Raw genomic sequence first — 57,671 nt, 5'->3', positions numbered from 1 at the left:
AATAAATAAATGATCGCACGTATTACAACTGTTGCTTTTCGCGGTCTAGAGGCAGTCCCTGTCGATGTACAGGTTATGATTTCGTCTGGTAAAATAGGAATGGCTATTGTTGGATTAGCTGATAAAGCAGTTGCAGAAAGCCGTGAACGTGTACAAGCAGCCCTCCACGCTTGTGGACTTTCTATGCCTACTAAACGAATTACGATTAATCTTGCACCAGCTGATTTGCCTAAAGAGGGATCGCATTATGATTTGCCAATCGCCGTAGGCTTAATGCTTGCTATGGGAATCCTCCCTCCCGAAGTAGCTCAAGACTATGTCATTTTAGGAGAATTATCACTGGATGGTTCACTTACCGCCGTTAATGGTGTTTTACCAGCTGCCATGACAGCTTTATCACTCGATAAAGGACTAATTTGTCCCTTCCAATGTGGACCTGAAGCAGCATGGGCAAATGCAGAAATAAATATTCTTGCCCCAGAGACTCTGCTCACTATAGTCAACCATTTCAAAGGAACCCAAATTCAAAAACGTCCACAACCGCGCCAATATACTATCGAAACTGAACTTCCAGATCTTTGCGAAATCAAAGGACAAAAAACAGCCAAACGTGCCTTAGAAGTTTGTGCTGCTGGACGCCATAACCTTTTGTTTGTAGGTCCCCCTGGTGCTGGAAAATCTATGCTAGCGCAACGCTTACCTTCCATTTTGCCACCTCTTGATAGCCGTGAGCTTTTAGATGTCTCTCTGATTGCTTCTATTACAGGAGAAACGGTTCATAATACCATTTCACTTCATTGTCCCTTTCGTTCCCCACATCATTCTGCTTCCATGGCCGCAATGATTGGTGGAGGGCTTAAAGGACGACCGGGAGAGGTCTCCCTTGCTCATAATGGTGTGTTATTCCTTGATGAATTGCCTGAATTTTCTCCACAGGTTCTTGATTCTCTTCGTCAACCTTTAGAAAGTGGGGAGTCAGTTATCGCCCGCGCTAATCACCATATTAGCTATCCTGCTCGCTTCCAACTTATTGCCGCAATGAATCCTTGCCGTTGTGGTATGGCAGGCGAAAAAGACCATGTTTGCCCTAAAGGGATACGCTGTCAAATCGATTATCAGTCCCGTATTTCTGGTCCTCTGCTTGACCGAATTGATTTACGGATTGATGTCCCTGCTTTGACGGCTATGGACCTTATGCAACCAGAACAATCAGAAAAAAGCTGCGACGTTGCCAAACGCGTCGCACGGTGCCGTACCATTCAAGCTAAACGTTTTTCAACAATGGGGTTTGATCATATTCGTACCAATGGCGATTGCCCTGCCAAAATTATAGAACAGATTGCCATTCCTGATAAAAGTGCGACCATACTCTTACGAGATGTGAGTGAAAAAATGCACCTCTCCGCACGCGCTTATCATCGCATTCTCAAAGTTGCACGCACAATTGCTGATCTTGACGGATCAGATACTCTTTCACGCTATCATCTCGCAGAAGCTATTTCCTATCGACTAGGCGCAGAAAGATTAACAGCCCTTAATTAAAAAACTACTCATCAAAAAAAACTTATTGGAAAATAACGCAAATAAAGTTCTGTAAGTTTACCATCCTCTTCTAGAGATTTCAGCGCATAATTGAGTATATCAACCAATTTTTCATTCTTTTTTGCAACAGCAAGCTGCATTCCTTGCCCCAATAACTGTGGCGCCATATATGCCCCCCCAACAAAATGGCAGCAATCAACAGATTTTTGTTTTTTGAACCATAATGATAAAGCAAATCCATCATCAAAAATAAGGTCAATTTTACGCTCTTGTAATGCTTTATAGAGCTCTTCTCTCTTTTTAAACCCTTGCCATTTGGCTTTAGGAAAATAATATTGAAAGAGTTTTTCGTGAACACTTTTAGACAAAACACCACTGGTTAAATGTATCAATTGATCGCTTATTGGCTCATCGAGATTTAAACGTCGAGAAGCAACAAATCGCGCTGGAAAGCGCAAATATGACTTTGTAAAAACAAGATCTTGCTGGGTTTTACTTGTTTCTTTTAAACCCGCAATAATGACTTCTGCACCACCATTTTTAACATGTTCTAAAAGCTCTTTCCAAGGAATCACTTCTATTTCACAAAGCTTCTCTAATTTTAATTTTGAGCAAATAGCGCGCAATAAATCGATATTATAACCTGCAAGATACCCCGATTGATCAATAAAATTAAAAGGAGGAAAATCAAAAGTTGTTACAAAACGCAAACGAAAGATATCCGTTGTATCAGGTTGTACCAAATGTTCATGCGAATCAAAAAAAGAAGGCAGCCTTTCAGCTTCTGCGTAAGAGGAAAATAGAACCCCCCCTGCTACAAATAAAATACGAATAAAAATATTGTATGGATTATTGAATAAAAAGTACTGTAAACGCAATTGAAGATGTTTCACATATATAGATTTTTTTATTTTCAAAATCTCTCCCCCATTTTTCAAAACTAAGATGCAACACTTCTTAACTATTATCTAACGCACTTCACCAAAATATCTGGCGTTTAATAAATAAAATTCTTGCTATTTTTGAAACCATTGAAAATGCTTAGATTTCTGATGTTAATTTTCCAAAATGAATATATAAAAAGTAATTTTAGAGAAAAGCGATTTAATTTTTTAATATAAGAAATAAGCTGTATATACTTTAGTGGTACACTTTATTTTATCAAAATATCCCGCGTACCTTAAAATATTAAGACCATTTCCTTGCGTATCACAACCTAGGAAGTATATAGATACTATTGAAGAAAAGAGTAAAAATACCCCTCAAATGCCGAGGGTTTTCTCAATATTAAGGTTGCACCAACATTTAAGAGCTGAAAAATAAAATGATGATTCTGATTTGCACTTTATTGTCACGATGGGAAAGATGGAGGACATAAATCTTGTAGTATTCACAGGGTATTTTGCGTTATACTATTCAAACATCGTTGTAAAATGAGTTTGGGAACATTGAGCGATGCAACCTCACGAGAATGCAAGAAACAAAAGCGTAAGATAATTCGTCATTACCCTCATTATTCAAAAATATCACCGTAGACGTTTTTTTAATTGTAAAGTTGAATATAAAAGATGATCGTAGAAACGTGTTTTTACATTTACGCATTTATATTTTCCTCAAATGAAGCGTTTTTCACATTTTAAAGATAACACAAACCAATATACAAAATATTTTCGCCTCAATCTAACATACAAAAGTTTGAACTGCTTAGAGAGCTCGCAACCTTTGTTTTAAATATATGGTAGAATTAGGATTGAAAAATTGATTTATGGATAAAACAAGTGAGACCTTTATTAGTGTAACACAAAAATGCATAACTAATTCTGAAACATTACGCATATGCAAAAATAAACAAAGTAAATAGCATCGTTTATGAAACAGTTTTTTGCATAAGTCATAAGCGTTTATTCGCCTTATATCACCGTCCTAGTGTTTTACAGCATAACAGTACACTATCATTTTATCATTCTCTCCATTATATATCGACAGATATTGAATCTAGATCTGATATACGGTAAATATTTAATGTGGTTATTCCATAAATAACTGATCAGAACATTGAGCTTTAAAAAAGCGGATAAAATATTGTAAATTGAACACAGGAATGGACTAACTTATGAGTGATGAAATAACCTCACCAGCACAAAGCAATAACTATGATGCCGCTTCTATCAAAGTTCTCAAAGGTCTTGATGCTGTACGCAAACGTCCTGGTATGTATATCGGTGATACTGATGATGGATCGGGGTTACATCATATGGTCTATGAAGTTGTAGACAATGCTATCGATGAAGCTTTAGCCGGTCATGCAACTCTTGTAAACGTCACACTCCATGCTGATGGTTCTTGTTCTGTTCGTGATAATGGACGTGGAATTCCGACAGATATCCATCCAACAGAAGGTATTTCTGCCGCTGAAGTTATTATGACACAGCTTCATGCCGGTGGAAAGTTTGATCAAAACTCTTATAAAGTTTCAGGCGGATTACACGGTGTTGGCGTTTCTGTTGTGAATGCATTATCCGTTTGGCTTAAATTGCAAATCAAACGCAATGGTAAAATTCATGAAATATCATTTACCCACGGGGTAGCTGATGCTCCATTAAAAGTTGTTGGCGATTGCGATCAAGAAAGTGGAACAGAAATTAGATTTTTACCAAGCTCTGAAACCTTTACTATGGTTGAGTTTGATTTTGAAACTTTAGAGCGTCGTTTACGGGAATTAGCTTTTCTAAATTCTGGGGTTTATATTCTTCTTGTTGACGAGCGTCATGCTGATATTAAATCCGTTGAATTGCATTATGAAGGTGGATTAATAGAGTTTGTGAAATATATTGACCAATCAAAAAAAGCTCTGCTTGATACTCCTATTTATATTGCAAGTGAAAAGGATGGTATGAGCGTTGATGTTGCCCTGTGGTGGAATGATTCCTATCATGAGAAGGTCTTGTGTTTTACCAATAATATCCCTCAGCGTGACGGTGGAACGCATTTGATAGGTTTCAGAAGTGCCCTTACACGCCAAATTAATGGCTATGCTGAATCTTCAGGTATTGCTAAAAAAGAAAAAGTGAACTTAACCGGTGATGACTGCCGTGAAGGATTAACAGCTATTCTTTCTGTCAAAGTTCCTGATCCAAAATTTTCTTCACAAACAAAGGATAAGTTAGTCTCTTCTGAAGTGCGCCCTATTGTTGAAAATTTGGTCAATGAAGGTCTTTCAATATGGCTGGAAGAACATCCTCATGAAGCAAAACTTCTCATTAGTAAAGTGGTAGAAGCTGCAACAGCACGTGAAGCAGCACGCAAAGCACGTGAACTCACAAGACGAAAAGGGGCACTTGATATCACTTCTCTACCAGGAAAGCTTGCCGATTGCCAAGAACGAGATCCCGCAAAATCAGAAATCTTTATTGTCGAGGGGGATTCGGCTGGCGGTTCAGCAAAAAGTGGGCGCTCACGTCAAAATCAAGCAATTTTACCCCTTCGTGGTAAAATCCTCAATGTTGAACGAGCACGTTTCGATCGCATGCTCTCATCTGATATGATTGGAACACTTATTACAGCTCTTGGAACGTCTATCGGTAAGGATGAATTTTCGCCGGATAAATTACGTTATCATAAGATTATTATCATGACGGATGCGGACGTTGATGGAGCCCATATTCGTACTCTGCTGCTCACTTTCTTTTTTAGACAAATGCCCGAGTTGATTGAACGTGGACATCTTTATATTGCTCAGCCTCCTCTTTATAAAGTATCGCGTGGAAAATCTTCCCAATATATTAAAAATGAAGCAGCGTTTGAAGAATTCTTGATCGATACTGGATTAGAAGAAACAACGCTTGAGCTTTCAACGGGAGAAGTTCGTGCAGGAGCTGATTTGTATCAACTCGCTAAAGATGCTCGTATATTACGTCAACTTTTAAATGGTCTTCATACCCGTTATGACCGTAATATTGTTGAACAAGCAGCAATTGCTGGCGCTTTTAATCTTGAAGTCTTTGCAACACAAGAAAAAGCGCAAAAAATAGCAGATACTACAGCACACCGCCTTAATCTGATTGCTGATGATATGGAACAAGGTTGGAGTGGACAATATACAGCAGATGGAAGTTTATGTTTTGAGCGTATTTTGCGTGGTGTTAAAGATGTTGTTACGCTTGATGTGGGACTTATAAATTCAACTGACGCACGCCAAATTGATCGCATTTCTCAAAATTTTATCGACATATATCATCCTCCTGTTCTTTTACGTCGCAAAGATAAAACAGAGCGTATTTTTGGTCCTATGAGCCTTTTAGAGAGCATTTTTACAAACGGTAAAAAAGGTGTTACTCTTCAACGTTATAAAGGTCTTGGGGAAATGAATGCTGAACAACTTTGGGAAACAACGCTTGATCCCAATGCACGTTCTCTTTTACAAGTAAAGATTAATGATGCAACCGATGCAGATTCACTCTTTTCTCGTCTCATGGGTGATGAAGTTGAACCTAGACGTATTTTTATTCAAGACAATGCCTTAAGCGTTGCCAATCTTGATATCTAAAGGTACTCTTCTGTTTTTGGCTGTGTAAACGTCGTAGTTTTATACGTTGTTTTTTCGTAGTTGAACATTCCCTCTCTATTTCATTTACGATAAAAGAAAAATAAGGAAGATCATATACATGGCAATTGAAACAGAACGTGTAGGAACCAAGGGTGGCATGGAGCACTCTTTTGGTTTTACAATAGTAGATGAAACACAAAAACAATCCATGGTGGATGGTGTGTTTCATTCTGTTGCTGAAAATTATGACAAGATGAATGATATCTTATCCTTAGGGCTACACCGTGTGTGGAAAAATTCCATGATTGCTTGGCTTTCCCCACCAGCACTTTCTCATTGGAAAGTTCTTGATGTCGCTGGCGGTACAGGTGATATTGCTTTTCGTATTCTTAATGCTTCACGCCAAAAAGCCCATGCTACAGTGCTTGATATTAATGGCTCAATGCTCAGCGTTGGCAAAAAACGCGCACAAAAAAATGGTCTTGCCCCTCTGATTGATTTTGTTGAAGCCAATGCAGAAAATCTACCTTTTGAAGATCAAAGCTTTGACGCTTACACGATTGCTTTTGGAATTCGCAATGTTCCTCATATTGATCAAGCTCTTAGAGAAGCTTTTCGTGTTTTAAAGCTCGGTGGACGTTTCTTATGTTTAGAATTTTCAAATGTCGAGATGCCTTGGCTCGATAAAATTTATGATCTTTGGTCTTTCCATGCTATCCCTAAGCTAGGTCAATTTATCGCAAATGATGGCGATGCTTATCGTTATTTGGTTGAATCTATCCGCAAATTTCCTAAGCAAGATGATTTTTCCCATATGATCAAGCATGCGGGGTTTTCGCGGGTATCGTACCGCAATCTCACCGGTGCGATTGCGGCGCTGCATTCAGGTTGGAAAATTTAAAAATGGTGCAAATTTCCCCTTACTTTCAATTGATGCGTGCAGGATGGGTTTTAACACGTGAAGGTGTTTTAAGTGCTCTTCCTCATGATGATCTTCAAGGATTTCCAGCGCTATGTCATCGTATAGCGAGTGCATTAGCACGACGCAAAACAAAAAAGAAACAGCGATCTGAAAATATTTCATATGCCATTAATAAGCTTGGACCCTCTTACATAAAACTTGGTCAATTTCTTGCCACAAGACCTGATATTGTTGGGCGTGATATTGCGGAAGATTTGTCACAGCTACAAGATCGTGTCCAAACATTTTCTTGCACTGCCGCTATTGCTCAAATTGAAAGTTCTCTTGGTCGCTCTATTGATGATTTATTCGTAAATTTTTATCCCCCCATTGCCGCCGCTTCTATTGCTCAAGTTCATCCAGCTGAATACAGTGATGAAACTGGCCATAAGAAAAAATGTGCTGTAAAAGTTATTCGTCCCAATATCAGAGCACGTTTTTCTAAAGATCTTAGAGGATTCTATCTCATTGCTCATTTACAAGAGCGCTATATCCCTGCCTCTCGAAGGCTTCGTCCTGTTTGTGTGGTAGATACTTTAGCACAAACAACACGACTTGAAATGGATTTACGCTTAGAAGCAGCAGCTATATCTGAAATGGCTGAAAATATTCAACATGATACAGGATTTCGGGTTCCACGTATTGACTGGGAACGGACAGGACGTAATGTTCTTACAATGGAATGGATTGATGGTATAAGAATATCCGAAACTTCCAAACTCAAAGAGGCAGGATTTGATTTGAAGGCGCTTGCTATTACGCTTATTCAATCTTTTCTTCGTCATACACTGCGTGATGGTTTTTTTCACGCCGATATGCATCCTGGTAATTTATTCGTAGATGAAAAAGGATGTATTGTCGCTGTTGATCTAGGCATTACAGGAAGGCTTGGCAAAAAAGAAAAGCATTTCCTTGCTGAAATTCTTTACGGCTTTATTACCCGCGATTACCATCGAGTTGCACGTGCCCATTTTGAGGCAGGCTATGTTCCTTCACACCATAATATCGAAAGCTTTGCACAAGCCAATCGCGCTATTGGCGAACCAATTCACGGACAATCAGCACAAAGCATTTCCATGGCTAAATTGCTCACTTTATTGTTTGAAGTCACTGAATTATTTGACATGCAAACGCGACCTGAACTTTTATTGCTGCAAAAAACGATGGTTGTCGTGGAAGGTGTTGCCCGCACATTAGACCCCACTTTTAATATGTGGAAAGCTTCTGAACCCATTGTCAAAGAATGGATTAGTAAAAATTTAGGACCCGTAGGCGTTGCAAAAGACTTTAGTGAAGGAGCACAAGCTCTCCTTTCGCTGGCACGCAAAACACCACAATTGGTTCAAAATTTCCAACGAATAGAAGAAGATTTCAATCAAATGAGAAAAACAGGTTTTAATCTTTCTCCTGCTACCCTCAAACAACTTGCTGTGGAACAAAGCCACAGAAACCGTTATGGTCGTTATAGTCTTTTCATCATTGCACTTTGTTGCGCTTGTCTTACTTTTTACTTTTTTCATCTTTTCTAATCTCCTTAATATGCTAAAAATATCAACAATGAAATCATTGAAATCATTTTTATTTCTTGGAGGTATTTTATGGCCAGTATTACTATTCGTAACCTGTCTCTTGAAACCAAAGAAGCTTTGCGCATACGCGCCGCGCAAAACGGTATTTCTATGGAAGAAGAAGCCCGCCGTCTTTTAAGCAATCCTCCTACTCACACCACACTCCCCTCTCATGCCAGTGCTGTTGAAGTGCAATCATTGAAATCAAAATCTCTCCTTCTTATTATTGGTGGAAGTATTGCATCTTATAAAGCCCTTGATTTGATTCGCCGTTTACAAGAACGTGGAGCACATTTAAAAGTTGTGATGACAAAAGCGGCGCAAAAATTTATTACGCCTTTAGCCGCTGAAGCTTTAAGCGGTGGTACTGTATATACTGATTTATTTTCACGCGAAGAAGAACATGATATCGGACATATCCGATTAGCACGTGATGCTGATCTGATTATTTTAGCTCCTGCTACAGCCAACCGCATTGCAAAAATAGCCAATGGAATAGGAGATGATCTGGCTGATTGTGTCCTTTTAGCAGCACGCTGTCCACTCTTGATTGCACCCGCCATGAATCCAGCCATGTGGGTGCATCCAGCAACTATTCGTAATGTTGCACAATTGCACGCAGATGGCGTTCATATCATCGGACCAGAAATCGGAAATATGGCTGAACGTGATGAGATTGGATATGGACGTATGAGCGAACCTTTAACTATTGTCGCTGCTATAGAGAATCTTTTGAATGTGCATGAAAAACCTCTTTTTGGCCGCCATTTCATCGTTACCTCTGGTCCTACCCATGAACCAATTGATCCAGTACGTTATCTTGCTAATCGGTCCTCAGGTAAACAAGGTCATGCCATCGCAACCGCTCTTGCACATTTGGGTGCAAAAGTAACACTTATTTGTGGACCTGTTCATCTTGCAAACCCACAAGAAGTAAAAACAATTCATGTTGAAACAGCACAACAGATGTTAAAAGCCGTTCAAACCGCATTGCCTGCTGATGGTGCCATCTTTGTTGCCGCTGTTTGTGACTGGCGCAGTCAAACGCAGTCTTTACACAAAATTAAAAAGAATGCTCATAAAATACCACCATCCCTTGATATAGTCGAAAATCCTGACATTTTAGCAACGATTGGACACGCTCCAAACCGCCCCTCATTGGTCATTGGTTTTGCTGCTGAAACATGTGATATCATTGCCAATGCGCAAAAAAAATGTGTTGAAAAAGGAGCTGATTTCATTCTTGCTAATGATATTTCTCTTCAAGTAGATGGTACAAGTGTCATGGGTGCTGATACAAATCAAGTTTATCTCGTAAGTAGAAAAAAAGTTGAACAATGGCCTCATATGAGTAAACAACACGTAGCGCAAAAATTAGCAAACGTGATTGTATCATTTTTTGCCCCCCAAACATCTACTCCTCATGAGAAAAATATACCCCTTTGCAAATAAGAACTCTTCAAACGCGTTGATATTAAAACACCTTATAAAATAGAACTGACAATAGGTGTCTATCCATCTCAATTAGTATATAATATTTTTGATTTATAATGATAACCTAGCATTGTTCATATTAAATTAGAATCCCAGACATCGTAAGATTCTCTTATTTCCAATCTCTCTCATATTGAATCAATAAAAATCATTTTCTTGCACGTTTTAAACAAGGATAACTGTATGAATACAAAACGTTTAAGAAAGAACTAAAAGCGCTTATAATGGACCGTCTCAAGAACCAAGGGCTTGTCTCGGACAACACTGAGGATGATGGTGCCAGCGTGCTCTTTTTATTAAGCGTAAAGTTAGTGATGCCCTATAAGTTTTATATTATTCACGAGAGCTTTACCCATATACCATTCACAAACGCTGTTGCGAAATGGGTATGATGAGCGTTGGGAAATGTTTTTTTAAAATCCTATCTCACCCTAGCCTTCATAAAAGTAGAATCTATTGCACCACTGTCTCGCCAGCTTATAAAAAACAAGCTATCATTCACTTTGGCTACCATCAATTTTGACAAAGCTCTTGTAATGGATAAAATTTATAAAAAGTATTTTCTTTCTTCAATGTTTTTATCCCATATTGGTCATATTTATGATATGCAAATAAATGATTTTGATTGTTTCATAATGAGAGCAGCTAATGAGAAAATATGACAACTTTATTTTGAGCTCTTATTCGCTATGAAAAATAATGTATAAATCAATGATATTATAACATCTCAATGCAATTTGAAGCATATCTCACACTGACGCTTATAAAGAGTGTAGACAAAATTCACTGCACCACTGTCTATAAGTTTATGAAACTGAAGCCTTTATTATTTTCCTCAGTGATCGGTCTTTAAGATTAAATGTGTATGTCCTCTCTCCAGAATACTAAGACCACAAAAACTAGAATTTGATCCATGATATCCTCACATTGTGATGTTTCATGAGAAGCATTTTTATTCCTTTATCGAAAGCTTTGTATCCATACATTGGTCTCGCCTATAATGTGTACGTAAATAATTTTTTGATGTTGAATAGAGTCTTTGAAATTAAAGAATATTTCTATATTTGGGATTCTTATTCAAGTTGAAAATGATCAATTCTCTTCGATAACTTAGTGGTGTTATTATCTAAAAATTATTTGATACAGTGCACCACTTGTATGAAAAGTGCTTCAATGAATGCTTACTTCATTGCACTTATAGCTTTTAAAATTCAAAATCTCATCATTTTTAAGCATCCGTGGTTTCTCCCTTTCTTTGCTTCTTCTCAAAAAACTGCTCTTTTCTATGGGATCTGACGGTCAATCGCCTAAGCTTATTTTTTCCACTTCTATCATATTAATCATTCTGTTGCCCAAAATTAGAATATCTACGGAGCTACTACGTTACCCCTATTCCATTGAACTCAATATTTTTTTGAAAGCGAGAGGCAAAAGCATGCCGCCAAATAGTAGAAAAGTACAGAATTTTAGGAATTGTGCAAAACAATTAAACATTTAGATAAACGAAGTTAGATAACTCTACTGAATAAATAGAAATAAACAACTTTTCTACCAAATAGTTCTTATTCCTTAATTTTTTACATATATCATATAAACGCAATAATCTACACTATGTACAAAAATACTAAAAATTTCTTCTACAACAGCTACTTTGTTAAATTCTTCTTTGTTTTTAAAAATCAAAATTTCTATTTATTCAAACTTTATTTTTAACAAAGAAACCTTAACCGTTTTTTATAATGTTCTTGAAAAAAATCTTGTAATTCAAAGAAAGAAAAAATCATACAATAAATATATTTCTTGTTTTTTTTGCTTCTTTCCTTAATTTACTAATCTATGATTTTTACTGCTGCTTATCGTGCTTTACAACGTCTTCTAACCTCGCAATATCGTATTATGATACTGAAAGCATTGGGGGTTACTTTTTTCATTCTCACCATTTTATGGTTATGTGTGCACCAACTTTTTGTGTCTTACTTTTGGCCCTGGATTGCTCAATTTCTTCCTGGACTCCCTAGTTGGGCTGGATGGATTGGTTTTAGCATGCTTATCATTTTTAATCTTGGTTTGGCTCTTTTGTTGGCTTTTTTGATTGCACCGATCTCAGCTATGATTGGTGGTTTTTTCATTGACTCTGCTGCTGAAATCATTGAAAAAGAGGATTACCCAAACGAGCCTATTGGACAAGCTTTGCCGTTTCAGCGTTCTCTTATCATTTCCTTTAAATTTGTTATTTTAAGCCTTCTTGGTAATGGAATTGCTTTTATTTTATTCTTCATACCAGGTATTAATTTAATTGCTTTTTATCTTATTAATGGTTATTTGCTCGGTCATGAATATTTCTTGTTTGCGGCTTACCGTTTTCGAACAGAACAAGATGCCCGTGCTTTTTTACATACTCATTACACAACGGTTTTTGGCGCAGGATTATTGATAGCGCTTTTTGTTTCGATTCCTATTATTAATCTAGCAACACCGCTTTTTGCCGCCGCCTTTATGACACATTTACACAAAACGCTTTCCCAAAAGACATAGCACGCATCACACAAAAATAATGCTCCTTAACTTTAAATCAAACAAAACTTGTAAGCCCCCAAAAGCATAATATAAAATTTTATGCTTTTCTTTTTATTAAGGCAATATATTGATTTATAATGATAATTTATCGTTTTATGACATGAGTGAAAAACCTAAATATTATGAGGGTTTCTCATTTTAATCCTATTCATATTGGATCAATTGAAATCGTTTGTTAATATGTCATAAACGGAGGTGGTGTGCGGATAAAAGTACTTTCAAAAAAGCGTGAAATATCTTTATATGAATCCTCTTAATGCAAACATTATCGTCGTATTGAAAACTGAAAAAGAATATGATGGTGCCGCTTTGTACCCTCTATTTCAGTAAAAACGGATAGCATAATGTCTTTTATACCATTCATGGAGAGTGTATACTCTTCATAAGAGAGTTTTGGAAATTATTGAAAGATATCTGTGTAAAACAAGCACGTAAATGAGTAATATAATGATATTTTGAGCGTATTCTATTTTAATTGTAAAAAGCGTGCGCTTTAAAGAAACCTTTTGAAAAAAATCTTGCTCTGATGTTAGCGTTTCGCTAATATAGCGTTATTGTATTCATTATCTTTAATGGATTATTTTAGCCTTGTTAGCGCCTTATACTATAAGGTTTCTTTTCTTCAAAACTGTTGATACGAATGATTAATTGGATATTCATTTTTTATTAAAAATAAGGCGTTTGTTAACCATCGCAAGGAGTAAATTTTAACACCAAAGTAAAAAATACAAACATGTAAGTTCTTAGAACTTATGAGAAATTTATTATAGGGAATACTCTTCATGATGCATATGATTGTTATGATATGGGAAAAATTAAAAATTAAAAAACAAGCTATACGTACGCTGATAAAAGTATTAAATAGACTCCTTTGTTCAACCGGTAAAGTAAATGTGACTGCTTAAGTTCTATATTCTTTCAAATCATGCAAAAGATGCACAATATTTAAAGGAAGGTTATAAAGATGAACTGGATTACAAATTATGTTCGTCCTAAAATTAACTCTATATTGGGGCGCCGTGAAATTCCAGAAAATCTATGGATTAAAGATCCTACCAGTGGTGAAATGGTCTTCCATAAAGATCTGGAAGCTAATCAATTTGTAGCTCCCAATTCTGGTCATCATATGCGTATCAGTGCTAAAAATCGTCTCATGCATTTTTTTGATGATGGTGTTTATACAGCTCTTGAAAATCCAAAAGTTGTAACAGATCCTTTAAAATTTCGTGACGAAAAACGCTATATTGACCGGTTAAAAGATTATCGTTCTAAACTTGGGGTTGATGACAATATTTTAAGTGCACGTGGTACGATTGAAGGCTTACCAATTATTGCAACTGTTCAAGATTTCGCCTTTATGGGTGGATCACTTGGTATGGCTTCAGGAGAAGCTATTATCAAAGCTTTTGATACTGCCATTGCTGAAAGGCGTCCGCTGGTTCTTTTTGCTGCTTCTGGTGGTGCACGAATGCAAGAAGGAACACTCTCGTTGATGCAAATGCCCCGTACAACTGTAGCGATTGAAATGTTGAAAGAAGCAAAGCTTCCCTATATTGTTGTGCTGACTAATCCAACCACCGGTGGTGTTACTGCTTCTTACGCCATGCTTGGTGATATTCACATTGCCGAGCCTGGCGCTATGATTGGTTTTGCTGGTCCACGTGTGATTCAACAAACTATACGCGAAACCCTACCAGAAGGTTTTCAAAGTAGTGAATATCTGCTTGAACATGGTATGATTGATATGGTTGTATCGCGTTTAGAAATGAAAACAACAATTGCGCGTATTTTACGCTTGATGATGAAACGCCCTGCTGTTTTTAACCCTTCCGATCCATCCCCAACAGACTCTCAAACATCGCTTTCTAGGACAAAAGCAGCTTAAGTTTATGCAACAAAGTCAAATACAAAGGGTGGTGGATGATTTACTAAGAAATTATCCGAAAAAATTTGATCTTTCTTTAGAGCGTATTGTTCACCTTTTAGAGCGTCTTGGTAACCCACATTTAAAACTTGCCCCTGTTATTCACATCGCTGGAACAAATGGCAAAGGATCTGCTTCAGCAATTTGCCGTGCTCTTTTGGAAAGTGCAGGATACCGCGTTCATGTTTATAGCTCACCTCATCTCGTCAACTGGAATGAACGCTGCCGGTTAGGTCAAAAAGGAGGTGGTCAACTTGTTACAGAAAACCAATTGGCTGAGACAATCCGTGAAATTATAAAAGTAAATCGTCAAGAGCCGATTACTATTTTTGAAATTTTTACAGCCGCTGCCTTTATGTTGTTTAGTATACATCCAGCTGATGTTGTCATTTTAGAAGTTGGATTGGGAGGACGTTTTGATGCTACCAATGTCGTTAACAAACCAGCTGTATCGCTTATTATGCCCATTGATTATGATCATGAGAGCTTTCTTGGAAATACAATTGCTCAAATCGCTTTTCAAAAAGGGGGAATTATAAAACCAAACGTTCCAGTGGTCATCGGAAAGCAGAATTATGAAGAAACTCTTGCTACTTTAATACCCCTTGCCGATAAAAATAAAGCATCTTATGCTCTCTTTGATCAAGATTATCAAAGCTATAAAGAACATGGACGTATGGTTTTTCAAAACCATCAAGGTCTCATGGATCTTCCTCTTCCTAACCTTATTGGAGACCACCAAATTGCTAATGCTGGTGCATCTCTTGAAGCAGTTTATCAAGCGGGTTTTCAACTTTCAGAACAAACCATAAATGACGCTTTGAAAAATATTTATTGGCCCGCACGAATGCAGCATCTTACCCAAGGACTTTTGGTTGATCAACTATCTCCTGATATTGATTTATGGTTAGATGGTGGTCACAATCCTGCTGCAGGAAAAGTTATTGCGGCAGAACTTACACAATGGAGAAAAAAAACAGATCGCCCCATTATTATGATTGCTGGCATGCTTAATACCAAAGATGCTGTCGGTTATTTTCGTCCTTTAGCTAACCTTGTCGATAAAGTATATACGATACCGCTGCTTAACAATAATGCCAGTATCTCTCCAACAGACTTAGCTAAATCAGCCCAAAAAGTAGGAATCCCTGCTGCCCCAAAAGCGCACCTACAAGATGCTTTACATAAAATTAAAATGGAATATAAAGAGGCTATTGTTCTTATTAGTGGTTCTCTTTATCTTGCGGGTGATATTTTGCGTGACAATAAAACACCACCGTGCTAGATAATTAGCTATTTTTAAAGCTTTGAAAGATAGACTTTTTAATCATGCAACTTGATTGTGCACTTTATCAACATCCTAAACTCATTACTGTTTTTGGCGGATCCGGTTTTGTAGGACGACATGTCGTTGAAACTTTGACTAAGCGGGGATATCGCGTTCGTATCGCTGTTCGTTGTCCACAAAAAGCTTATTATATGCTCCAAATAGGAGAAGTAGGACAAACCCAAATGCTTAAAACAGATATCAAGCATCGTGCCTCTGTTGCACGCGCGTTGCTTGGAGCTGATGCGGCAGTGTTTTTGCCTGGTAGCTTAAAACAAGCAAGTCAATCGAATTTTAAAAACACACAAATTGATGGTGTTTACAATGTTGCTGAATTAACAGCAGAAACTGGTATTCCGCTCATCTATATGTCAACACTTGTGGCTAACGAGAATGCTTCATGTCTTTATGCACGTGTTAAGTTTATGGGTGAACAAATCATTCACAACAAGCATCTTCAAGCAATTATTATCCGTCCATCCGTTATCTTTGGACCAGAGGATTGTTTCTTTAACACCTTAGCAGATTTGTCACGTTTTTTACCAATTATGCCTCTTTTTGGAGGTGGACAAAGCAAATTGCAACCCGTGTATGTTGGTGACGTTGCTGAGTTTATCGTGCGCGCTTTAGATGGACAGGTTGCTTGGGGAAAAAATTATGATCTTGGTGGTCCCCAGATTATCACCTTCCAAAATACTCTTGAAAATATACTCAAAATTATTCACCGTAAAAAAACAATCCTATCCATGCCCCTTTCTGCTGGTCTATTGATTGGAGGAATTTTGGGAACAATCGGTAAATTGCCTTTTGTACCAACACTCGTAACAGCCAATCAGATACGTTTTTTGCAAATGGATAACATTGTTTCTAAAGAAGCTATAGAGAATGGATATACTCTAGAAGGTGTGGGTATTACCCCCAGAGCAATGGCAGCATTCTTGCCAAGTTATCTCTGGCGATTTCGTCCACATGGTCAATTTTCCCAAAACCTACTCGTCTAGAATAAATTCTTCCAAAACTGAGTTAATTATTTGATTTATAATTCATAGCGCGTTGTTAGCGGTTTTAAAATCAGAGTGTTCAATAGAGTGATGTTTTTACATTTTAAATACTCTATTCAGTATCACAAAAAATGTTTAATCGTATATCTATAGTCTTTTGATAAAAATCGTTGAAAACAGGAGAAAAGCACTTCTTATAAACTGTCTTTATCCAAGAGCAGGTGCAACATTGGAATCCTAAAGAACCGATTCTGAACTGCCTATCCATAAACATGATAATCTATGGCTTTACATTTATATTATTTTGCTAAAAAGCTTAATAATGAGATTAAAGTAATTCTTCCTTTTTCAACAACCGCATAAGTGAGTAGAATACGAGTATACTACTTTCGATATTATCCCATAAAAATCAATATAAAAACTGTAAAGCAATGCACCATTTTTATTATTTAAAAGGTATTCCCTCTGGAGACTTTTAAAAGCTTTAAAGTTACGTGAAAAGGATAGAATTTTGTTTATATAATAAAACTTATCATGAAGATCTCCTACTCCGTCAGCAACATCACTACTCAGATCCATAAATGCATATTTGTTGCACAAATTTATGGAGATTTTAAAAGAGCTTTTTCACATAAAGAAGTCCTCTTCTTGTCTTGCATTTTTTTTTAATTTCTCCTACCGTCTTGGAAAAACTTATTTTAAAGGAATGAAGAATGGCAGCTCAAGATTTTGTTGTCAAAGATATTGCACTTGCTGCTTATGGTCGTAAAGAACTTGATATTGCTGAAACAGAAATGCCTGGTTTGATGGCTTGTCGTAAGGAGTTTTCTTCCAGTCAACCTTTGCGCGGAGCGCGTATTTCTGGCTCATTGCACATGACAATTCAGACAGCTGTTTTAATTGAAACATTAAAAGCGATTGGCGCCGATATACGATGGAGCTCTAGCAATATTTTTTCTACGCAAGACCATGCAGCAGCAGCTATCGCCGCAACTGGCATTCCTGTATTTGCCATTAAAGGTGAAACATTGGAAGAATATTGGACTTATATAGATGCAATCTTCCAATGGCCAGATGGTAATCCTTCCAATCTTATTTTAGATGATGGAGCTGACGCCACAAACTATATTTTAATGGGAAGTCGTGCAGAACAAAATAAAGATATTTTATCGCATCCCAAAACAGAAGAAGAAGAAATTTTTTTCAAACAAATACAAAAGCGTATGGATGCAACGCCAGGTTTTTTTACACGACAGCGCGCGGCAATTAAAGGTGTAAGCGAAGAAACCACAACAGGTGTAAACCGTCTTTATCAGTTACAAAAAGAAGGACTTCTACCTTTTCCTGCTATTAATGTTAATGATAGCGTCACTAAATCAAAGTTTGATAATAAATATGGATGTAAAGAATCATTGGTCGATGGTATTCGACGTGGAACAGATGTGATGATCGCTGGTAAAACTGCCATTGTCTGTGGTTATGGTGATGTAGGAAAAGGTTCAGCAGCATCTCTTTCTGGTGCTGGGGCTCGTGTTAAAGTAACAGAAATTGATCCTATCTGCGCTCTTCAAGCCGCTATGGATGGCTATGAAGTTGTTAATTTGGATGATGCTGCTTCCAGTGCTGATATTATCATCACGACAACAGGCAATAAAGATGTTGTTCGTTTAGATCATATGCGACAAGTAAAGGATATGTGTATTCTTGGAAATATTGGTCATTTTGATAACGAAATCCAAGTCGCTGCCCTTAGAAATTTGCCATGGACAAATATTAAACCACAAGTTGATATGATCACCTTTCCCGATGGAAAACGCATCATTTTGCTCTCTGAAGGGCGTTTGTTAAACCTCGGGAATGCGACTGGGCATCCTTCTTTTGTCATGTCGGCCTCGTTTACTAATCAAGTTTTAGCGCAAATTGAACTTTTTACCCGTTCAGAACACTATACAAATGAAGTCACTGTTTTGCCTAAACATCTTGATGAAAAGGTTGCACGTCTACATCTGGATCGGTTAGGAATAAAATTAAGTGTTTTATCAGAAGAACAAGCCGCTTATATTGGAGTCTCACCACAAGGACCTTATAAACCAAACCATTACCGTTACTAATACGTTTCCTTGGGTTAAAAAAGGGAAAGATGCCGTGCTCAGCTTTGGTGACTATAACCCCAAAGAAAAAACTCAAAAAGAGATCCGAATCTATACGTATATATTTTGCTTTTTTTTCTTTTTTTCTCCAACATGCGCTTTTGCTCAGTCATTGGAAGGTTATTTACCATTTTTCTTCACTTTGCCGAATGGTCCATGGCTGCTTTTAGCGCTGTGTGGAGGAATTTCTTGTGCTTCACTTCTCTCGTGTATAGCTGTTACCGTGCGTGCAAAAAAAACTGCACAGAAGCCTTTGAAGATAATTCAGGCAAATTTTTCTGAAAAACTTAAATATTATGAATGGCTTCTGGAAGAAACCGAGCAATTCCTTCTTATTTGGGAAAATCCAACAACCTTACCCCGTGTTGTTGGTGCTCTTTCTGCATTGCAAAAAATAGGAATCGATCAGAAAGATTTTCAGCGTTTTGAGCTCTGGGTTGAAGAAAATTCTCTGCGAGAACTTGATTATGCATTGACTCAACTACGTTGTAAATGTCACCCTTTTGATCTTTCTATCACCACCACAAACAATGTACCGCTACAAGTTACAGGAGTCATCGCAGGAACAGTCGCCATTGCTCGTTTTCAAGATATCTCAAAACAACAGAAAGAAAATTCTCGTTTACAGAAAGATATCGCCCGCCTTCTTACTGAACTGAGAATGCAGCGTAATCTTCTTGATCTTATTCAAGAGCCCGTATGGATAAAAGATTGTGAAGGAAAAGTTTGTTTTATCAATCGCGCCTTTAGAGAAATGACAGACTTTCGTGAAGACAGTGATGACGTGGGGGATCTTTTCAATGAAAATACACAACGCAAAACAGATGAAACAGAAACAATTTTTCAAGAACATGTTTATACGGTTATTGGTGGAGAACGGCACCGTTTTCATCTCACACGTATTACAACAGCTGAAGGGATGGCAGCTTTTGCACGTGATGACAGCGCATATGAAAATCTTGCTCATGAATTAAGATATGTTCTTCAAAGCCATTGTGAAACACTTGACCAAATTTCAACAGCTGTAGCCATTTTTGATACAAACCAAAAATTAAAATTCTGTAATCATGCTTTCAAAATTTTATGGCCGTTGGAGAGTTCTTTTTTAGAAAGTGAACCAAGCCATACATTGTTTCTTGAACGTTTACGTGAAAAGGGGCTCATTGCTGAACACCCTGATTGGCGCGCATGGAAAGAAGAACTTTTAAAAGCCTATTGGCAAACAGAATCGAACCAACAAATTTGGAATCTTCCAGATGGACGTACGGTGCGTGTTGTCTCGAACCCTCATCCACAAGGAGGTGTCACTTGGCTTTACGAAAACCTTACAGAAAAAATTGATCTTGAGCGCCGTTATAATACACTTATTAAAATACAAGGTGAAACACTTGATAAACTTTCTGAAGGTGTGGTCGTTTTTGGTACTGATGGACGCCTTCGCTTATCGAATCCTGCCTTGTCGAAATTGTGGTCTCTTCCTTATAATTTACTGGTAGAAGGAACCCATATTACGCAGTTACAAAGCCATTGTTCAGCCTTAACCTTGGGGCAAGAATGGGATCAATTTACCAAGTTCATTACCGGTTTTGCTGAAAAACGTGAAACATTTTCAGGTCGTATAGATCTTAAAAATGATATGATTATTGACTATACTCTGGTCCCTCTTCCTAATGGACAAACGATGCTTACTTTTGTGAATGTTACGGACACTGTCCATGTTGCGCGTGCTCTTCAAGAAAAAAATGAAGCATTAGAAAGTGCTGATCGTTTGCGTAATGAATTTGTCCAACATGTTTCTTATGAATTACGCACACCTCTCACCAATATTATTGGATTTTCCGATATTTTACGTGATCAAATTTTCGGCTCTATCAATGAACGTCAACAAGAATATCTTGAACACATTCATTCAGAATCAGGAACTCTTTTAAATATTGTTAACGATATTCTTGATCTTGCTACCCTTGATGCAGGCATTATGGAGTTGGACATAAAATCGGTTAACATTGCCGATGCTATGATACAAGCAGTAGCACGTGTAGAAGATCGCCTTAATGAACGTCATATTACGCTTTTACAACAAATTTCTCCTTCCTTAAATTCTATTTCTGCTGATGAAAAACGCTTGCATCAAATTTTTGTGAATGTACTGAGTAATGCTATTAATTTTGCAACGGAGGCGAGTACTATTGAATTTTGCGTCGATGAACAAGATGATAACATTGTCTTTAGCGTTCACAATCAGGGCTCTGACATCCCAGAAGACGTCCTTGATCGTATTTTTAAACGTTTTTCTTCCCATTCACACCATGGTGGGCGTGCGGGAGCGGGTCTTGGCCTTTCCCTTGTAAAAAGTTTCGTTGAACTACACGGTGGACATGTTGAAATTCTTACCGGTTCTGGAAAAGGAACAACAGTTAAATGTTTTTTCCCACTCTCCAAAGGAGATACGATTTTTTAATTTTAACCTTTATGATAACAAAAATTTTTCATCCATTTCATGGAACTTTTAATGAATTTTAGTTTTTTTCTTGAAAATGAAGAGGCAACAAAGCTTTTTGCACAAAATTTAGCTCTTTCTTTAAAGCCAGGAGATCTTGTAACGCTGCAAGGAGATCTTGGAACTGGAAAATCAACCATTGCACGTACAATCATTCAAACACTTGCGAACGATAACACTATGGATGTTCCAAGCCCTACTTTTACTCTTGTGCAAAGCTATCAACTTCCAAAGTTTGAAATTATTCATGCTGATCTTTATCGCCTTTCTATGGCAGAAGAAATTGATGAATTAGGGCTTCATGAAGCTCGTGAGAAAAATATTTTACTTGTTGAATGGCCAGAAAGAAATACAGCTCTTTTAGAGCTCGCCACTTTTGCACTCACCTTACACTATAAAGAACATGGGCGTCATGTAACAGTTAGATCAGCGCAACATTCCATTGAATGTTTGCAACAGTCTTTTACAATTCGTACATTTTAAAAAAACATGAACATCATCATTTTTTAATTTGATAATACCTCAGTACTACCTATGAAATCTGAGATGATGGACAACATAAAGAAGGCTTCATGGAGGCACCAACCATGGAAGATGAAACGAAATGCTGACTCTTTCATATAACAATGACATAAATTGCAAAGGACAGCCGTTAATTTATAGGAATTCATCAATTTATTTTAGAGAATCTGATACCTACAATTTTGATTCTAGAGAATAGTATAAGAGAATTTTAAATTGAAGTGATAACCCTTTAGAAGAGCATTATATAACCTGTAGTGAATTGCTTGTTTCTTTCTGCTTAAAAGTTGTGAGCTTTAGAAAAGTAATTTGCAAAGTTTTTGCTTAAAATCTCCCTTTATGTGTTGAAAGCACTATCTATCTCAATAATCTTATCTAAGAAGAAATACCTTTATGAAATTATCATTCACCCAATATTTTTAACGCGCCTATAAGGAAAGAATTGCCTATATTCTTCATACAAAGCAATTTTTTATAAAAATGGTCAATTGAATCATGCATAAAAGCACGAATTCTTAAATTCATTTACAATTTTGATTTTTATTGTCTTTTCATTATAATATAATGCAAAAAAGAATATTTTAAAAAAGTCAAAAGGAGAGACAAAACTTCTCTCCTTTAGAGTGATTATATGTGGAATTAACTAAGCCCATCTTTTATCCATTCAGAAAGACGTCCTTTAGAGGTAGCGCCAACCATATTCGATGAAATATTTCCATTTTTAAACATTAATAATGTAGGGATAGAACGTACTCCGTATTGGGTAGCCAGTTCCGGATTTTCATCAATATTTACCTTAGCAATTTTAACTTGATTTTGCATTTCTATTGAAATCTCATCCAACATTGGAGCAATCACTTTGCAAGGGCCACACCATTCTGCCCAAAAATCAACCACAACAGGGGTGGAAGAAGTTAGAACTTCACTTTCGAAATTGTCCTTATCAACTTTTATACACGTCATTGATTTATCCTTTATATTCACCTTTTATAGATTGGTATAATAACAATTCATATCAAGTTATTGCAAAGATAAATTATTAAAGGACTTTTTTACACCAGAGATTGTGCGTTGTGTTTGTTTGAGCGATTTTATGAAAGTAAATAAAATGTAAAAATGCTTTGCAAGGAAAAGAGTAGCTTATAAGGCAACTTCACTAAGAAATGCCTCAAGTTTTTCTGGAGGAAGTTTAAAAATTTTGGCTTCTTTACTGTAGATAAGCAGAGCCTGTATATCTTTATCGGGATGAATAGCTTGCAATAATTTTCGATAAAGAGCCATTTGCAACCAATGATGGGAAGCAATAGCAGCTTCATTTTCTGGCGGGGTTCCTGTTTTAAAATCTGCAAAGATAACACTGTTTTGCGTGATGTAGAGACGGTCAATTTGACCAGAGATTGCTTGTTCTTTTCCACGAATTTTCACAATACCCATTAAGGAGACCTCAGCACGTGAATGCTCAGAGAAAAGGGGCTTGAGGTAAACATGATCTAATATTTTCCAAATATGGCAAAGAGCATCTTCTCTTTGGCTCTCATGCCAATGAGAGGCTTTGATATTGAGATAGTTTCGAGCATAATCTCGACGTTTTTGTGGGGGACAATCGGGCAAATACTGTAACAATCGGTGAACGAGATTACCATATTCAATGGAAAAAGCTCTGTTTGTGTTCATGGCTCCTAAAACAGGTGAAGTGGTAAGCTGTTTTGGACTTGAGGACAGCTCTGTATCAGCTTCAATGGAAAGGCTCGCCACTGACGGTTTTAACGGTTTTGGTAGCACTGGTTCTTCTGGTATTTTATGGGAGAAAAAAGCAGGCAAAGGTGGTAAGGTTTGGCATTCAGCGGAAGGAACTTTTGAGTTTATAGAAGCAGAAGAAGCAGGTGTAATGCAATAACGCCAAGCTGCAATATCTTCCGAAGAATCTTTTATAGCAAGGGCATGCGGTTCGAGGGCTTTTTTTACGAGTTGTAACCATGTATGAGATGGCGTTTTCGGACCTTTATACCCACAAATAAACAAGCGATCTTCAGCACGTGTCATTCCTACATAAAGAAGACGCCTATATTCTTCTTCTGCACGCTCTTTTAAATATGAAATTGCTTGTTTAGAGAGTTTTGTATTAAACTTTTCATTGGGATGCCAAATAAAGGCTTGTTTTCCGTTCCATTGTGCATTGTTTAAAGGAACTTTAAGCAAGTGAGGCGCATGCTGAGGATGCCAAATCGCACTGCCAGGATCGACTAAAAACACAACAGCAGCCTCTAGTCCTTTTGCAGCATGAACAGTCATAATGCGAATTTCTTCATTACTTTGTTCAAATTCACGTTTAATTTCTGGTTCGCTTGCACTTAATGTTTCTAAAAAAGCTTGTAATCCTGGTAATCCTGTTTTTTGAATAGTGAGCGTATAATCCATAAAAGCATCGAGCACATCATTTGCTTCAGATCCTAAACGGGATAGAATTTTTTGCCGTCCCTTATCATTATTCAAAATATGGCTATAAAACTCGAAAACTGGTATTTTATCCACTAAAGCGCGATAATGGTTTAGCTTTTCAAAAGCATCTTTAAAAGATACCTGCGATGATGTATGCGCACACAGACTTTGCCAAAGAGAGCCGGTGCGGTGTGCGGCAAGCTGATAGAGTTCCTCTTCACTAAGAGCAAAAAGTGGGCTTTTTAAAACACAAGCAAGAGAAAGATCATCTTGTGGCTGTAAAACAAAACGCGCAAGCGCCATTAAATCACGGATACTAATATGTTTGGTAAGCTGTAAACGATCAGCCCCTGCTACGGGAATATTACGGTGTTTAAGAGCACGAGAAAGAGCTGAGACAAATTGATCACGTTTACGGACCAAGATCATAATATCACTTGCACGTATTAAGCGTCCTTTTGCTGGAAGCATTTCGCCTTTTTGTAACCAGTCAGCAATCGTTTCAGCAATTTTTTCTGCTAAACGGACTTCAGGTGTATCTAAATGATTAACAGTTGCATGCCAATCTTGAGGAAACTCACTCGTTTCTTTTGAAATGGCATCCCATATAACAACTTCACCGGGACTGTGAACACGGATAGCTTCATGCACCGTTTTTGTATTTTCTGCCGAAAGTCCTTTATAGTTTTCTGGTGTTTCAAAAACAAGATCAACGCTTTTAAGAACATCTGCTGTAGAGCGAAAAGAATAATGCAGTTGTATTTTTTCAAATTGCTGATTTGTTTGCTGCACTTTTTTTTGAATAATTCGTCCATTTGCAGCAAAATTTTCTGGAGCAGCGCCTTGAAAAGAATAAATAGATTGCTTTTCATCTCCAACAGCAAAAAGAGTCCGTATGTTTGTTCGTTGGCTATACCCTGAAAAAAATTCCTGTGCCAACAGTTGAATAATTTGCCATTGCTCAGGGTTGGTGTCTTGTGCTTCATCAAGTAGAATATGATCAAGTCCCTGATCAAGTTTATAGTGCACCCATTGGCTTGCACCTTTGCGCTGTAACAAATGAAGTGTACGCTCAATAAGGTCATCAAAGTCTAAGAAGCCATTGGACTTTTTTAGATTCTTATAAATTTTGAGATAAATAGTACAGAGCTGAAAAGCAGCCATATTGAGGGTGGCAACCTTTGCGCATTGATATTTTTCTAAAAGAACAGAAAGCTTGTTTTGTTTATCTTCAAGCATTTGTTGAATAAAAGGCCAAATTTCATCTGATTTTTTATGAAATAAATGTGAAAAATTACGCGGCTCACCTTTTGTTGTAAAATAAATATCAGAAATAATATTGAGAATATTTGTCTGATCATGCACCTTTTCTAATTGGGAAAGTTTTGCCACCATATCCTTAAAGCTTTGATTACCATTGGTTTCACAATGCTTAAGAGCATAAAGAGGAAGGCGCGCTGTTTGTTTAATTTGTTCCAGAAGATATTGATTTGTTTCATTGGGCGCTAAGTTAAAAAGCGCGCGCAATTTTTCTTCTCCATTTTCAGATAAAAGAGAAGATAAAAAATCAGACAATTTATGTTGCTTTTCAACTGCCTCATAGAGCAATTGATTAAAAGTATGTTCGCTAATAACTTGAAGTAACTGTTGCAAAGCAGGTTGTACATCACGACGGGCTAAAAGTTCGCGACGGGATTCTTGTTGTAATTTTTTTCGACCGATATCATCGGGAAGTTCAAAATGCCCTGCAATATTGGCTTCTAACATAAATTGATGTAAGAGAGCTTCACAAAAAGCATGAATCGTTTGAATTTTTAAGCCACCAGGCGTTTCGAGGGCACGCGCAAAGAGTTGCCTTGCATAAGTTAGTTTTTGCGCATTAACAGGTTTTTTTTCAAACCGTGTTAAGGTTTCTTGCAGCTGTGCATCATCGAGCTCATTCCAACTAGAAAGCGTGCGAAAAATTCGTGATTGCATAACAGCAGCAGCAGCTCTTGTATAAGTAAGGCATAAAATACGTGCTGGAGGCGTACCGTTTAAAAGCAAACGGATAACACGTTCACTTAAAACGTGGGTTTTTCCAGATCCAGCATTTGCAGAAACCCACACGTTTTTTTGGGGATGTGTTGCTGTTGCTTGTGCATCAAGAGCGGCTTCAGGAATAGAAAAAAACGTCATGATTACTCTTCTTTATGAAAACCACTTGACCATTCCCACAACCGAGCCAAATGGTCGTAGTCACCTTCATATCGTTTTGACATGGGGACAGCATGTGAGAGATAGCCTTGTTGTGGATTTTGATAATAAGTTATGAGTGCGATAAGATTTTCCCATGCATTTTCAGCAAGATCAACAGCACTTAGATAAGTTTTTCCGTCTTTTTTCTTTAAAAGAATTGATTGGGATTTAATTTCACCTTTTTTGTTAAGGGGAATGTAAAATAAATTTGAGGGTGTAAAATCTTGAAAATCTGGGAAGCCCCCTTGTATGAGTAAAGCTGTTTCTAAAGCCAATTGCGGAAATAATAATTCACGAACTTGTTTTGATAAAGGAGGCGTTCCGGTTTTGAAATCTAGAATTTCAACCGTTTTATCTGGCAAAACATCAAGACGATCAGCACGTCCTGAAAGGGTTACCCCTGTTGTTCCTATAGGGATTTTTTGTGATACCACTTCCGAATATCGCTCTCGCAGTCCTAAACTTTGTTCCCATTGAATAAAGCGTGGAGCAAGATTTTCAAAACTATTCCACCAAATTACTTCAATATCGGGTGGAAAGTTGAATTTATCAAACTCTTTACGCCCAATAGCAAGCAGTACATTGAGTGCATTTGCAGCATTTAGATTTTTCATTTGTGTGCAAAAAGCTGCAAGAATAGCGTGATAAAGTGTTCCACGTTCTGAAGCGCTAGGATCATGAATAAGTTCTTTAAGTGGTTTGAGCCTTAAGATTTTTTTGGCATAAATAGCATAGGGATCATATCGCAATGTTTCTATTTCAGTGACTGAAAAATGGCGCGGGCGTATATCAAGAGGTGGAGAAGGGCAAGGACGTTCCACCTCAGAAGTTATGCTTGTATGATCAAGCATCTTTGCCCAATGGCGTAGTATTTCACCTCGTTCACGGATTTGTTCCCAAACCTGTTTTCCTACAACTGTTTCCATGCGTTGTAGCCAGCGTGATGGAATGGAAGGCGTATGATTAACGCGCAATGCGCGACTCATCACCACTTTATCCATTCCCATCGCCCATTGAAAATCATGCGCAGAAAGACCAATACGCTGCTCTGGTGGTTCCAGAGTTAACATCATTTTCATCGGTCGCGATAAAAAAGCATCATTTCGGGTTGATATTGGCCATGACCCTTCATTAAGACCGCCGATGACCACTGTATCAACCGTTTGCAAACGCGATTCCAAAGTACCCCAGATGAATAAACGTGGATGTCCTCCAGGCGAAGGTGCGACGGAACGAGTTGCTATTATGGCAGAAAACATAGCAGGCCATTCGCAAAGATGAAATGTTAATCCTGATTGATCACTGACCAATTCACGTAGAAACTTTGATAGGGCTTGTCCTGCTTCGTGTTGATAAAGATGTGCAAGAGAATTATCCTCATTGCGACCAAAATTTTCAAAAACCTCAACAGTTGCTATTGCAGCCTCATTGATGGTGCATTCTTTCTCTTGTTTCATAAGAGATGTTAAAGGTTCAACAGCTGTCCTCAAAAGATGACAAAGGAGACGTGCTTCTTCACATTTCTGCTGATCAAGGGTGTCGATTTCAGAACTATTATGAAAGGATGTATCAATCCATTTTTCAAGAAATTGATCACACTCGCAAAGATTGATGCGCCCTGTATTCCCTCGAAGAACAAAAAGTTCAAAATTTTCTGCCATTTCCCGTAAACGATGACGATTTTGTTGGAGTGTTGTAAGGGGATGTTTAAGAAGAGAAAGAAAAGCAATGGGATCATCAGGTTGCAATACATTTTCTAAGATAAGTCGTAAGAGAGTTACAGGCAATGTTTGTGCAAGTGGTATTCCGCCTGAATCATTTGCTTCAATTCCAAATCGCTGTAATTCCACGGCAACACGGCGTGCTAAATTACGGTCATTTGTAATAAGGGCTGCAGTTTTTTTGGGTTTTTCAATAGCTTTGCGTAAGGTAACAGCTATAGCGAGAGCTTCTTCACGTTCATTTATAGCTTCAATAAATGACCAATCTGCACAAAGATTTTCATAATCATCACGGACAATTTGTATCCATTTATCTGTTGTAGAAGCAGGTCGGAGTGCTTCTGATAAAAGAGCCATTCGTTTTTTCTTTGTTATACTTTGTTGGCCAATTTCGCAAACATGATGACGTTGACACTCCATGAGAGTTAGAAGTTTTTTTAAATGATATTGAGGATGGCTAAAAACATTTTCTGCAGGATCAAAAAAATCACAAGCTGTTTTTTCTTTATTGCTTGTGCTTAGTGCATTCCATTGTTCTTCATCCATATGAAGATCAAGGCCAGGAAGAACAACAGCCCCTTTGGGCAGAGAAGCTATAACCTTTAAAAGATGAGAAACTGCGGGCATAGAACCTGACACACCAGCAGCAATGATAGGTTTATCAGGCTGCGTGCATCGCAAAGTCTCTGCATGCATTGTGAGTGCTTGATTACGCCATTCCGCGGGATTGCTTCGTTGCCTTTCGGTCAAGATTTGTGGCCAATTTTGCGTAACAATAGTCAGAAAGTCGAGCGTTATTTGCCACCATTCAGCGACCATATCAGGTGCAATATCTTTAAGTTTCGACCAATCTGCTCCTTCTGTTTCAATTTCGTCCATCAAATGCGCTAAATCCTGAGCAAGCCAAATTGCATCAGCACTATGAGCCGGAATAAGTACACCTTCTGTACCAAACATGGCACGCAGATGCGCAGGTAAATTTTCACGCCATGGGCGAATAAGGCGCGCTAAAAGCAGTAAGCGTTCACTTTTTCCAATGGGTGGATTCAGAGTGCTGCTATGATTTTCAACAAAAAGGAAACTGTCTTCATCGACATCTCCTAGAGCACGAATGGTTGGTAAGAAAGTTGATTGTGTATCGCTTCTTTCAACAAAGGCTAAACGTAAAGCGCGAGCAGCACGACGTGTCGGAACATAAATAAGGCTATCGGCAAGGGCAGTTTGAATGTCTCCATTGGGAGCGAAATTATCAATAAGGGTACCGGAGAGCAGTGCCTCAACAAAGTGAGGCAAAAAAGCCATTCCAGAAGATATAGAAAAGACACGTGGTTTATAAGTCATATGATCTCATATTGGGAATAACAAATTTCATCTTATTGATTATTTGCTTTATTTTGACTGTATACAATTTTCATACAAGAAAAAACTGAAAAGCTCTATTTATACAGGAGATTTTTAGCTGACATTCAAAATACTGAAATATATGACCTTGTCTTAAGCTATTGTGAAAAAATATATCAAAATTTTAAAAGACGTTACAATTACAAATATATTATAACTTATTGAATATTATAAAATAAATTTACCGTATTCTTTATACAGTGCAATCTGAAAGTGTTCTTTACATACTCCTTTTGTTTTCAGAAAAAATAACAATATTCAGATCCCCAACTCAATATGAAAAATCATTATCAACCAAATTGTTACATAAAAAATTCTTCTTTACATTAAAAGCTTACTTGATAATCTTTAAAAGTAGAAAATTTTATCTTAGGAGCTCTTTCTGCTTCATAATTTAATGAAAAATGGTTCTCCGCTAAAAAAACTGGATCACCTTCTAAATCATACGCAATAGCAGAGCGGTGATTGCTGAGAAACTTTTGCAACTCATCTTTGCTCTGCGCTGAAATCCAACGGCATAAATTAAAGCGTGCAAACTCAAAATTCACTGGCAAAGAATATTCTATTTTTAATCGCTCTTTTAAAACATCAATTTGCAAAGCACCAATAACACCAATGAGAGAAGGCGACCCATCATCAGGAATAAACAATTGCACAACCCCTTCTTCAGCCATTTGTTGCAAAGCTTCTTTGAGCTTTTTTGCTTTCATTGGATCGCCCAAACAAACACGACGCAAAATCTCTGGTGCAAAATTTGGTACTCCCTTAAAGAGGATATCTTCTCCTTCAGTCAAAGTATCGCCGATACGCAATGTTCCATGATTAGGGATTCCTACGATATCACCAGCATAGGCTTGATCAGCAATTTGGCGCGAACGCGCAAAGAAAAATTGTGGAGCCGAAAGTGTCATCGGTTTTCCTGTTCGGACCAACTTTGTTTTCATACCACGTTCAAGTGTTCCCGAGCATACCCGAAAAAATGCAATACGATCACGATGATTAGGATCCATATTCGCTTGAATTTTAAAAACAAATCCCGTCATTTTAGGTTCAGTTGCTATGATATTGCGCTGATCTGCACTTTGATCACGAGGACTTTGACCAAAATCAATAAGTGCATTGATCAAATCACGAACACCAAAATTTCGTAAAGCTGAACCAAAATAAACCGGAGTCATATGACCTTCACGGAAAGCTTGAAGATCAAAATTCTTGCAAACACTTTGAGCAAGTTCTACCCCTTCAATAAAAGTGGAACGTTGATATTCAGGGAGTAAATGGACAACCTCACTGGGATTTGAAACGATCCGCTGTGTTATCTCATCATCTTTTTGGCGAAAACGGTTATGATGAAGGTCATAGGTCCCGACAAAATCTTTACCCGACCCAATGGGCCATGTTATGGGGGCGGTATCAAGAGCAAGCTTTTCTTCAATTTCATCTAAAAGCTCTATAGGATCACGTGCCTCACGATCCATTTTATTGATAAAAGTAACAATAGGAATATCCCGCATCCGACACACTTCAAACAATTTTAATGTTCTAGGCTCAATCCCGCGGGCCCCATCCAACACCATAACAGCACTATCAACAGCTGTGAGTGTGCGATAGGTATCGTCTGAAAAATCTTCATGGCCTGGGGTATCTAGGAGATTAAAAATATGATTTTCATATTCAAACGTCATCACCGAAGTCACAACGGAAATACCACGATCACGCTCAATATTCATCCAATCAGAACGGGTTTGAATACGATCTTTTTTGGCTTTTACTTCTCCTGCAAGTTGAATAGCACCACCAAACAATAAAAGCTTTTCTGTTAATGTTGTTTTCCCCGCATCTGGGTGAGCAATAATTGCAAATGTACGGCGTCGCTTTACTTCCTGCACTCTTCGTTCCATTATTCCTCCACAGGACGTGCAAGTGTTTCAGCAATCAGTGCACGCATTTCATTAATCCCATAAAGCGCTATAAATGATCCCCATCGTGGACCTCGCTCTTGTCCAAGAAGGACTTCATACAACATTTGAAAAAAACCATTAGAAACACCAGGCCCACCTTCAGGGCTTTTTTTGCTATGATCTTGATAGCGTTCCGTTAATCGTGCAACATCAAGAAGCATATTTTGTAATATGTTGCCATCAACAGTTTCAGGTAAATGAGCTAATTTTTCATCAATTTGTGCTAATGTTGCTCGTTCGCTATCATCTGGTATACGAAATTTCTTGTTTGGTTTAACAAAAACATCAAAATATTTAATGGCAAACTTCACCAATTGATCAAGTTCTGGATAAGTTTGTGCATTTGCTTCTTTAGCGTAACGAGAAATAAAACCCCAAAGAACTTCTGCATTCTCCGCATTTGAAGCACTTACCAAATTTAAAAGCATCGCAAAGGATACAGGCAAATCAACCTGCGGTGGACAACCATTATGAATATGCCATACAGGATTACTGAGCCGTTCTTGCCATTTTTGACGACCATAAGCAGAAAGATGAGCATAATATTCATCTACAGCTTTAGGAATAACATCAAAATAAAGCCTTTTTGCTGTTTTAGGTTTTGAAAACATATAAAGCCCTAAACTCTCTGTTGGGGCATAAGTAAGCCATTCATCAATGGTTAAGCCATTTCCCTTGGATTTGGAAATTTTCTGCCCTTTCTCATCTAAAAAGAGCTCATAGTTGAATCCTTCTGGGGGGGTTCCACCTAATACTTTACAAATTTTAGAAGAAAGATTTGTGGAATCGATAAGGTCTTTTCCGGCCATTTCATAATCAATGCTAAGTGCTGTCCAACGCATTGCCCAATCTACCTTCCACTGACACTTAACTTTGCCCCCCGTAACCTCTGTTTCTATGGTTTCTCCTGTTTCAGGTTCAATATAAGTGACAGTCCCTTTTTCAACATTACGCGCAATCATCGGTACCTGTAATACTTTTCCAGAAAAGGGAGAAATCGGTAGAAAGAGTGAATAGGTCGCTTGCCGTTCTTCACCTAATGTTGGTAAAATAATTGCCATAACCTTGTCATAACAGGCAAGGATTTTCAAAAGTGTTTCATCAAAACGACCGGAATTGTAATAATCCGTAGCACTTGCAAATTCATAATCAAAACCAAAACGATCAAGGAAAGCCCGTAACCGCGCATTATTTGCCGCTCCAAAAGAAGGATAATCATCTCCAAAAGGGTCGGGTACACGGCTCAACGGTTGACCAAGATAATGTTCCATCCTCTCGCGATCAGGCACATTCTCAGGAACCTTGCGCAAACCATCCATATCATCAGAAAAACAAAGTAATTTTGTTTTTACTTTATTCTCCGTGAGAATATGAAATGCATGACGCACCATGGTTGTACGTGCAACTTCCCCAAAAGTTCCAATATGCGGTAAACCAGAAGGGCCATAACCTGTTTCAAATATCACACTGTCTGGATAACCCGTTTTTTCATACCGTTTGATAATCTTACGTGCTTCTTCAAATGGCCAAGTTCTCGATTGAGAAGCTGCATCTTTTAATTCAGGCGTAAGGTTGAGGGTATCACACTGATCACGCATCATTATTTATCCTAAAAATTACACTCTTTTAAAATAGGGTGTATGGTTCTTGAATTTATTCGTCAATAATAGCAAGCAAAAAGATGAAAATTTCTTTATACTCTTAAGTCACTATACAAAAACCGCCCTCGTTATAAACATATTTTGTTCTGATAAAAATCAAAAACATTCAATATTATAAAGCAAAATTGACTTGTTTTGATTATCGAAGCCTCCATTGCTATTATTATCATGGGTTTTGCTTATTATATTTATTAGCGCAGAAGATAAGCTTCTAGTATTGAACGAAAGAACGGTAAAAACCAACAGAAAAATGCTTAAACTAGGCATTTCATACAAAAGCATTAATCCACATTACACTTGTCACCGTAACTTTCTATTTCTTTTCTTTATCAACTTGATGACGCCTTGCTAATGTACATAAACGTAGGGCATTTAATTTAATAAAACCAGTTGCATCTCTTTGATCATAAACACCTTGATCATCCTCGAAAGTTACCAACTCACTGGAATAAAGTGATTTTTTACTTTGGCGCCCTTCAATAATTACATTCCCCTTATAAAGCTTTAACGTGACTTCACCTTCAACATGTTCTTGAGATAAATCAATCGCTGCCTGCAACATCTTACGTTCCGGCGAAAACCAAAATCCATAATAAATGAGTTCTGCATAACGTGGCATCAATTCATCTTTCAAATGCGCTGCACCACGATCTAACGTTAAAGATTCTATTGCTCTGTGAGCCGTCAAAAGAATGGTTCCACCTGGTGTTTCATAAATACCCCGCGATTTCATACCCACAAAGCGATTTTCTACCAAATCTAACCGACCAATACCATTATCGCGCCCATAATGATTTAATTCTGCAAGTAAAGTTGCAGGAGATAAATTTTTTCCATTGATTGAAACAGCATCGCCTTTTTTAAAGCCAAGAGTAATTCTGGTTGCTTGATCTGGAGCATCTTCCGGCGAAAGAGTACGCATATGGACATATTCAGGAGCAGGAAGTGCTGGATCTTCTAAAATCTTTCCTTCTGATGAAGAATGCAATAAATTTGCATCCACTGAAAAAGGCGCTTCACCTTGCTTATCCTTTTCTACAGGAATTTGATGAATACGAGCAAATTCAAAGAGATCTGTCCGACTCTTAAAATCCCAATCACGCCATGGAGCAATAATCTTTATATCAGGATTAAGCGCATAAGCGGAAAGCTCAAAGCGTACCTGATCATTGCCTTTTCCTGTTGCTCCATGAGCAATGGCATCTGCCCCTGTTTCCTCAGCAATTTCAATAAGGCGTTTTGAAATAAGTGGACGTGCAATTGATGTTCCTAAAAGATAAGTCCCCTCATAAACGGTATTGGCTCGAAACATCGGAAACACAAAATCACGCACAAACTCTTCGCGCAAATCTTCAATGTAGATCTCTTTAACACCTAGCATTTCAGCTTTACGACGAGCAAGTTCTAGCTCTTCTCCCTGCCCCAAATCTGCTGTAAAAGTTACAACTTCAACACCTCGCGCACTTTGCAACCATTTAAGAATAATTGACGTATCCAATCCACCTGAATAAGCCAAAACAACTTTTCTAATATTTTGCCACTTTTTCATTTTAACGTTCTATATGAGCTACTTTTTTATTTCTACCCAAAAATCAAAACGATGTAAGAAATATAAAAATAAATTCTTTTTAAGCAACATTAAAAAGACGCAAAAAGCGTAAATAAAGGCGCCTCAAAGTATAAATAGTAAACACTGCTTAAAAATAAAAGGAGATTTACGTGTCATTTCTACCGGAGTGGTCTATTGTTGTACAATTTGCTTTAGCATCGTTGATTTTAGCACTTATTCCAGGACCAGATATGATGCTTTCTGTAGGACGAACCATTACACAAAGCAAAAAAGCTGGAATTATGTGCGCCTTGGGTAGTGCAACAGGGTTTGCCATTCAGGTTACGGCTGTAGCACTTGGCTTATCAGCGCTTATTTTTGCTGCCCCACATACTTTTGTTCTTCTGAAAATTGTTGGCGCCTTTTATCTTTTATGGTTTTCCTTTCAAGCTTTACGGAGAAACCCCACTTTTTCCTTTGAACAGACATCTTCTAAATCTCAAAGCGCTAAACGTAACTATCTTGCTGGTATTGGGATTAATCTTCTCAATCCTAAAGTTATACTCTTTAACGCGACATTCTTACCACAATTTATCAATGCGAATGATCCTATGGCAACACAAAAATTGCTCTTTTTAGGACTCTCTTATATCCCTATTTCTTTCCCCATTACAATTGCAATCGTTTTTACAGCGCATAAACTTACCAAAACTCTCAAAAAGAACCCTCTTTATATTCGCTTTCTCGACTGGCTTATTGCTGGTACTTTTACCAGCTTTGCCCTCCATCTCCTTGTGGTTACAAAACATTGATTTATACGTGTAATGTATCGCTTTTAATTTAAATAAAAAAACAAATATTATAAGATTTTTTCATTTCAAACCTGTTTGTTTTGGATAAAACAATACCTTTCCTTTGTACATCACAAGAGAAGCTGGAGTTTTCGTATGGATAAAAACTATCTAAGAAAAGAATAAAAACACCTCTTATAAACCATCTCAAGTACTAAAAGCTGTTACAACATTGGGAGCTGAAAAATAGAATGGTGGTACCAATTTACACCTTTATTAAACATAAAGGTGTAGGAGTACAATACATTCACAGAAGCTTTTTGTTATACTCCTCACAAGCATTATCGTGATATGAAGAGTGTACTAAGAGATACTTAAAAAACATATCAATGGATAACTCAATGGTATTTATATTTTAGATCCTCTGTTTTGCTTGTGATGCGTGATCTTATTTAAGAAAATAATAAACAAAAGCATGAGGCAGTGCACAATCTCCACTTTTTAAAAGATATTACCGTAGATGCTTTTAAAAGACATAAAACCGAATTAACGAGTATGATAATAAGGTAGAAATTAGTTATAATCCTTAAGACCTCATATTCCCTCTAAATTAGGTTTCCTTCTTATTTCAGAGATTATGTAAACAGACTATAGACAATCTCTTACCCCATTTAGCATATAAACGCTGAAACTGTTCGTCTAGCACTTATCCATCTTAATCTCTGTCTCACATATGCCATCGCATGAAGTTTGGATATTAAATTACAAACAAAAAAGTATAGGCCTCGATATCGCTGAAAATTGCGTTACCTAATGACCAATGGCATTTTCAAGTCGTAAACGTTCAGATTTACGTAAGCGCTCTGAAGCTGATTTAAGCTGTCCACATGCAGCTAAAATATCGCGTCCACGCGGTATCCGAATAGGAGAAGCATAGCCCGCTTGATTAACAACATCAGCAAAACGCTCGATTTTCTCCCAATCAGAACACTGATAATTACTCCCTGGCCACGGATTAAAAGGGATTAAATTAATCTTAGAAGGAATCCCTTTCAATAACTGAATCAATCGCTTAGCATCATCTAAACTATCATTGATATCTTTCAGCATAACATATTCAAATGTGATTCGTTTTGCATTGGAAAGACCAGGATAATTACGGCAAGCCTCCATTAGTAAAGCAAGCGGATATTTTTTATTAATGGGAACAAGCATATCCCTTAGTGTATCGTGTACTGCGTGGAGTGAAATTGCTAACATAACACCAATTTCTTCTCCAGTTCGGATAATTCCAGGAACAACTCCACTAGTTGAAAGCGTAATTCGACGTTTTGATAAAGAAAGTCCATCGCCATCAGAGGCAATCAATAAAGCTTTTTTAACAGCTTCAAAATTATAAAGAGGTTCTCCCATTCCCATCATAACAATATTGGTAATTTTTCGTCCTTCAATGGGAACAATTGCTCCATCAGGGGTATTCTTATCAGGAAAATCACCCAAACAATCACGTGCAACCAATAATTGTGCCAAAATTTCTTCTGCGGTCAGATTACGAACAAGTATCTGCGTTCCCGTATGACAAAAAGAGCAGGTTAACGTACACCCTACTTGCGATGAAAGACATAAAGTACCACGTCCTTCTTCAGGGATATAAACCGTTTCAATTTCAACAGGCCTTCCAGCTCCACGTGCAGGAAAACGTAAGAGCCATTTACGCGTACCATCTTTTGATATTTGTTCTCCAACAATTTCTGGGCGCGCAATGGAGAAATGACACTTAAGTGTTTCTTGCATTGCTTTAGAAATATTCAGCATATCATCAAAATTTGAAACACCACGCACATAAAGCCAATGCCAAAGCTGACGCACACGCATACGCGTTTGATGCTCTGGTACACCAACTGTCTTTAAAGCTTGCATCATTTCATCTTGCGACAAACCAATTAAAGAGAGCTTAGAACTCTCCTTCACGACCACATTATCTGTTTTTCGTGCAAAACATGAACCAACTGGTCTAAGGTCATAGGAAATGGCCATTGCTTTCCAATTCACATCACTATTTTAGAGTTATCGAAACCTTAATGGCACTTTTGAGCTGCATTTAATGCAGCAGTGACCCCTTTTAAGGAATAAGTATAAGTGGTATGCGTTCCTCGTTTTGATATCGCTTGCACTGTCATATTGCTTCCAGCACGCATAGCAGAAACAAGCTGCTTTTCTAGCTCTGATGACGCCAGCCAAGCTGAGGAATCTTTCGTGAAAAAATCAAAGTCCTTACCTCCAATGGTCACTGTCACTCTCGACCCTTCTTGAAGGGTATAACCAGCCATAAACTGCGGTTCAAACGAAATAGGTGAATGAGAACGCTTGGTAACCAAGAAAAAATTATCACCATGATTAACTGTCGTTGGAAGAGCCTTCAAAGGTACCGATAACACATAGCAAATCGTATTTTTGGGCGATTTATAAGAATAGGCTCCCCACGCTTCAAATTGATTTAAACGGCTTGGCGTTTGTGCATATGCCACTCCCGCTGTAACAAGAACCATTACAGATGCAGCAATAACAGTCTTTTCAAACATCTTCATTTAGCTCACTTCTTTAGTCTCTAACAAGATTTTCTTCATTGGAAAAATTCAACAAAAACTCCTCGATATTCATGTGTTATTGTCCTAATTCCTTCAATAAGCGAAATATTTTCACACTAATCAAAATAGATTTCTACGTTTCATTGTGACCTTTTAATCGTTACCAAAACATAAACTTCTTATTCAATAACCACATTAAAAAATAATATCTTCATTTTACGCTACTTATTTCATTTTTGTATAAAAAACGATTTCTTTAAGCTATAGAACTTCAAAACGAGATGAAAATATACCATCACTCTGTTAAGAAATAAACCATACTCTTTATATCACAAGCAATCTGATGCAAAATTTTGAAAATACACCCCAGACTCCCCGCAAAAAAGCTTAATCGCCTTACGAATATCACTTCTCGACTTTATGCATTCAATACATTTATGTTCGCAAAATACTCCATCTTTTATTCATTATAGTGCATTCATATTTCGTATTCAATATCGTCCCGATAACACTTTTTCTCAATCTTCAAAAGACCTTGTAAAAATAATAAAATATTATCAAGATATTAATAATAAAACATAAAGAGTTTAGATTCTATCTCAATAATCACATACAATTTTGTTTCTTTTTATCTTATTTCCCTATATATTTCATCTCCAATTATTAATTTCTAAAATGATTTTAGTAGCTTATAATAGCTTAATCGTATTATTTTAATGTATTAGACGATATTTTTCTTTCTGTTATAAAAAACTTCTTAAGAATTCTTTGGGAAAGTCTTCTTATCTTATTTCTAAGTAATTTATAAAAAGAAATATAAAACTTTTTTCTATAGCAGTTCTAACATTACCGTTTTTTAAACAATATTTTAATCAATTAAAGACACTTAAATAAATCTTCCTATGCATAAAAACTCTTTCACCTAACCTAAAGGTATAATTTTCATTCTTACCGTACAAAATTGTTCTTTAGCATGAGCTCTATACAACAGCAGACATCTAAATCATATCTATAAAATAGTTGATCTCTCCACTTGTGAAGAAGAAAGCTGGCACCATAACACTATTTTCCAGCTCCCAATGTTTTGCTACAACTCTCGATACTTGAGACGATTCATAGGAAGCATTTTTACCCCTTTCTTGTACAGTTTTTATCCACACGCTAATTTCGTTTACAACGTGCAAGGAAATGGTTTTGATTGATTCAACATAAGCAAGTTTGGAATGAGAGAATTTTACAATATTCGGATCTCTCATCTAACATGCGAAATAGTGAATTATATTTAAAATCAATATCTTGCTATACTGAAGATACAATATATCTCTTATTTCTTCTTGAGCATTAAAATATTATCCCTAAACACTCAAACTCAACTTACAAAAAAATTCAATGCACAAATAAACTTTTCTGTTGATTTCTTTCCCGCTTTCAAAGGACGAAGATTCTTAATCCAATCTGGACTGAAAAAGTTTGGATTCTTGTCGAGCGATCTCCTCTTTTCTTCCCACTCATGTGATTCACTTAACTAAAGGCTCTACAGACAAGTCCTGTTTAAAAATATTTACCACACACTCTAAAAGCACTTAATATATTAAGAAGACTTACAGAATTTATCTCACCATATCTCAAATGATAGTGTTTTTACAGTATAACAGGATAAAAGAATCCACGAACATAATAATTAGATGCTTTAATATTACGAGAACAAGAAAGGAAAAGCCCTTCGTTTTTGTTGGTTGCTCTTTAAAAAGAAGGTTCAATTAGAAGTAATTTTCTTAAATCTCATGACATAACCTTTTGTTATTAGTCTTAAGATGCAAATTATATTATTTCCTACGCTCTGTAGTGCATACCTCGCAATTTATACGCTCATAATAACTTTTAAGCTGCATTTGATTCTGAAGTTTGAATCAATAAAGCATAAAGCGCATTGGCATTATGCGTACTGCGCAACTTTTGTACAACATCAGTGTGACGCAAAACACGTGCGATCTGTGATAAAGCTTTTAAGTGATCTGCACCAGCATTTTCAGGTGCTAAAAGGAGAAAAACGAGATCTATAGGTTCATCGTCAAGAGCTTCAAAATCAACAGGACTTTCAAGACGTGCAAATATACCAATGATCCGATTAATATCAGGTAATTTTCCATGAGGAATCGCAATACCTCCACCCAAACCCGTTGAACCAAGCTTCTCGCGTTGTAAAACAACATCAAAAATCACATGCTCACTAAGACCTGTTAGCTTAGAAGCTTTTTCGGCTAAAATTTGCAGAACCTGTTTTTTCGAATTAGCCTTAAGAGCCGGAATGATCGCTTCCGGTGCTATTAACTCACTCAAATTCATACTTTAATTTTCCTCTTACACGCTAAAATGCTCATCAATAAACCTATAAACGCCATAGATACTTAATGTTCTTTCACTTTTAGCAACATCGCATGTGTTTTTACTTTTCAATTTATAATAGGTGATGGCTCAATACATCTCATATCACTTCTAAAACAATAATAAATAGTATTCGGATCATCATTAACGGCATGAGAAACCAAAGAAATGAAGTTGTTCATAAAGTTAATTTCCTTACGACTCTAGAAAAGGCCATTATTCATAAATTTATTAAACTTGTCATAAGAGTTTGATGTATAATCCGCCATCAAAGTTTTTCTTTCTTTAAAAATGAGCCCTTAAATTAAGATGAAAAGCATACTGAGCAAAATGGACCTTTACTTTGAAAATTACTGTATAGCTTGAACATCGACTTATAACAAGAATATAAAGATTTTTAGAAATTTAATGATTATTTTAAAAGATTTATAGATTTAGCCTGATATCTGTAGCCAAGCTCCTATTTTCAAATAGGCGATATAAACCAATAAAATACGACAACTCCTATTGAATAACCGCAATATATAAACCGGTGCTCCCATCAAAATACCTAAAACAGCATCATCGATATATTTTTTGATTCGACAAAGAAAAATATGATAAATATCTCTTACCTTTCAATAACACACGCATTTATTGAGAGCTTCGTTTATCACTCATTATCACGTTAATCTAGTGATATCTTTTCTATGATACAATTATGAGTAAGCTAAACTTATAAAACAACAAACTAACCTCTAATGATGAAGCCTTTTTCACCACTCAATAACAACATTAAGGTTATAGTCATAAAAGAAGTTTTGGCATAAATAAGGAAATTTTCAGTAATAATGTTTGGTTAAACTTAAATGGAAACTCGTGAAAGCTGTAAAATCAAAGAGAAAACTGATTTCCCAAATAAATTCTGCGTACATCAACGTTGTTGATAATATCGTTAGGACAACCGTGCACTAACACCCGCCCTGTATGAATAATATAAGCGCGATCGACAAGCCCTAATGTCTCACGCACATTATGATCCGTTATTAAAACACCAATGCCACGCCTCGTTAAATGACGAATAAGTTGTTGAATATCGAAAATAGCGATAGGATCAATTCCTGCAAATGGTTCATCAAGTAACATAAAATGGGGACGAGAAGCTAAAGCGCGCGCAATTTCAAGTCTCCGACGTTCACCTCCAGATAACGAAAGTGCAGACATTTTACGTAAATGATCAATTTTAAATTCATGTAAAAGGCTATCTAACTCTTCACGTTGTTTAAGGCGATCTTTTTCAACGACCTCTAAAACAGCTTTAATGTTATTTTCTACTGAAAGACCACGAAAAATAGACGCTTCCTGTGGAAGATATCCAATACCTAAACGCGCACGTCGATACATCGGAAGATGCGTAATATCAAATCCATCAATTTTAATGGATCCTCCATCAGATTTTATAAGCCCTGTCACCATATAAAAACAAGTTGTTTTACCTGCCCCATTGGGCCCTAAAATGCCAACGGCTTCTCCTGTACGAATGCCAAAAGAAACACCATTAACAGTTCGTCTTCCTCGATAAACTTTAATCAAATTACTGGCAATCAAGGTCCCTTTTAAGGGATTTTTTGAAGCTTCACTTTCAAGATTATACCTATCGGTCTGTTTTTTTCTTTTGATTCCAAACATGAAATCTTAATGGCCATTCTTTTGATTTTGTTTTAAAATAATAGAAACACGACCTTTTTTCTTAGGCGTCTCACAACCTTCTAAAAAAGCCTTTCCGCTTTCCATATTTGCCGTTAGTTTGCACCCCGTTGCCACATTGTCACCATCAGTTAACACAACATGATTCCCTGTCAAACTCATCATTTTTGACTTTCCATCAAAAACACCTTTATCACCCGTAGCAACTTGCGTAGCAATTTTTATATAAACTTTTCCTAAAGCTTCCATTTTTTGTATACTCGACGAACCAAATAAAGAAACAGATGATGCCTTTGTATCTTCCTTGTTTTTATCAATTTCTTTATATGCTTTATCGTAGTAAACAACTAATTCTGCCGTTTTTAAAAGACGTTCACCTTGTACCACTGAAACATCACCCTTAAAAAGCGCTATCCCTTCTTTATCACGTATTTCCAAAGAATCTGCATGAAGTTCTACCGGTTCTTTGTCGCTTGATAGACTTATTCCAAAATGAGCCACTTCAGCATATCCTAAAACTGCTCCTTCTCCTAACATTCCCATGCTAAAAGCTAACATCACACCTATCCATCTTTTGTACGATTTCATTATTTCAATTCTTCTGTTTGTATATACACATACTTCTCTTTATAAATATCCTTTAAAGATTTGTATTGATATTGCGTTATTGCTTTTGAAGCACTAAATGCACACCACCATGGAAATATATGTTTTTTCCTTTTTCTCGAATTTGTAAGGCGTTTGCGGCAAGATTCAAACCGGCTTGCTGAATATTAACACGTTGATCTGTTTTTAACTGTCCCTCGGATAAGTTAATACTAGCTGACATAAATTGTACCATCATCCCATCATTCGTCGTAATCGTGAATGGCTTATCCAACTGTAAAAAACCATTAATGTTATCGTAAACCCCCCCTTGTGCGACGAGAAAAACCTGTCGTTGTTGGCCCATAAATGCTCTAGCTGTAATGTTTTGCAACCCAATCATTCCAGCGTGGGTATGATCTTGAAATGCCTTTTCTGCTTTAAGCCAATAAGGTTCATGAGCACGCGTATACCCTTCTAATTTTGGATTGAGCATCGTCAAATTCATCACGCCACTTTCTCCATTATTCAAAGGCATAGAATCAGAAGTAACGGGAACCAAGAAAAACGTAAACCAGCAAAAAACCAGCGCTGAAATCAACGCTAAGAGAGGTAAAAAAATTTTTAATATGCTAATGCGACGCGAATGACGGGATGCTTTTTTTAAAACATCTCCAAAAGATGATTGCGTTGAAAAGGCTTTATAATGATTGTGTACGGACATACTCTCCTGATCTCTTAAATCCTCCGCATTTTTAATCTGTATACCCTTTATAGAAGGTATTTTCAAATTTTGTTTCTTGCAATTTGTTTTTTCTTGATTTTATTTTGCTTTTATCTGTTTATATATTGTAATATGTATGGAGTGCACAATTACAAAATTTTTTTGTGTGAAAGTGAGGCTATTGTGGTAAAATCAGAGCTTGTACAAATTATCGCTCGTCATAACCCGCATCTTTTTCAACGGGATGTGGAGAATATTGTAAACGCTATTTTTGAGGAAATTGCAACAGCACTTGCAAATGGCAATCGCGTTGAACTTCGTGGATTTGGAGCTTTTTCTGTAAAAAGCCGTTCAGCCCGTAATGGACGTAACCCACGAACAGGTGAAGCCGTTTCTGTTGAAGAAAAGTGGATTCCTTTTTTTAAAACTGGCAAGGATTTACGCGACCGTCTTAATCAGTGAGAAACTTATGATAATTAAACGTATTCTTCTAACAAGTATCGGTGTGATTCTCGCAGCGGTTTTGATTGTTTTTATCGTGGCTAATCGTCAAATGGTTCCGTTAACCCTTGATCCTTTTCGAGCAAATCCTGAAAGTTTTACTTATCATGCTCCCCTCTTTATATGGCTCTTTATTTTCTTTGGTTTTGGTATTTTATTAGGAAATCTGATCAGTTGGTTTTCCTATCACAAATACAAAAAAGCTCTCAAAAAAAGTAAAGCCGAGATTGAAAAATTGAAAACATCTATCACAAATCTGGTGTAATGGTATTTAAATGAAATCTTTTCTCTCTGTATTCTATATTCAGTACAGAGTTAAAAGTGCTCTTTTTCTTTTTTATACATGTTTTAATTGACTTTAGCTTTTTTGCACTTTTACGAAACATTTAAGAGCTTTATAATATATTTTTATACCTCATATACCGTGATACAAAACATGCCCGCACAATGCTTTCAATTCTCCCATAACAATAGATATCCGCAGGAAAAGCTGCCCCTTATTTTAGAAACGGGTATAAGCGAAAACTATGCTCTCATTGATTCTGGTCATGGACAAAAATTAGAACGTTATGGAGCTTACCGCATTATTCGACCAGAAGGTCAAGCACTATGGAAACCGGCTTTACCACAAAAACAATGGGCTGATGTTGATGCTATTTTCACAGGAAACCTTGATGAAGAAGGGGTTGGGCGTTGGCATTTTCCTAAAAAGCCACTTGATGAAACATGGGCTCTTGCTTGGAATGGATTGTCTTTTCTAGGCCGTTTTACTTCCTTTCGTCATGTGGGGGTTTTTCCTGAACAAGATGCCCATTGGCGCTCTATGGAAGAACAAATTGTTAAAGCCGAACGCCCTATAAAATTGTTGAATCTTTTTGGCTATACAGGTATTGCCTCTTTGATTGGAGCACGAGCGGGTGCGAATGTTACCCATGTTGATGCTTCTAAAAAAGCCATTGCGTGGGCAAAAGCTAATCAAGAAAGAGCAGGATTACCAGATCATTCTATTCGCTGGATTTGCGATGATGCTATGAAATTTGTCGAGCGTGAACTGCGTCGTAAGAAAAGCTATGATATGATTCTTCTTGATCCCCCTGCTTATGGGCGTGGACCCCATGGTGAAATTTGGCAACTGTTTGATCATTTACCCGCCATGATCACAAATTGTCGTAAACTTCTCTCTGATAAACCGCTCTCTGTTGTCCTTACAGCTTATTCTATTCGTGCTTCCTTCTTTGCACTTCATGCTTTAATGCGTGATGCATTTGTAAATCTTGGTGGTACGGTCGAATCAGGAGAACTTATTTTGCGTGAAGAAGTTGCAGGACGTGCTCTTTCTACTTCTCTTTTTAGCCGTTGGATTGCTTGAATATGTGTAGACCCAAAACTGGTAGAGTGAAAGAAATTACCTCTCTTAGCAACCCCATCATAAAAAATCTTAAAGCACTTAGCCAAAAGAAAAACCGTAATAGAGAAGGTCTTTTCATGGCAGAAGGATTGAAATTGGTCATTGATGCTCTCAATCTTGGCTGGACAATACAAACGCTTATTTTTTCTAAAAGTGAAATCGGTAATGCTACTATCGAAAATACTGCCGCACGTGCTGTAGCCAACGGTGGTTTTGTTATTAAAGCCTCACAAAAGGTTATGGAATCACTTACCCGACGCGATAATCCACAAACAGTTATTGGTATTTTCAAGCAAAAATGGCACTCTTTTGAAATGATAAAAGGGCAGATTAAAGATGTTTACATCGCGCTTGATCGTGTACGTGATCCTGGAAACCTTGGTACCATTATTCGAACCGCTGATGCTGTAGGTGCTAAAGGTGTTATTTTAATTGGCGAGACAACAGACCCTTTCTCGCCTGAAACAGTCCGTGCAACCATGGGATCTATTTTTTCTGTACCACTTTATCGTTTTGATGAAAACGGCTTTTTAAACTGGTCTTCTCACTTTAAAGGTATGATTGTTGGAACACACCTCAAAGGTTCTATGGATTATCGCACACTTGACTTCAAAAATGGCCCTATTATTCTTTTAATGGGGAATGAAAAACAGGGATTATCAGATCTTCTTACGAATCGGTGTGATAAACTTACGCGTATTCCACAAAGCGGACGAGCAGACTCGCTTAATCTAGCTGTAGCAACAGCTGTTATGCTTTATGAAATCCGTCGCCCCTATTTAATACTGGAACCATGTGAGGAAAAACATGATTCGTAAATCACTCCCTTTTCTTCTCTTGGGCTTGGCTTTTACAGTAGTACTTGATCAAGCTGTCAAATACTGGGTTATGCACAATATGCCTTTAGGAACAGAAATTTCGCTTATTCCTTTTCTTTCCCTTTATCATGTGCGCAATTCTGGCATTGCATTTTCGTTTTTTTCTTCCTTTTCTCAGTGGGGAATCATCGCCATCACGATCATTGTGATTATCTTTCTTCTATGGTTATGGAAAAATACTGAATATAATAAGTCTTTAATGCGCTTTGGCCTTATTCTTATTATTGGGGGAGCCATCGGCAATCTCATTGATCGTATTCGCTTTCATCATGTCACTGATTATATACTTTTTCATATTGATGATATTTTTTATTTTGCTATTTTCAACCTTGCAGATAGTTTTATCACTCTCGGTGTTATTGCCATCCTTATTGAAGAATTGCGTACTTGGATGAAAGCAAGGCGTCATTCCAATAGTACATCTTCTCACTGATATGTTCAGTGCCTTAGAAAACAGAGATTATTGACCATCACAAGTCTGATTACGCATTGATTTCTCTTAATCAATTCTTGTTGCTCGTCATTTCACGTGTTTCTCTTCATGGGACTATAAGATCTTACTTTCTTTTCAACTTTACATTTCTACACTTAGTTAGTGCAAAAGAAATGAACTCAAATAGAATCAATATTTTTTATCCATGTGTCCTACATCACAATTTTTGAGGAGACATTTCACAGCATTCGAAGTTCTGTTTATTTGATTAGAACAATTGCTTTTCGTATGTTTTTTAGTTTTTACAGATATCGATTTTACAGAGCCTTTCTTAAGTGCTTCGTTTAAAAACTCTCCTTTTTTATTTTATATATTGTTTAATAAAAAACATTTTTTCAACTATTTTCAATGGTGTCTTGTTAAAGCAACATATTGATTATAAATATAAATTACCGTTTTTCATATTGAATAAAAGCCCTTACTATTCTAAATCTCTTTTATTTGGAATCTGTTCATGTTGAATCCATTAAAACCATGTCTCTTGCAAGACACAAGCAAGTCAATAATCTTGATTGATTTAATATGAACAGATTTTCAACCAGAGAATCTTGCGATATTCGGAGTATCATTTAGCATTCAAAAAGACAATTTATCATTATACATCAATATATTATAAAAAATCCAATTCAATAGCTCTTATAACCGTGCAAAACAGATGCAATATTGGAGGTTGAAATAGTGTGATGATACTTGCCGCTCTTCTCATAAACGCAAAAATAGCGAATATTTTATAAGGGATTGTATTACATAGTTTCTGTGAAAATAGAAAAGTTTTTAAGTATAGTCTTTTTATCTTGCAAAAATATGGCAAAAAATGGAAATATTTTTTATTAAAATGAACTATTTCCTTACCAATTTGTAAGGTTCCTTCTTCATATAAATCTCTTGTAATTTTTAAATAAATCTCCATAATAAGAGCATATATGCTGGAATTCTGTCAGTGATTCTTAAGGGTTTTTGTATTTGCCCAATTAAGGCTTATACCAAGCTTATCTGTGTAATGACAGAGACACCTTTAAAGCCCTATACCTGACAGAACATATGCTAAAGGATTTTATATTATGGCTAATTTTAAAGATTTACGTTCGGCACCTGCTTCTCATGCCGATGCATCAATTGATCAGGGATTACGCGACTATATGTTGGGTGTCTACAATGCAATGGCCATTGGTTTGCTTATTACAGCTGCTGCCGCTTATGCAATTGTATCATTAGCAACGACAACAGATATGAGCCAAGCAGCAGCTCAAATCAATAGCAGTGTTTATCTAACACCATTTGGAGTAACATTTTATACATCGCCATTCTCTTATATTGTTATGTTTGCACCACTCATAGCAGTCTTATTTCTCAGTTTTAAAATTAATACATTGAGCACAAATGCTGCTCGTAGTCTCTTTTTTGGTTATGCTGCTCTGGTTGGTCTTTCACTGTCTTCAATCGTTTTGCGCTATACGACAGAAAGTGTTGTGCAAACCTTTGTCATTTCCGCCGCAACTTTTGGAGCTCTTTCACTTTATGGATACACAACAAAGCGTGATCTCACAGCAATCGGTTCATTCTTATTCATTGGATTGATCGGCTTGTTGCTTTCCATGATTGTGAACATTTTTCTTGGATCAAGCGCTTTGCAGTTTGCTATCTCTGTGATTGGTGTTTTTATCTTTGCTGGTTTAACAGCCTACGATACCCAGAGCATTAAGTTGATGTATTATGAAGGAGATGAAAGCGATACCAGAGGACGTAAAGTTATTATGGGCGCGCTGAATCTTTATCTTGATTTCATCAATATGTTTGTCTTCTTGCTACAGTTTCTTGGCTCAAACCGTGATTGATTGCAAAAATCATTACTTAATTAAAGAACCTTGTTTCTTTTAGAAACAAGGTTCTTTTGTTTTTAGTGTAAATCTTTACCTTCTGCTTCTTAGAAACTATTCTTTTCGCAAAATGACAAAAATCCCTTATAAGCAAAAATTCCCTTGGTTTACCGGTTTTATCCAACAAAAACTCCATAGCTCCTTTTTAAATACAATTCATAGCCGCTCTCATCATCAATCAAACATTGTCAATCAAAATAGTAATTATGATCTGACCGTTGCTTCCTATAATGTGCATAAATGTGTAGGTGTTGATAAAGTTTTTAATCCTACAAGAATTGTCCGTGTTATTACTGAATTACAAGTTGATATCCTTGCTCTTCAAGAAGCAGATAAACGTTTTGGGGAACGCATCGGTTTGATTAATCTTCAGCTATTAAAAGCTGAAACCGGTTTGATTCCTGTACCTCTTAATACTATGTCACCTCATGGCCATGGTTGGCATGGGAATGCTCTTTTTTTGCGAAAGGGATATGTACGTGATACTTTACAAGTCACTCTTCCTAGTATTGAACCACGTGGGGCTGTAATTGTAGAGTTGGAAATGGCAGCAGGACCTATTCGTATTATTGCGGCTCATTTTGGCTTATTACGTTACTCTCGTAAACAACAAACAAAAATGCTCCTTGAAATTTTCCAAAAACGCCCCCTTATGCCTACACTCCTCATAGGAGATTTTAATGAATGGCGAATGGGAAAAGGCTCATCTTTAAATCATTTTTTTCCCTATTTTGATAGCACTTTTGAAGTTGTACCAAGCTTTCCCTCTCGTTTTCCTTTGTTAGCCCTTGATAGAGTTTTTTCTTTTCCCCACCAATTGGTAACAAGTATTGAAAATCATTATTCACCACTTGCACGCATTGCTTCAGATCATTTGCCTATCAAAGCCTATCTTAATCTTTCCAACGCAATCAATATTCTTAAAAATAAATAAAAAAATTAATGTGCCTCATCCCAATTTTGAGCCGTCATAACTTTTACTTCAAGCGGGACAGATAAAGATAGAACCGGTATTGTAGCATTTTCCATAACATTTTTAACAACAGTCATGGTTTTTTTACTTTCTTCTTCTGGTACTTCAAAAATCAGTTCATCATGAACTTGCAGCAACATTTTTGCTGATAGTTTTTCTGCTTTTAAAGCATCTTCCATATGTATCATAGCGCGGCGAATAATATCGGCTGCAGAACCTTGAATTGGAGCATTGATAGCTGCCCGCTCATTAAGAGAACGAATTTTTACATTCTTTGCTTTTATTTCTGGATAATGGATACGACGTCCAAAAATTGTTTCTACATAACCATTTTCACGTGCAAAGATTTTGGTCTTCTCCATATAATCTTTAATTCCTGGAAATCTTTCAAAATACAGTTGAATATAACGACCCGCTTCTTGGCGTGAAATTCCCAACTGATTGGCTAATCCAAAAGCTGAAATACCATAAATAATACCAAAATTAATCGCTTTTGCACGCCGTCGTATATCTGAATGCATTCCTTCTATCGCAACACCAAACATTTGTGATGCCGTTATAGCGTGAATATCATGCCCTTTAGCAAAAGCTTCTTTTAATGCTTTTATATCCGCAATATGTGCAAGAATGCGCAACTCAATCTGACTATAATCAGCAGAAAGTAACACATGTCCTTTGGGAGCAATAAAAGCTGTTCGAATTTTACGTCCTTCAGCAGTTCGCACTGGAATATTTTGCAAATTTGGCTCTGATGATGATAACCGACCTGTTGATGTTATTGCCAAAGAATAATTCGTGTGAACTCGCCCTGTTTTTGAAAAAATATAAGAAGGCAAGGCATCTGTATAGGTAGATTTTAGCTTTGAAAGTTGACGCCACTCAATAATTTTACGCGGTAAAATATGACCTTCAGCAGCCAACTCTTCTAAGGTCTGTGCAGAAGTTGACCATTGTCCACCCTTTGTTTTAGCGCCTCCAGGCAATCCCATTTTGCCAAAAAGGATATCCCCTAATTGCTTTGGCGAAGCAAGATTAAACTTTTCATCAGCTTGTTTGTAAATTTCCTCTTCTAGAATCAAAGCAGCTTGTGCCAACTCTCCTGAAAGACGCAATAAAATCTGCCTATCAATAAGAATCCCCCGTTCTTCCATTCTTGCAAGAACTTCTACAAGAGGTCGATCAAGACGCTCATAAATTTTTGTCATTCCACGAGCAACAAGTTGTGGTTTCAATACTTGCCAAAGACGTAGCTTTATATCAGCATCTTCCGCCGCATAAAGGGTTGCTTGTTTTAAATCTACTTGTGCAAAAGAAGTAATTTTTTTCCCGTTATGCGTTAAATCTTTATAGGCAATTGGTTTATGCTTAAGCCAACGTTCAGACAAATCATCCATATTATGGGTTAACATTCCAGCATCAAAAGCATATGATAAAAGCATGGTGTCGTCAAAAGAGCTTATCATAATGTCGTATTGCTTCATCACCAACCAATCATATTTTATATTATGACCAATTTTTAACACCGCCGAATCTTCTAATATCGGTTTTAAAAGTGCTAAAGCTTTTCGAGCCCCAATCTGTGAAGCAATGCGCCCGCCCCTCAAAAGGTCCTCTTCTCCTTCATCAAAATGTTCAAGAGGTATATAAGCTGCTTTTTCCGGCTGTAATGCGAGTGAAAAACCAACAAGCTTTGCTTGCATCGGATCAAGAGATGTTGTTTTAGTATCAAAAGCGAAAAAACCCTGCTCTTGTGCTTGTGATAACCAGTCTTTTAAAATTTCCTCATCAAGAATTGTTGTATAAGCATCTCTTGTAATTTTTTGAGTCAGCGCTTGATCTTTACGTTCTTGTGCAAAAACTTGTGGAGAATTTTCAGAAAAATTATGAAGGGATGCGCGCTCAGTATTCTTGATATCAGAATCATGCCTGATATCAGAATCATTCTTGGGGCTTAGTTTTTCCCATTCAACATCTATATCAAGTGCGTCAATAACAGCTGCATCGCATGTTGTTGCCTCTGCCACGCGACGCGTTAATGTTGAAAACTCCATTGCTTTCAAAAAAGCAATTAAACGTGGACCATCTTGTGGCTCCAAAATAAAATCATCTAAATCATTATCTATAGGAACATCTGTTTTAAGCCTGACAAGTTCACGAGATATTTTAACTTGTTCTCTATAAGCTTGAATGTTTTCACGTCGTTTTGTTTGTTTAATTTCTGTTACGTTTTGCAATAAAAGATCAAGAGAACCAAATTCATTTAACAACTGAGCTGCAGTTTTTGGACCAATGCCTGGAATACCCGGTACATTATCCGTTGAATCTCCAATTAATGCTTGTAAATCAATCATTTTTTCAGGCGCAACACCCCATTTTTCTATAACTTCTGAGATACCTATATGCTTATCTTTCATTCCATCATACAAAGATACATGCGTATTTACGAGTTGCATAAGATCCTTATCGGAAGAAATAATGGTTGTTTTTGCCCCAACCTTTGTTGCCAACTTTGCATAGGTAGCAATTAAATCATCCGCTTCAAAGCCTTCCTTTTCAATACAAGGCAAATTAAAAGCCTTCGTTGCTTGGCGTATTAGCGCGAATTGAGGAATTAGATCTTCAGGAGGTTCAACGCGATTCGCTTTATATTCAGGATAAATTTGTTTCCGAAAAGTATCAGATGAATAATCAAAAATAACAGCAAAATGTGTTGGAACAACACCCGTAGCTGTATTACGAGCATCACAAAGTAATTTCCATAACATATTGCAAAAACCAGCTACTGCTCCTACAGGAAGTCCATCCTTTTTACGTTTTAAAGGCGGCAAAGCATAATAAGCACGAAAAATATAGCCTGATCCGTCAACCAAAAAAAGATGATCTGTTGCTTTCATGACAATTTTTTCTCCATTTCAGCTAAAAAAACAAATTACCCTTATATATTTTTTCACTTTGCCTCTAAAAAGCCATTTTTTCTCTTCATAAGACGTGAAGTCGTTGCACTTTATATTAAGTACCTAGAGCTTTTCTTTGCTGTTACAGGATTAATAGCTTTCATTTTGCTCCTCCTATGATAGCTGAGGTACGATGTAGCGACAGGGTCGTTGTGGTGTTCCCCTCCCCACAACGACCGTTTTTTTTGACATCGATATTCTTTAATTTCAATCGTGACTCTTTTAGATAAAAGATGATGTTATTCATGAATTTTGAAGTTATTCCACAGAGCTTTTTCACCCATTTTGTAGATAAAATCAGCGTGTAACTTTTTTTCTTGCATACTCAATCTTGAAGGTAAAGCCTGCGGGCGAATTTTAACGGCATAAGATGTATCTTTATCGTTCTGGATATGTTCATCAATACCCCTTCTGTTATCAAAACCCAATACACCTTGCTTTCCACCGATGAGCTCAATATAAACATCGGCTAGAATCTCTGCATCAAGCAAAGCACCATGAAGAACACGATGGCTGTTATCAATTCCAAAACGTTTGCATAAAATATCAAGAGAATTAGGACCCATAGGAAATTTACGCCGCGCCATAGCCAATGTATCAAGAATATTATCAACACTGATAAGCGGTTTGTTGACGCGTTTTAATTCTGCATTAATAAAACCAATATCAAAACTCGCATTATGCGCAATCATTGTCGCGTCTTTGATAAATTCCAAAAATTCATCAACAATATCACTAAAACTTTTCTCGTTTTTCAAGCGTTCATTGGTTAATCCGTGAATTGCTACAACTTCATCAGGAATAATAACGCCTTCAGGGTTTAAATAAACATGAAATTGGCGTCCTGTGAGATAACGATCAACCATTTCTACACAACCAATTTCGATTATGCGATCTTTCTCTTTATCTAAACCTGTTGTTTCTGTATCAAAAATAATTTCACGCATAATTTTAATTCTTTAGCAATTTTTTTATCACATCAAAAACCTGTTGACGTGTATTCTCTAAATCTTTCCCTGTATCAATAATAAAATCAGCGCGTTCTCGTTTTTTTTCATCTGGCATTTGTTGAGCGTTGATAAAGGAAAATTTTTTCTCATTCATACCTTGGCGAATCATTACACGTTCTTTTTGTATTTCTGGTGGAGCAGAAACAACAATAACGCTATCCACACGACTTTCACCATTTTTTTCAAACAGAAGTGGAATATCAAGAATAACTAATTTTTTCCCTTGTTCACGCGCTATATCAATAAATTCCCTTTCTTTTTCTTGCACCAAAGGATGAATTATTTTTTCTAATGTTTGTAATTTTTCCTTATCATCAATCAAAATTTCAGAAAGTTTCAAACGGTTAACTTCTCCGTTTTCAACCACACCAGGAAAAATACGCTCTATGAATGACAAAGCTGGCTCACTTTTATAAAGCTGTTGTACTGCTTCATCAGCACTAAAAACAGAAATACCCGCTTGCTTGAAAAAATCAGCAACTGTTGATTTTCCCATAGCAATTGATCCCGTTAATCCTATGATCTTCATTCTCTTTTTTCACTCATATCCTCTAAAATAGCTGTCCGTAACGCTTTTGTTACCTGTGGTCTTATTCCGAACCACTGTTCAAACCCTATAACAGCCTGATGTAGAAGCATCCCAAGTCCATCAACCGTCTTGAGATCACAAGCCTTTGCCTGTTGTAAAAAAGGAGTTATCAATGGTGTATAAATAATATCCGTTACTAATGCCGTTTTTTTTGCTTTATGAAAATCGCAAAAAAAAGAATCACTTTTTTCTTCTGGACTTTTTATGCCAATAGAGGTTGTATTAACAATCAAATCAGCTTGATGAAGTATTTCATGGATTTTATGCCAATCGTAAACTTTAATGATTTTTCCAAAATGCTGAGCTAAATTATCAGCACGTTGTTTTGTACGGTTAATTAAATAAATCTGTTCAAATCCACGTTTTTTTAAGGCATATATGATAGCGCGTGCGGCACCACCTGCTCCAAAAACAAGAGCTGTTTCCCCTCCCCAATCAGATGCAAAATCATCAAGATTAGCGCTAAAACCATAGGCATCACTATTCGTGGCACAAAGCTTATCTCCTTCATACCAAAGTGTATTAACAGCACCAATCATTGTTGCTCTCTCATCTTTATAATCTGCTAAACGAAAAGCTTCCTGTTTATAAGGCAAAGTAACATTTCCTCCACAAAAGCCTATTTTTTGTAAAGACGCAATAAAATGACTGAATTCTTCAGATGTTACTTCTTGTGCAATATATTCTCCTTGTAAACCATATTGTTTAAGCCAAAAATTGTGAATTTTTGGCGATTTTGAATGATGAATTGGAGAACCAACAACAAAAGCACGCGGATAATTTGTTTTTTTTATTGTTAAGTCAACCATCAATAATTCCTAAGTGGCGCAGTTTTATGAGTAGAGGCAGCAAAGGTAAACCAACAATGGTAAAAAAATCTCCTTCAATTTTTTCAAAGAGATGAATTCCTTCTCCTTCAATTTGATATACTCCCACGCTGTTTAAAACATCTTTTCCTACGCGTGCTAAATAACGTTCAATAAATTCTGATGAGAGTAAACGGACGGACATATGTGCACTAAAAGCTTCAACCCAAATTTTTTGACCATTTTTAAATAAAGCTACCGCACTATGAAGAGAATGGATTTTTCCTGATAATTCACATAAACGTTGATGTGCTTCTTTAATATTTGTTGCTTTGTGAAAAACTTGACCTTCCAAATCAAGAACTTGATCACAACCAATAACGAAAGCATCAGGAAAACGATCTGAAACATTTTTTGCTTTTGCGCTCGCAAGAAAACAGCTGAGTTCTTTAGGTGTTTTTTCTTTTGCTTTTTTTTCTACTTCTCTTTCATCAAAAGAAGCTCCTTCAATGAAAAAATTTAAACCTGCTTTTTTTAATAATTTTGCACGATAAAAACTAAGAGATGCTAATATTAAAGTATCTGCGTTCATGAGAATTTTCTCTCATTTCCTTCACGAAATCGTGATAACAGTTCAAATATTGCAGCAGCAGTTTCTTCAATAGAACGTCTTGTGACATCAATAATAGGCCAACCAAAACGTTCGCAAATGCGTTTTGCATAGATTAATTCTTCAGCTATGTTGATACGATTTGTATAATTATCAAGAGCAAAACTTTCTCCCAAATCTCGATTTTGGCGGATATGTGAGATTCTTTCAGCTGAAGCAATTAAACCAATAATTAAAGAATTTTTTGCCTCTAAAAGGGATTCTGGCAAATCAATATTAGGAATAAGAGGAATATTAGCCGTCTTTATTCCGCGATTTGCTAAATAGATACTTGTTGGCGTTTTAGAGGTTCTTGAAATTCCCACAAGGATCACATCTGCTTCGGATAAGCTACTGGAAGACTGTCCATCATCATGCTCTATTGTAAAATCCAGTGCCTCAATACGGCGAAAATAATCTGCATTAAGATCATGTTGTGCGCTCGCACGTAAATGTGTTGGCATTCCAAGGTAAGACTGAAAAGCATTTAAAACAGGATGCAATATATCAATACAGGGAACTTTTATTTTTTTACACCTTTTTTGAAGGAGAAGTTTAAATTCTTCATCAATCATTGTGTAAAGAACAATACCTGGCTCTTGTTGTATTTCATCAAGAGCTTTCTGTAACTGTATTCTATTACGAATCATAGGATAGATATGCTCTGTTGCCTGAATCATTGCATATTGCGATGCTACAGCTCTTCCAACAGAAATTAATGTTTCTCCTGTTGCATCAGAAAGCATGTGTAAATGAAAGAATTTTTTTTCTTTTGTCACAAAAATTTTAACTCCTTGTTAAGACATGTGTATATATCCTCGTCGTTTTTTATAAAACTAAAATTTATGAAAAATTCTCCTTTTTTATGCACAAATTAAATGCTTGTGATAATTTAATCCCTCTTATAAAAAAAGAGGGGATAATATCTTTAATATAGTGATATTTTTATTCTTTTTTCAGTTCCTTTTGTGGATAAAATTGAGGATAAATAATAATCCACACTAAACACAGTTATAAATAAGAATAATCCTTTCTTTAATATAAATTTATTAATATAAATTTCTGTAAAAAATACTTTTGAATAGCATTTCATTAATGTTATAATCCTAACTCACATTTTTGTTATTAAAATAATTAAATACTATTTGAATTTTATATTTTTTCAAGTTTTTCATATAATTACTTAATATTACAGGAACAAATTTCATATAAATGGTACTTGCAGATTAAAAAAATTGAGTGTAGAATATTTTTTCTTAGTAATATTTCACTCATAAATTTCCATAAATTATTTAGAACAATCTTCTCCTTAATCACAAAGAGCATATTTCATGCAAAAAATGAAACTACAAGAACTTAAAAGCAAAAATCCCGTTGAGCTTGTTTCTTTTGCTGAAACATTAGAAGTTGAAAATGCCTCCCTTATGCGCAAACAAGAATTAATGTTTGCTATCTTGAAAAAACTTGCTCTACAAGACGTTGAAATTATAGGAGAAGGTGTTGTTGAAGTTTTACAAGACGGATTTGGATTTTTGAGATCTGCTGATGCTAATTATCTTCCTGGTCCTGATGATATTTATCTTTCACCTGCACAAATACAGTCGTTTTCTTTAAAAACAGGCGATACAATTGAAGGCCCCATACGCAGTCCAAAAGAGGGAGAACGTTATTTTGCTCTCCTTAAAATTAATA

The 57,671-nt window shown here is 36.7% G+C and carries 41 protein-coding genes (1 of these 41 cut by a window edge); 22 read left to right on the top strand and 19 right to left on the bottom strand.

Translation table 11 applies throughout. The features are described 5' to 3' along the window. Positions 1–9 precede the first annotated feature (9 nt). Positions 10–1,542 carry a YifB family Mg chelatase-like AAA ATPase gene (locus ACFIQE_RS00680; protein ID WP_375611373.1) on the top strand — a complete coding sequence of 511 codons (1,533 nt, stop codon included), beginning with the start codon at positions 10–12 and terminating at the stop codon, positions 1,540–1,542. An 11-nt stretch (positions 1,543–1,553) separates the two neighbouring features. Here the strand turns inward: ACFIQE_RS00680 and ACFIQE_RS00675 are convergent, their stop codons facing one another. Then, a complete protein-coding gene (locus ACFIQE_RS00675; protein ID WP_375611372.1) occupies positions 1,554–2,459 on the bottom strand; it encodes a transporter substrate-binding domain-containing protein in 906 nt (301 codons plus the stop codon). 1,196 nt (positions 2,460–3,655) lie between these two features. Here ACFIQE_RS00675 and gyrB point away from each other — a divergent pair. The 12 genes from gyrB to tsaE all read left to right on the top strand — a co-directional run bounded on the left by gyrB (position 3,656) and on the right by tsaE (position 22,073). Next, positions 3,656–6,088 (top strand): DNA topoisomerase (ATP-hydrolyzing) subunit B, encoded by a 2,433-nt coding sequence (gene gyrB / locus ACFIQE_RS00670; protein ID WP_375629169.1) that lies wholly within the window; start codon positions 3,656–3,658, stop codon positions 6,086–6,088. A gap of 118 nt (positions 6,089–6,206) precedes the next feature. Further along, on the top strand, positions 6,207–6,989 hold the full coding sequence (gene ubiE, locus ACFIQE_RS00665; protein WP_375612796.1) for a bifunctional demethylmenaquinone methyltransferase/2-methoxy-6-polyprenyl-1,4-benzoquinol methylase UbiE: 783 nt from the start codon (positions 6,207–6,209) through the stop codon (positions 6,987–6,989). 2 nt (positions 6,990–6,991) lie between these two features. Then, complete coding sequence (ubiB, locus tag ACFIQE_RS00660; protein ID WP_375639764.1) at positions 6,992–8,578, top strand: 2-polyprenylphenol 6-hydroxylase; 1,587 nt, start codon at positions 6,992–6,994, stop codon at positions 8,576–8,578. 69 nt (positions 8,579–8,647) lie between these two features. After that, positions 8,648–10,069: a bifunctional phosphopantothenoylcysteine decarboxylase/phosphopantothenate--cysteine ligase CoaBC gene (gene coaBC / locus ACFIQE_RS00655; RefSeq protein WP_375620873.1), complete on the top strand. Its 1,422-nt coding sequence runs from the start codon at positions 8,648–8,650 to the stop codon at positions 10,067–10,069. 440 nt (positions 10,070–10,509) lie between these two features. Then, complete coding sequence (locus tag ACFIQE_RS00650; protein WP_375707187.1) at positions 10,510–10,773, top strand: hypothetical protein; 264 nt, start codon at positions 10,510–10,512, stop codon at positions 10,771–10,773. 1,174 nt (positions 10,774–11,947) lie between these two features. Continuing rightward, a complete protein-coding gene (locus tag ACFIQE_RS00645; protein WP_375620874.1) occupies positions 11,948–12,646 on the top strand; it encodes a sulfate transporter family protein in 699 nt (232 codons plus the stop codon). A 1,006-nt stretch (positions 12,647–13,652) separates the two neighbouring features. Further along, positions 13,653–14,573, top strand: coding sequence for an acetyl-CoA carboxylase, carboxyltransferase subunit beta (gene accD / locus ACFIQE_RS00640; RefSeq protein ID WP_375611366.1), 921 nt, complete (start codon positions 13,653–13,655; stop codon positions 14,571–14,573). A gap of 4 nt (positions 14,574–14,577) precedes the next feature. After that, on the top strand, positions 14,578–15,897 hold the full coding sequence (locus ACFIQE_RS00635) for a bifunctional folylpolyglutamate synthase/dihydrofolate synthase (RefSeq protein ID WP_375620875.1): 1,320 nt from the start codon (positions 14,578–14,580) through the stop codon (positions 15,895–15,897). A gap of 44 nt (positions 15,898–15,941) precedes the next feature. Next, complete coding sequence (locus tag ACFIQE_RS00630; RefSeq protein ID WP_375620876.1) at positions 15,942–16,940, top strand: complex I NDUFA9 subunit family protein; 999 nt, start codon at positions 15,942–15,944, stop codon at positions 16,938–16,940. 713 nt (positions 16,941–17,653) lie between these two features. Next, a complete protein-coding gene (ahcY, locus tag ACFIQE_RS00625) occupies positions 17,654–19,051 on the top strand; it encodes an adenosylhomocysteinase (protein ID WP_375620877.1) in 1,398 nt (465 codons plus the stop codon). Positions 19,052–19,085: 34 nt separating this feature from the next. Beyond that, positions 19,086–21,551, top strand: coding sequence for an ATP-binding protein (locus tag ACFIQE_RS00620; RefSeq protein WP_375639777.1), 2,466 nt, complete (start codon positions 19,086–19,088; stop codon positions 21,549–21,551). Positions 21,552–21,602: 51 nt separating this feature from the next. Continuing rightward, positions 21,603–22,073 (top strand): tRNA (adenosine(37)-N6)-threonylcarbamoyltransferase complex ATPase subunit type 1 TsaE, encoded by a 471-nt coding sequence (tsaE, locus tag ACFIQE_RS00615; RefSeq protein ID WP_375612787.1) that lies wholly within the window; start codon positions 21,603–21,605, stop codon positions 22,071–22,073. Positions 22,074–22,751: 678 nt separating this feature from the next. Here tsaE and trxA read toward each other — a convergent pair. The 6 genes from trxA to ACFIQE_RS00585 form a co-directional block, all read right to left on the bottom strand. Then, on the bottom strand, positions 22,752–23,075 hold the full coding sequence (trxA, locus tag ACFIQE_RS00610; protein WP_273790200.1) for a thioredoxin: 324 nt from the start codon (positions 23,073–23,075) through the stop codon (positions 22,752–22,754). 177 nt (positions 23,076–23,252) lie between these two features. Continuing rightward, the gene (gene addA, locus ACFIQE_RS00605) at positions 23,253–26,729 is read right to left on the bottom strand and encodes a double-strand break repair helicase AddA (protein WP_375639785.1); all 3,477 of its coding nucleotides are present in this window, start codon (positions 26,727–26,729) and stop codon (positions 23,253–23,255) included. A 2-nt stretch (positions 26,730–26,731) separates the two neighbouring features. Then, positions 26,732–29,851 carry a double-strand break repair protein AddB gene (gene addB / locus ACFIQE_RS00600; RefSeq protein WP_375707186.1) on the bottom strand — a complete coding sequence of 1,040 codons (3,120 nt, stop codon included), beginning with the start codon at positions 29,849–29,851 and terminating at the stop codon, positions 26,732–26,734. A gap of 386 nt (positions 29,852–30,237) precedes the next feature. After that, complete coding sequence (locus ACFIQE_RS00595) at positions 30,238–31,812, bottom strand: peptide chain release factor 3 (protein WP_375639794.1); 1,575 nt, start codon at positions 31,810–31,812, stop codon at positions 30,238–30,240. Continuing rightward, positions 31,812–33,473 carry a lysine--tRNA ligase gene (locus tag ACFIQE_RS00590; RefSeq protein WP_375673669.1) on the bottom strand — a complete coding sequence of 554 codons (1,662 nt, stop codon included), beginning with the start codon at positions 33,471–33,473 and terminating at the stop codon, positions 31,812–31,814. The genes ACFIQE_RS00595 and ACFIQE_RS00590 overlap by 1 nt, the downstream gene beginning before the upstream one ends. 373 nt (positions 33,474–33,846) lie before the next feature. After that, positions 33,847–35,082 carry an argininosuccinate synthase gene (locus tag ACFIQE_RS00585; protein ID WP_375673667.1) on the bottom strand — a complete coding sequence of 412 codons (1,236 nt, stop codon included), beginning with the start codon at positions 35,080–35,082 and terminating at the stop codon, positions 33,847–33,849. Positions 35,083–35,252: 170 nt separating this feature from the next. Between ACFIQE_RS00585 and ACFIQE_RS00580 the strand changes: the two genes are divergently transcribed. Next, positions 35,253–35,894 (top strand): LysE family translocator, encoded by a 642-nt coding sequence (locus tag ACFIQE_RS00580; RefSeq protein ID WP_375612781.1) that lies wholly within the window; start codon positions 35,253–35,255, stop codon positions 35,892–35,894. 789 nt (positions 35,895–36,683) lie between these two features. Here the strand turns inward: ACFIQE_RS00580 and rlmN are convergent. From rlmN to lptC, 6 genes are all read right to left on the bottom strand, one after another. Beyond that, entirely contained in the window at positions 36,684–37,910 is a 1,227-nt protein-coding gene (rlmN, locus tag ACFIQE_RS00575) for a 23S rRNA (adenine(2503)-C(2))-methyltransferase RlmN (RefSeq protein ID WP_375639804.1), read from the bottom strand. Positions 37,911–37,951: 41 nt separating this feature from the next. Further along, positions 37,952–38,455, bottom strand: a complete 504-nt coding sequence (locus ACFIQE_RS00570; protein ID WP_375611465.1) for an invasion associated locus B family protein — start codon at positions 38,453–38,455, stop codon at positions 37,952–37,954. 1,887 nt (positions 38,456–40,342) lie between these two features. Continuing rightward, the gene (gene ptsN, locus ACFIQE_RS00565) at positions 40,343–40,807 is read right to left on the bottom strand and encodes a PTS IIA-like nitrogen regulatory protein PtsN (protein WP_375611353.1); all 465 of its coding nucleotides are present in this window, start codon (positions 40,805–40,807) and stop codon (positions 40,343–40,345) included. Positions 40,808–41,719: 912 nt separating this feature from the next. Then, positions 41,720–42,514: an LPS export ABC transporter ATP-binding protein gene (gene lptB / locus ACFIQE_RS00560; protein WP_012754448.1), complete on the bottom strand. Its 795-nt coding sequence runs from the start codon at positions 42,512–42,514 to the stop codon at positions 41,720–41,722. Between the two features lie 6 nt (positions 42,515–42,520). Continuing rightward, on the bottom strand, positions 42,521–43,120 hold the full coding sequence (locus ACFIQE_RS00555) for an LptA/OstA family protein (protein WP_375612778.1): 600 nt from the start codon (positions 43,118–43,120) through the stop codon (positions 42,521–42,523). Positions 43,121–43,196: 76 nt separating this feature from the next. Then, positions 43,197–43,841 (bottom strand): LPS export ABC transporter periplasmic protein LptC, encoded by a 645-nt coding sequence (lptC, locus tag ACFIQE_RS00550; protein WP_375611351.1) that lies wholly within the window; start codon positions 43,839–43,841, stop codon positions 43,197–43,199. A 183-nt stretch (positions 43,842–44,024) separates the two neighbouring features. Here lptC and ihfB point away from each other — a divergent pair, with 183 nt between their 5' ends. The 7 genes from ihfB (at position 44,025) to ACFIQE_RS00515 (ending at position 49,932) form a co-directional block, all read left to right on the top strand. Then, positions 44,025–44,303: an integration host factor subunit beta gene (ihfB, locus tag ACFIQE_RS00545; protein ID WP_273790186.1), complete on the top strand. Its 279-nt coding sequence runs from the start codon at positions 44,025–44,027 to the stop codon at positions 44,301–44,303. 7 nt (positions 44,304–44,310) lie between these two features. Continuing rightward, the gene (locus ACFIQE_RS00540) at positions 44,311–44,607 is read left to right on the top strand and encodes a lipopolysaccharide assembly protein LapA domain-containing protein (RefSeq protein WP_273790185.1); all 297 of its coding nucleotides are present in this window, start codon (positions 44,311–44,313) and stop codon (positions 44,605–44,607) included. Between the two features lie 171 nt (positions 44,608–44,778). After that, positions 44,779–45,711, top strand: coding sequence for a class I SAM-dependent methyltransferase (locus tag ACFIQE_RS00535; RefSeq protein ID WP_375620886.1), 933 nt, complete (start codon positions 44,779–44,781; stop codon positions 45,709–45,711). Between the two features lie 2 nt (positions 45,712–45,713). Continuing rightward, positions 45,714–46,568, top strand: coding sequence for a TrmH family RNA methyltransferase (locus ACFIQE_RS00530; protein WP_375639815.1), 855 nt, complete (start codon positions 45,714–45,716; stop codon positions 46,566–46,568). After that, positions 46,558–47,061, top strand: a complete 504-nt coding sequence (gene lspA / locus ACFIQE_RS00525; RefSeq protein ID WP_375611348.1) for a signal peptidase II — start codon at positions 46,558–46,560, stop codon at positions 47,059–47,061. The genes ACFIQE_RS00530 and lspA overlap by 11 nt, the downstream gene beginning before the upstream one ends. Positions 47,062–48,182: 1,121 nt before the next feature. Then, positions 48,183–48,956 (top strand): Bax inhibitor-1/YccA family protein, encoded by a 774-nt coding sequence (locus ACFIQE_RS00520; RefSeq protein WP_375611347.1) that lies wholly within the window; start codon positions 48,183–48,185, stop codon positions 48,954–48,956. Between the two features lie 112 nt (positions 48,957–49,068). After that, positions 49,069–49,932 carry an endonuclease/exonuclease/phosphatase family protein gene (locus tag ACFIQE_RS00515; protein WP_375620887.1) on the top strand — a complete coding sequence of 288 codons (864 nt, stop codon included), beginning with the start codon at positions 49,069–49,071 and terminating at the stop codon, positions 49,930–49,932. Between the two features lie 5 nt (positions 49,933–49,937). On the opposite strand, the gene polA is transcribed toward ACFIQE_RS00515, so the two are convergent. From polA to ACFIQE_RS00485, 6 genes are all read right to left on the bottom strand, one after another. Continuing rightward, positions 49,938–52,865: a DNA polymerase I gene (gene polA / locus ACFIQE_RS00510; RefSeq protein WP_375707185.1), complete on the bottom strand. Its 2,928-nt coding sequence runs from the start codon at positions 52,863–52,865 to the stop codon at positions 49,938–49,940. A 299-nt stretch (positions 52,866–53,164) separates the two neighbouring features. After that, entirely contained in the window at positions 53,165–53,872 is a 708-nt protein-coding gene (dnaQ, locus tag ACFIQE_RS00505; RefSeq protein ID WP_375629128.1) for a DNA polymerase III subunit epsilon, read from the bottom strand. A 4-nt stretch (positions 53,873–53,876) separates the two neighbouring features. Next, a complete protein-coding gene (gene coaE, locus ACFIQE_RS00500) occupies positions 53,877–54,464 on the bottom strand; it encodes a dephospho-CoA kinase (RefSeq protein WP_375685928.1) in 588 nt (195 codons plus the stop codon). Beyond that, positions 54,461–55,333, bottom strand: coding sequence for a shikimate dehydrogenase (locus tag ACFIQE_RS00495; protein WP_375620891.1), 873 nt, complete (start codon positions 55,331–55,333; stop codon positions 54,461–54,463). The genes coaE and ACFIQE_RS00495 overlap by 4 nt, the downstream gene beginning before the upstream one ends. Beyond that, complete coding sequence (locus tag ACFIQE_RS00490) at positions 55,326–55,922, bottom strand: Maf family nucleotide pyrophosphatase (RefSeq protein WP_375620892.1); 597 nt, start codon at positions 55,920–55,922, stop codon at positions 55,326–55,328. Before ACFIQE_RS00490 ends, ACFIQE_RS00495 begins: the two co-directional genes overlap by 8 nt. Beyond that, on the bottom strand, positions 55,919–56,758 hold the full coding sequence (locus ACFIQE_RS00485) for a pyruvate, water dikinase regulatory protein (protein ID WP_375639841.1): 840 nt from the start codon (positions 56,756–56,758) through the stop codon (positions 55,919–55,921). Before ACFIQE_RS00485 ends, ACFIQE_RS00490 begins: the two co-directional genes overlap by 4 nt. A gap of 552 nt (positions 56,759–57,310) precedes the next feature. Here ACFIQE_RS00485 and rho point away from each other — a divergent pair. After that, positions 57,311–57,671 carry the start of a transcription termination factor Rho gene (gene rho / locus ACFIQE_RS00480; protein WP_015857121.1) on the top strand. Its footprint extends 905 nt past the window's final position, so 361 of the gene's 1,266 nt are visible here — the first part of the coding sequence; it begins with the start codon at positions 57,311–57,313; its stop codon lies beyond the right edge, outside the window.

Source organism: Bartonella sp. AA1HLJMS, from assembly GCF_042197445.1.
In the GTDB taxonomy this organism is placed as follows: Bacteria; Pseudomonadota; Alphaproteobacteria; order Rhizobiales; family Rhizobiaceae; genus Bartonella.
This window is presented reverse-complemented; position numbering and strand designations above follow the sequence as displayed.

What these genes read in the sequence shown, in the direction of transcription:
- ACFIQE_RS00520 (WP_375611347.1), top strand. Translation starts at nt 48,183, where the DNA reads ATGGCTAATTTTAAAGATTTACGTTCGGCACCTGCTTCTCATGCCGAT.
- ACFIQE_RS00490 (WP_375620892.1), bottom strand. Translation starts at nt 55,922, where the DNA reads ATGAACGCAGATACTTTAATATTAGCATCTCTTAGTTTTTATCGTGCA.
- lptB (WP_012754448.1), bottom strand. Translation starts at nt 42,514, where the DNA reads ATGTTTGGAATCAAAAGAAAAAAACAGACCGATAGGTATAATCTTGAA.
- coaE (WP_375685928.1), bottom strand. Translation starts at nt 54,464, where the DNA reads ATGAAGATCATAGGATTAACGGGATCAATTGCTATGGGAAAATCAACA.
- ACFIQE_RS00645 (WP_375620874.1), top strand. Translation starts at nt 11,948, where the DNA reads ATGATTTTTACTGCTGCTTATCGTGCTTTACAACGTCTTCTAACCTCG.
- dnaQ (WP_375629128.1), bottom strand. Translation starts at nt 53,872, where the DNA reads ATGCGTGAAATTATTTTTGATACAGAAACAACAGGTTTAGATAAAGAG.
- ACFIQE_RS00495 (WP_375620891.1), bottom strand. Translation starts at nt 55,333, where the DNA reads ATGGTTGACTTAACAATAAAAAAAACAAATTATCCGCGTGCTTTTGTT.
- rlmN (WP_375639804.1), bottom strand. Translation starts at nt 37,910, where the DNA reads ATGGCCATTTCCTATGACCTTAGACCAGTTGGTTCATGTTTTGCACGA.
- lspA (WP_375611348.1), top strand. Translation starts at nt 46,558, where the DNA reads ATGATTCGTAAATCACTCCCTTTTCTTCTCTTGGGCTTGGCTTTTACA.
- ACFIQE_RS00555 (WP_375612778.1), bottom strand. Translation starts at nt 43,120, where the DNA reads ATGAAATCGTACAAAAGATGGATAGGTGTGATGTTAGCTTTTAGCATG.
- ACFIQE_RS00635 (WP_375620875.1), top strand. Translation starts at nt 14,578, where the DNA reads ATGCAACAAAGTCAAATACAAAGGGTGGTGGATGATTTACTAAGAAAT.
- ACFIQE_RS00540 (WP_273790185.1), top strand. Translation starts at nt 44,311, where the DNA reads ATGATAATTAAACGTATTCTTCTAACAAGTATCGGTGTGATTCTCGCA.
- ptsN (WP_375611353.1), bottom strand. Translation starts at nt 40,807, where the DNA reads ATGAATTTGAGTGAGTTAATAGCACCGGAAGCGATCATTCCGGCTCTT.
- tsaE (WP_375612787.1), top strand. Translation starts at nt 21,603, where the DNA reads ATGAATTTTAGTTTTTTTCTTGAAAATGAAGAGGCAACAAAGCTTTTT.
- ACFIQE_RS00585 (WP_375673667.1), bottom strand. Translation starts at nt 35,082, where the DNA reads ATGAAAAAGTGGCAAAATATTAGAAAAGTTGTTTTGGCTTATTCAGGT.
- coaBC (WP_375620873.1), top strand. Translation starts at nt 8,648, where the DNA reads ATGGCCAGTATTACTATTCGTAACCTGTCTCTTGAAACCAAAGAAGCT.
- accD (WP_375611366.1), top strand. Translation starts at nt 13,653, where the DNA reads ATGAACTGGATTACAAATTATGTTCGTCCTAAAATTAACTCTATATTG.
- addB (WP_375707186.1), bottom strand. Translation starts at nt 29,851, where the DNA reads ATGACTTATAAACCACGTGTCTTTTCTATATCTTCTGGAATGGCTTTT.
- ubiE (WP_375612796.1), top strand. Translation starts at nt 6,207, where the DNA reads ATGGCAATTGAAACAGAACGTGTAGGAACCAAGGGTGGCATGGAGCAC.
- trxA (WP_273790200.1), bottom strand. Translation starts at nt 23,075, where the DNA reads ATGACGTGTATAAAAGTTGATAAGGACAATTTCGAAAGTGAAGTTCTA.
- ACFIQE_RS00680 (WP_375611373.1), top strand. Translation starts at nt 10, where the DNA reads ATGATCGCACGTATTACAACTGTTGCTTTTCGCGGTCTAGAGGCAGTC.
- lptC (WP_375611351.1), bottom strand. Translation starts at nt 43,841, where the DNA reads ATGTCCGTACACAATCATTATAAAGCCTTTTCAACGCAATCATCTTTT.
- ubiB (WP_375639764.1), top strand. Translation starts at nt 6,992, where the DNA reads ATGGTGCAAATTTCCCCTTACTTTCAATTGATGCGTGCAGGATGGGTT.
- ACFIQE_RS00590 (WP_375673669.1), bottom strand. Translation starts at nt 33,473, where the DNA reads ATGATGCGTGATCAGTGTGATACCCTCAACCTTACGCCTGAATTAAAA.
- gyrB (WP_375629169.1), top strand. Translation starts at nt 3,656, where the DNA reads ATGAGTGATGAAATAACCTCACCAGCACAAAGCAATAACTATGATGCC.
- ACFIQE_RS00535 (WP_375620886.1), top strand. Translation starts at nt 44,779, where the DNA reads ATGCCCGCACAATGCTTTCAATTCTCCCATAACAATAGATATCCGCAG.
- ACFIQE_RS00570 (WP_375611465.1), bottom strand. Translation starts at nt 38,455, where the DNA reads ATGTTTGAAAAGACTGTTATTGCTGCATCTGTAATGGTTCTTGTTACA.
- ACFIQE_RS00530 (WP_375639815.1), top strand. Translation starts at nt 45,714, where the DNA reads ATGTGTAGACCCAAAACTGGTAGAGTGAAAGAAATTACCTCTCTTAGC.
- ahcY (WP_375620877.1), top strand. Translation starts at nt 17,654, where the DNA reads ATGGCAGCTCAAGATTTTGTTGTCAAAGATATTGCACTTGCTGCTTAT.
- addA (WP_375639785.1), bottom strand. Translation starts at nt 26,729, where the DNA reads ATGACGTTTTTTTCTATTCCTGAAGCCGCTCTTGATGCACAAGCAACA.
- ACFIQE_RS00595 (WP_375639794.1), bottom strand. Translation starts at nt 31,812, where the DNA reads ATGGAACGAAGAGTGCAGGAAGTAAAGCGACGCCGTACATTTGCAATT.
- ACFIQE_RS00630 (WP_375620876.1), top strand. Translation starts at nt 15,942, where the DNA reads ATGCAACTTGATTGTGCACTTTATCAACATCCTAAACTCATTACTGTT.
- ACFIQE_RS00515 (WP_375620887.1), top strand. Translation starts at nt 49,069, where the DNA reads ATGACAAAAATCCCTTATAAGCAAAAATTCCCTTGGTTTACCGGTTTT.
- polA (WP_375707185.1), bottom strand. Translation starts at nt 52,865, where the DNA reads ATGAAAGCAACAGATCATCTTTTTTTGGTTGACGGATCAGGCTATATT.